We start from the raw sequence: 54649 nt of genomic DNA, 5'->3' as shown, positions 1-54649 counted from the left end.
CCGATCTGGACGATCTTGATCATGCCGCGCGGGCCTGGTGCATAACCGAAACCGTCCTGGCCGATGCGGGCGCCGTTGTGGATGATGACGCCGTTGCCGAGCAGCGCGCAGAGAATGCTCGCGCCGGCGGCAATCGAACAATCCCGGCCAATCTTGACATTCGGACCGATGATGCTGTGGGCGCCGACGCGCGTCCCTTCGCCGATCTCGGCATGCGCCCCGATGACGGCCATCGGCTCGACGATCACACCCTTTTCAAGCCTGGCGCTCGGATCGATCACCGCGCTCGGCGCGATCTTGCTTTCACCGGAAAAGACGACCGGACGCAATGCCGCGGGATAAAACAGGCCGCCCGCCATCGCAAAAGCCGCATGCGGATTGGACGACAGGATGACCGGGATGTGTGGGGGTACGAGATCGGCGAGCGCCTTGTCGCAGATCACTGCCGAGGCTTCGCATGTCACCAGCTCATCGCGGCTGCGGCGCGACAGGATATAACAGACATCGCCCGCCCGGGCCCGGCTGATGGGGGCAACGGACCTGACGACAACATCGGCATAGTCGGAATTAGCAAGCTCCGCCCCAAGAAACTCTGCCAGCTCAGCGAGCTTCAGACCTTCATGGGGCAGAAAAAATACGTTTTGCTCCATCGGCAATGCTCCAGAACGGAATTGAGTCTTACAGTTCCGGACTGCCGATATCAGAATTGGTTGTTGATGCCAAACTTGAAGTTCTGCGTCTTGTCAAAGTCTTCCTTGAGGACCGGGATCGCGTAATCCAGACGCAATGCACCGAAGGGAGACTGCCAGACGACGCCGACACCGACGGAAGCGCGCAGCGAAGCGCTGGTGCCGTCGGCCTGGTCGGACCCAAGAAGCTCGACGTCATTGCCGAACAGCGTGCCGGCATCGGCAAAGACTGCGCCACGCAGGTTGAAGTCGCGCGGGAATCCCGGCATCGGGAAGGTCGCTTCCGCAGACGCCGTGAAATAGGTCGTGCCACCGAGCGGGTCATCGTTATCCCCGCGGATGCGCGGGCCGATACCTTTGTTCTCGAAGCCGCGAATATCACCGTTGTTCAGCGTGAACTGGTCGAAGACGTTCAGATGGTCACCCAAGGGGACGACATAACCAGCCGAAGCGGAGAGCGAGCCGATGATATCGGCATCGTCGGCGAGCAAGTGGTAATAACGGGCCTTGCCGTAGATCTTGTAGAACTGCGAGTCGCCGCCGAGGCCGGCCAGTTCGTGCGTCGCCGTCGCATAGATGCCTTCACGCGGCAAGACGGTGTCGTCAAGCGTGTTGTAGGTCAGCGTCTGCGAGACGGAAGAGCGTGTCCACGGGCTCTCGTCGACCAGATTGGCGTAGGTCGCCGAAAGATCGTCGGTATCGCCGTCATACTTCATCTGCTTGTAGTTATAGCGGAAGGTCGTCGCCAGATCTTCGGTGATCGGCGCGGTGACACGCAGGACGACGCTGGTTTCCTCGTAGTCGTAGTCGTCATTGCTCGACGTTTCGCTGCGGTTGACGTCGAAGCCCGCCGCCAGACGGTAGCCGAGGAAATAGGGTTCGGTGAAGCTGACGCCGTAGGCGCGCGAGCCTTCCTGGCCGCCACCGGCCGAGATGCGGATGTACTGACCACGGCCGAGGAAGTTCTTTTCCTCGATCGAGGCTTCGAGCAGCAGGCCGTCGCCGCCGGCGGCGTAACCCGCGCCGACACCGAACGAACCGGTCGACTGATCCTGCACGTCGACGATTACCACGACGCGGTCCGGCGAACTGCCCGGAGCGGTGGAGATATTGACCGAGGAGAAGTAACCGAGCGCTTCGAGGCGCCGCTTGGCCTTGGTGATCATCTGCTGGTTGAAGGCATCACCTTCGCTCATGTCGAATTCGCGGCGGATGACGTAGTCGCGCGTGCGGCTGTTGCCGCGGATCTCGATGCGCTCGACATAGGCGCGCTCGCCCTGGTCGACCAGATATTCGACACCGATCGTGTTGTTGTTGAGGTCGCGGTTACCGCGCGGCGTGACGCGCGCAAAAGGATAACCGGCAGACGCCACCTGATCGGAGATCGCCTCGATCGACTTCTGCACTTCCTTGGCGTTGTAGACCTGGCCTTCGCGGGTGCGCACCAGCGGCTGCAGCTGCTCTGAGCCGACGCCTTCGACGGTCGACTGGACGGTCACCGGTCCGAAGTCGTAGCGCTGGCCTTCCTCGATGTTGAAGGTGAGCGTGTATTTGTTGGTCGCGTCGTCGAAGGTGGCATCGGAAGAGACGATGCGCATGTCGGCGTAGCCGCGATTGTAATAGAACTGGCGCAGCGCTTCTTCGTCTGCGTGGAGCTTGTCTTCGTTGTAGACGTCCTTGCGGGTCAGGAACGACAGGAAGTTCGAACGCTTGGTGTTGATGACGGCAGCCAGGCGGCCGGCGCTGTAGGCATTGTTGCCGACGAAGTTGATCGAATCGATCTTGGTGCGGTCACCCTCGTTGATGACGAAGGCAAGGTTGACGCGGCCTTCGCCGAGCGGCACGACCTGAGTCGTGACTTCGACTTCGCTGCGGCCGGTTGCAGCATAAGCTTCCTTGATCGACTGGATGTCGGCCTGGATCTGGGTGTCGCTGTAGGGGCCTGCGGCGTGGGTCTGGACGATCGTTGCGAGCTTGTCGTCCTTGATCTTGCGGTTGCCGTTGAAGACGACCTGGTTGACCAGCTGGGCTTCCTGAACGTTGACGACCAGCGTGCTGCCCGAGACCGAGATCTTGACGTCGGAGAAGTAACCCGTCCCGTAGAGCTGCTTGACCGAGGCGTCGATATCGCTGTTCGAAAAACTCTTTCCGGGAGCGATGGTGAGGTTCGACCGGACGGCTTCCGCGCCGACACGGCTTGCGCCGCGCACATCGATGCGCTGGATGACCGCGGCCTCAGCGGCCGTAGCGGAAACGAACGTCACAGCACCTGCGCCCGAAGCAACAACACCAGCAGACAGCGCAACCGCCGATACTGCGTTCAAAAACTTTGAACCAGCCTTCATTTCACCTATTACCTTTGTTTCCCTCGTCCCCGGCCCCAGGAAACCCCGATTCCGGTCACGTGTGTCGTTTTACCCGCTTTTGACATACAAGCAAGGCAGGTCGTTAATTTCTGTTTACTTCATTTGCAAGCGTGACCCATTCGCCACTACAGCCTTGAAACATCGTAAATAAATAGTAATTAGCCTCGCCTTGCTCGTTTACCCTCTCAACGAGCCAATGTCGTTCCAGGTCGTGAAAACCATCAAGGTCAGTATCATCGCCAGGCCAATGCGAAATGCAATTTCCTGGGCCGAAGAGCCCAGCGGTTTCCCCCTCACCGCTTCCACCGCATAGAACATCAGGTGGCCGCCATCAAGTACCGGAACCGGCATCAGGTTAAGCAATCCTATCGAAACAGAAAGCACCGCCGCAAGCTGCAACACCGCGCCTATCCCAAGCGACGCCATCTGGCCCGAAGCTTGCGCCACGCGGATCGGCCCGCCCAATTGATCGGCGCGCATCGTTCCGCTGAAGATGTTGCCGATATATTTGAAGGTGCCGGTGACAATGTCGCGGGTCTCGATCACAGCCTCGCGCAGCGACTGCAGCGGCGTATAGGTCTTCAGGCGGAAGTTGCCGACCTCCCGGCTGGTGACGATGCCGATCTGGCCGAGTTCGACCTTGTTGCCGAACTGGTCGGTCTGGTCTACGCGTTGCGGCACCATCGGCACATCGAGCTTCTGGCCGGCGCGCTCGATCGTCACGACGATCTTCTGGCTCGGGCGGATGCCGACATAGCGGCGCACATCGTCGAAGGTCTCGACCTTGCCGCCGTCGATGGCGACCAGCAGATCGCCTGGAAGGATGCCGGCGGCAGCGGCAGCGCCGTCGGGCTTGACCTCGGAAACAACGGGATCGGCGATCGTGCGGCCATAGACCGAGAAAAGAATGGTGAAGATGGCGATCGCCAGCAGAAAATTGGCGATCGGGCCAGCCGCAACGGTTGCGGCGCGTTTCCACAGCTTGGCGCCGGCAAAGGAGCGCGCCCTGTCCTCCTCGGACATGGCGGCGATCTCGTCGGTGTCGGGCTTGCTCGAGGCATCCTCGTCGCCGAAGAACCGGACGTAACCGCCAAGCGGGATCACCGAAATCTTCCAGCGCGTTCCGTGGCGGTCGGTGAAGCCGAATATCTCCGGACCGAAGCCGACGGAAAAGGCAAGGATGCGAATGCCGCTCCAGCGCCCGACCAGGTAATGGCCCATCTCATGCACGAAGACGAGCAGTGACAGCACGAGGATGAAGGTAACGATGTTCCCCATCAGAAATGCATATATGCCGCTCATCGTTTCCATGAGTACCTTCCGTCAGACTGCCGCGTTGTCAGAATCCGAACAATGCCGCGCCGAGCGACGTCATTCCGGCCCCCTTTATCAGGGAAAAAAGCCCAGCAAGCAAGAACGCCGAAAAACAGGCGAAAATCAGTCCGTCGACACGGTCCATGACGCCGCCATGGCCCGGAATGAGACGGCTCGAATCCTTGACGCCGAATTTACGCTTGATGAACGATTCGAAAAGATCGCCCGATTGGCTGCAAACCGAGAGAACGAGTGCCACGAAGGCGGCGATGATTTCAGCGCCGGGAATGAGAAAATGGACGAGAACGACGCCGGCTACGACCGCCGAAACGGCACCACCGATTGCACCCGACCAGGTCTTTCCGGGCGAGATCGAAGGGGCAAGCTTCGGCCCGCCAAGCGCCCTGCCGACGAAATAAGCAAGGATATCGGTTGCCCAGACGACGGCAAAGACGAAGAGCATGGCGTATAGGCCAGGCCGGTCATCGCTTCTGATCGCGGCAAGGGCCAAGCCGGTGGCGCCGGCATAAAACAGGCCCGCCGGAAACCAGCGGCTCGTGCCCTGCAGGATGATCAGAGCGATGCCGACGGCGGTGACGCCCGCCAGCATGCCGGCGGCGAATTCGAAATTGCCGACAAGCACGAGGAAGGCAATCGCCGCCTCGCCGATCCAGCCGACGGCATTGGCGACCCAATCCCGGGCGATGCCGGTGATCTTCGACCATTCATAATAGATCAGCAGGCCGATCACGACCGCCAGGATACGGAAGGCAAGGCCGCCATACCAGGTAGCGGCAAGAACGATGGCCGCAAGAATCAGTCCTGAAACGATGCGGAGCTTCAGTTCCTGCTGCATCAGGTGCCGACCGCGGCCGCCTGCGACGACAGGCCGCCGAAGCGCCGGTCACGAGAGGCGAATGTCTCGAGCGCCGAGCGGAAGAGCTCGGGGCTGAAATCCGGCCAATATTCCGGAAGGAAGATGAATTCCGAATAGGCGGCCTGCCAGAGAAGGAAATTGGAAAGCCGCTCTTCGCCACTGGTGCGGATAATGAGATCCGGATCGGGAATGCCGGCCGTATCGAGACGGGCGTTGATCAGCGCCGGTGTAATATCCTGTGCTCTCAGGCGGCCGGCCTCGACGTCGCGGGCGAGACTGACGACGGCGCGGGCGATCTCGTCGCGCGAACCATAGTTGAAGGCGATGACGAGCGTCAGTGACGTGTTGTCCTTGGTCGTTTCCTCCGCCTCCAGCAACAGGCCGAGAATGTCGCTGCGCAGGCTGTGGCGGTCGCCGATCACTTTGATCCGCACGTTCTGGCGATGGAGCTCGGCGAGGTCGCGCCGGATGAAAGCCTTGAGTAGGCCGAGCAGATCGGAGACCTCGGCTTCGGGCCGGCGCCAGTTCTCCGAGGAGAAGGCAAAGAGGGTCAGATATTTTATGCCGGCCGCACCGGCGGCGCGCACGGTGTCACGGACCGCCTCGACGCCCTTGCGATGGCCCATCGTGCGCGGCAGGCCACGCTGCTTGGCCCAACGGCCATTGCCGTCCATGATGATGGCAACATGCTCTGGCACAGTCACAAATATAGATTCCGACATTTCCCGTCCGGTCTTTCCAGGCAAAGGCACAGATCCACTAGACCTGCATGATTTCCTTTTCCTTCTCGCCAAGCAAGCGGTCGACTTCGGAAATCGTCTCGTCCGTCATCTTCTGGACACGTTCCGACTGCGCCCGGCTCTCGTCCTGGCCGATTACCCCATCCTTTTCGGCTTTCTTGAGGCCGTCCATGCCGTCGCGGCGGACATGGCGAATCGCCACCTTGCTCTTTTCGGCATAGTCATGAGCCACCTTGACGAGCGACTTGCGGCGCTCCTCGTTCAGCTCCGGCAACGGAATGCGCAGGTTCTGGCCGTCGATGATCGGGTTGAGGCCGAGATTGGATTCGCGAATGCCGCGTTCGACGGCAGCAACCATCGACTTGTCCCAGACAGACACCGACAGCATGCGGGGCTCGGGCACGGTGATATTGGCGACCTGGTTCAGCGGCATGCGCGAACCATAGGCCTCGATCGTCACCGGATCGAGAATATTGGCCGAGGCGCGGCCGGTACGCAGCGATGCGATGTCGCTCTTGAATGCGGAAATCGCGCCGTCCATGCGGCGCTTCAGTTCCTTGATGTCGATACCTTCACTCATGTCGATGCTCCCGTCTGGCGAAGGCTGCGCCGAATCCGCGGCGCAGCTTATATCAATTGTCGGAGACGATGGTCTTGAGGCCACCGCCCGTCAAGATTTCAGCAAAACCACCCTTCTCGTGGATCGAGAAGACGATGATCGGAATGGAATTTTCCCTGGCGAGCGCCACGGCTGCAACGTCCATCACTGCGAGGCCCCTGTCCAGCACTTCCTGGTGCGTCAGGCGGTCGAGGCGGGTCGCATCGGGATATTTCTTCGGGTCGGCGGTGTAGATGCCGTCGACCTGCGTGCCCTTGAAGATCGCTTCCGCACCCATTTCGGCGGCGCGGAGTGCTGCGGCGGAATCGGTGGTAAAGAAGGGGTTGCCGGTGCCGCCGGCAAAGATCACCACGCGTCCCATCGACAGATGATAAAGGGTTGCGCGCTGCGAAAAACTCTCGCAGATCTCGGGCATGGAGATGGCCGAAAGCACCACCGTATCGATGTTCAGTTTGCGCAGCGAGGTCGCCAGCGCCAGCGCATTGATGATGGTGCCGAGCATGCCCATATGGTCGCCGGTGACCCGGTCGCCGCCCTTGGACGCTACCGCGACACCGCGGAAGATATTGCCGCCACCGACGACGACGCCGACTTCCACGCCCATATGCCGTGCCTCGGCGATGTCGGATGCAATGCGGTCCGCCACCGTCACATCGATCCCGAAACCCTGGCCACCCATGAGCGCTTCGCCGGAAGCCTTGAGTAGAACACGTTTATAGACAGGCTCTAAAGACATCTTGGCTCCTCGTAAATTGCCGTGAATGCCCGATACACGAAGGGCACCGCGTTGTCACGCGATGCCCTTCGTGTTTTCCCAATTATGGCTGGAAGATCAACCCTTGACGGCAGCAGCGACTTCGGCCGCGAAATCGGTTTCTTCCTTCTCAACGCCTTCGCCGAGCAGCAGACGGGCCATGCCGGCAACCTCGATCGGCGCGCCGACGGCCTTTTCAGCTTCCTTGATGGCGGCGGCGACCGTCAGATCCGGATTGATGACGAAAGCCTGCGAGAGAAGGGCGACTTCCTCGAAGAACTTGCGCATGCGGCCGTCGACCATCTTTTCGATGATATTGTCTGGCTTTCCGGAAGCGCGCGACTGCTCGATGAAGACGTTGCGCTCGCGCTCGGCGACGGCGGCATCGACTTCTTCCGGGCGGATCGCCAGCGGCGCGGTGGCGGCGATGTGCATGGCGACCTGGCGGCCGATGGCGTTCAGGGCTTCCTTGTCGCCGGTTGACTTCAGCGCGACGAGAACGCCGAGCTTGCCGAGGCCGTCGGAAACAGCATTGTGGATATAGGTGGCGACGACGCCGTCCTCGACCGAGAGAGCGGTCGAACGACGCAGGTTCATGTTCTCGCCGATCGTTGCGATCGCATCCTTGATCGTGTCGGACACGGACTTGCCGGATGCCGGGTAGGTCGCAGCGGCAACGGCGTCAACGCTGCCGTCGGTCGAGACGGCGACCTTGGCGATGCCGCGGACGAGTTCCTGGAAGGCATCGTTACGGGCGACGAAGTCGGTTTCGGAATTGACTTCGACGACGACGGCCTTGGTGCCCTGGCTCGAAACGCCGATGAGGCCTTCGGCAGCGGTGCGGCCGGACTTCTTGTCGGCCTTGGCGATGCCCTTGGCGCGCAGCCAGTCGATCGCCGCTTCCATGTCGCCAGCAGTTTCAGCAAGAGCCTTCTTGCAGTCCATCATGCCTGCGCCGGTCTTTTCGCGCAGTTCCTTCACCATTGCAGCCGTAATCTCGCTCATTAGCTTCCTCTTGTCGGTTCATACGGTGGGCCGCAAAGCGCGGCTCGGCACCGGATTGAGGCACGAAATGTACCTGTATGTATGACAGCGTGATGAAGACGCGCCATAACGAAACTTATCGGGCAAGAGCCTGACGCCCTCCCCTTGAAACAGGCAAGGCCGCCGAACTTCGATGAGTCGCGAGCGGCCTTTCCCAGTCTCTGCAAGCTTTGGCGGACCTTTCGATCCGCCCGCTTTCATCAGCCTTCGGCTGCTTCCTCGAGAGCCGGTTCGACCGGAACTTCGATGGATGCGCCGAGATCGCGGCCGGAAGAGCCCTGCTGACGCGCAATGCCGTCGATGGCGGCGCGGGAAATCAGCTCGCAGTAAAGAGCGATCGCGCGCGATGCGTCGTCGTTACCCGGGATCGGATAGTCGATCAGGTCCGGATCGCAGTTCGAATCGATGATGGCGACAACCGGGATGCCGAGGCGCTTGGCTTCGTCGATCGCGATCTTTTCCTTGTTGGTGTCGATGATGAACATCAGGTCGGGCGTGCCGCCCATATCGCGGATACCGCCAAGAGCCTTGTCCAGCTTTTCGCGTTCGCGCTCGAGGTTCAGGCGTTCCTTCTTGGTGAAGCCCTGGGCTTCGCCGTTCAGGATCTCGTCGAGCTTGCGCAGGCGCTGGATCGAGTTGGAGATCGTCTTCCAGTTCGTCATCATGCCGCCGAGCCAGCGCGAGTTGACGTAGTACTGGGCCGAGCGCTTGGCGCTGTCGGCAATGATCTCAGACGCCTGGCGCTTGGTGCCGACGAAGAGAACACGGCCGCCGCGGGCAACGGTGTCGCTGACGACCTGAAGTGCGCGCGACAGCATCGGAACGGTCTGGGCCAGATCGATGATGTGAATGTTGTTGCGATCGCCGAAGATATACGGCTTCATCTTCGGGTTCCAGCGATGCGTCTGGTGGCCGAAGTGGACGCCTGCCTCAAGAAGCTGGCGCATAGAAAAATCAGGCAATGCCATGCCTTGTTACTCCTTTTCCGGTTGAACCTCCGCAAGGCGAACAGCACCCTCTTCGAGGATGCCACCGGGCGGAACAGCCCGGATTTCTCCCGGACGATCCCATGCCTTACGTGTGGAATGCCGGTGCCCATACATTCGATTTGGCGCAAAAGCAAGGCTTATGCCGAAAAAACCTGGCGGCTCAGCTTGCCAGCGTCGGCAGCAGCGACAGCATGACGTCTGCGTCGGGCATCGGCAGGATGGCATCGACCTCGGCCGGCAGCAGGGTGCCGATCGCGGTGTCGGCGTTGCCGGTGGCGGTCCCCAGCGGACCGCGGAAGCCGTGCCTCGTCCAGGCAAGCTCCTGGAGCTTCGGGCTCACCAGCGCTTCGATCAGCCGGTTGGCATTCTCGTCGACGACGATCAGCGGATGCGCCGAATAGACGGTCGGGCGCGGATAGAGCACCACCGGCTTTGCGCCGGCACTCGCCTTGATGCGATCCCAGCGTGCTGGATCGGCGAGGATCCATTCGACCAGTTGGTTCTCATAGCCGACGATCATCGGCTCGCCGCCGAGGCCGCCTGCGAGATACTGGTCGAAAAGTTTGCCTGAGGACGGCGACTTGAAACCCATGTTGCGGAAGATCGCCAGCACCTTGCCGCCAAACGTAGCGAGATCGGCGGATGTCGCAACATTGCCGCTGAAAAGGCTGAGCACCAGGCCTGCGAACATGAAGCCGGAATTGGAGCGGTTTGGATCGGTCGAGACGATGCGGGCGCGCCCATAGAGCGAATTGACGCCGAGCTTCGACCAGTCGGATCCTGCCAGGATCGCATCAAGCAGCGCTTTGAGGTCGAGCTGATGATGGCCTTCGTTCGTCACCGTCACCAATCCCGCTTTCATCAGTCCGTCGACGACGGGCTGCCAGGAATAGACGACGATCGGCGTGTTCAGCACGACGCGGTCGTTGCGGATAGAAATGCCGTTCTGCCTGGCGATATCGACCATGATCGAGGAGGACGGCCAGAGGAATTGCGGATACTGCGACAGCAGCGCCTGTTCGCGGACCATCTCGACAGAGCCGGCGACACGGCTGCCCACCGTCAATCCGTATCCGCCGAGCGCCCTGATGACCTCGGGGTCGGCCAGGAAGGCCTCCTTCTCGCCGCCGACGAAGCCGAACAGCGTCGTGCGGCTGCCGAGCAGGCCCTGCAATTCCGGCCGATCCCGGACGGCGAAATAACCGCCGGTGCCGACGACGCCGGCTCCGAGCAGTCCCACTCCAAAGGCGCGACGAGAAAGGGCCATCAGCGTCCGATATCCTCTTTGAGCGATGCCTGGATGAGGCGCAGATCGGTGTCGAGCGTGCCGAGTTCCTCATCGACCAGGCTGTCGGCATAATGGACGAAGGCCTCTTCGAGCTTGACCAGCACGCCGCGGACCTCCTCCAGCTGCTTGGGGTCCGGAACGCGCTTGGCCTCGATGACGGCAAAACCTTCCGCCACCTCGGCGGCACGCGGCAGATAGTAGGAGAGGAACCGCCGCACGGCATTGGCGCTTTCGGGCTTGGCCTCGACCTTGCGAAAGACATCGGCGGCGATTTCGGCGAGATGCCGGACTGCGGCTGCCATCTGACGATCGCTTATCGTGTCGGCGGCGGTCTCCAGCCTTTGCGCAAAGGGAACGGCGGCCTCCAGCAGGTCGCGGGCAAAGGCGAGGCGCCCGCTGCCGATGCTTTTGATATCGAGGCCTTCGAACAGCCGGCGCGGCGCGAGCAGAATGACGAGGCCGGCAAAGACCAGAAGGGCGATGATGGCGGCGATCCAGAAGGGCATGCCGGCGGCAAAGCTCAAGAGCGGTACGGTGATTGCCGCCGCCAGTCCCGCCACGATCCAGTTGCCGTCATTGCCGAGCCAGTTGCGCATGCCTGTCCTAATTGTAGCCTCGCGCGGTGCGGAAGGCGGTGGCGAGATCCGAACCGCCGTCGAACACGCGCGCCGAGGTCAGCTTGGCGAGGCTGTCGAGCTGGGACTTGTCGGCATCGCCGAATGTGATGCCGAAGATCGGCACATGCGGCTCCATCGCGTTCCATTCGTTCGTGAAGGCCCGGCTTTGATCATCGGACTTGCCATCAGTCATGATGACGATTGCAGGCAGATAAGTCGATAGCTTGTCAGTTCGGGCAATCTGCTGCAGAGCCCGTTCGGCGCAGGCATACATGTTCGTGCCGCCATTCGCCTTCTGCCGGGAAATCTCGTTTAGCAGACCTTCCTGCTCCAGCGGGTTTCCACTCGCCATGAAGATGTTGCGCACGCTGCCGTCGAAGGGAATGACGATGATCTGATCGGCGGGCGACCATTGTACCAGCACCTTGCTCGCCTCGTCGGGCGTCAACAGGAAACGCATCGCCTTCTGCAACTGGTCCTCGCCGTCCCCTTGCATCGAGCCGGAAAAATCGAGGCAGAGCGCGGTCAGCGAAGGTTTGCGCAGCGCGGCCTGATAAAGGTTGAGCGCCTGGCGGATGACGCCCGCCTCCGGCATGCGGATCGCCGTCACCAGCCGGGCGGGATCGAAATTCCAGTTTGGCTCCGGCTTTGCGGCAATGCCGGTCAAGGGAATGCGCCGGCCGGTATCGGCAATGCGCTGCTGCACGGGGGCCGAGCTCAGATAGGCGAGCAGATCGTTGAAGAAGGTCTGGACTTCGGGGCCGCGGCCATGATCGACGAAACCGATCGGCGAATCCGCCATGGCCACACCATCTGCCGGATAGATCGCGTACAGCGGTTCCTGCGACAGGGCGGCGAGCTTGCCGTTGGTTTCCTTCAGCACCGCCTCGTAATTCCACATCGCGTCATAGACAGTGCCCTTGCCGGCGGATTCGACATAAAGATCGGCAAGCCAGCCGGAAGAGCCGGAAGAGCGCACGACACCTGACAGCAGCGACCGGACGCTCTCCTGGACGTGTCTGTCGTCGAGATCGCCGGGTTCGATCACCGGCTTGTTGCCGAGCGCGCTCGACAGCATGGCAAGATAGGCGCTGGCACCCGAATTGGATTGCGTCGCCGAGGTCATCAGGAACTTCAGCGATCCGCTCTCGACGGCAGCGAGAATGTCCTTCATGAAGACGTCCTTGCCGATCCAGCCGAGCTGCTGCGCCTTCGACCTGCGCACGCCCAATACCACCGGCGTCTGGGCGATCGAGGTCAGACTCTTGACGCGGCGCTTGGTGTCGAACATGTCGACCCAGACGCTGGAGGCCGGCCAGACCGCATCCTGCGCGACGCCCTGGTCGCTCTGCAGCGCGAGGCCGATATCGAGGGTGCCCTCATATTTGAAGGTGCAGGTGGCGTTCTTCTGCTTGCAGAATTCCTCGACGATCGGCTGCAGAACGGTATTCTCCGATCCCGATACGATCGAGAAATCCGGCCCCTGGCCAAAGGGATTGCAGCCGGCAAGGGGCAGAAGGGCAAGAAGTGCCAGGCCTGAAAGCAGTGCTCGCATCGTCATATTGCCGATCACGCCTGGGTCATAGCCTTCTTGAGTTCGACCGTCATCTGCTCCATCTGCTGTTCGGCGAGCGCCCGCTTCCGGCGCCCCTCCTCCTGCACCCGCAGCACGCCTGATATGGTATCGATCAGATCCCTGTTCGCCTTGGCGAGCGTGTCGATATCGACAATGCCGCGTTGCGACTGCTGCTCGATGGCGATCGCCTGGTCCTTCATCATCTCGGATGCCTGGCGGATCATGTCGTTGGTGGCGTCGGTCACCGCCTTCTGCAGGTCAAGCGCCGATTTCTGCCGTGTCAGGCCGAGCAGGATCACCATCTTCTGTTTCCAGGCAGGCACCGTCAGCGCCGACGTCGCCTGCAGGTTTTCGATCAGCGTCTCGTCACCCGCCTGGACGATGCGGATCTGCGGCAATTGCTGGATGCCAAGCTGGCGGGCCTGCTGCAGGTAGAAGACCCGCTTTTCCAGCCGGTCGAGCGCCTGCAGGCTGTCCTGATAGGTCTGCGCCTCCAGCATGCCGCCGCCCGGGCCGGTCGCTGCCGCCTCGGCTTGCGCCTTCAGCCCCGGCAGATCGACGCTGCGAAAACGCTCGGCGAAAGTCTTGCCGGCCTGAACATAGGCCTCGAGCCGCATGATCGATTGCCTGGTTTCCTCATGCAGGTCATCGAGCAGCGCAATGTCGCGCCTCAGCGTATCCTTATGGCGGTCGAGCTCCAGGCCGATCCGGTCGATCTGGCCGGCCACGTCCTCGAATTCCGCCTTGAAGCGTTCGAGCCGGGCCTTGGCCGAGAGAAACATGCGGCTGAGGAAACCCTTATCCTTCAACGATGCCGGATCGAGGCTTTTCGATTTAAGGATGATGTCGGTCAAGAGGCGGCCGACATCGCCGAGGTCCTTGTTGCGGACTTCGCGCAGGATCCTGTCAGCATAATCGCTGACCGCCTGCTGGGCGCGGTCGCCATAGACCGAGATGCCGGCACGGTCAGTGATGTTGATGCTATCGGAAATGCGGGCAATTTCCGCCGGATCGGCGACAACAACCGGCAGGGCGGCATTCTGAACAGTCGCGAGATCGGTGTCGGCCATGGTTCGGGCTTTCAAGCTTGCGATGCGTAATGGTCTAGGCAGTCTAGCAAATAGACGTCATCGCAATGGCTTGGCCGCCAGGATCGCACCGACCCGAAAAGCAGGACGACAGACGGCGACTCAGTCATCGCTAATCGCCGAACCATAGTGAATTTTATGATACAGTTTTATGACAGGCGAGATCTCGTCGCCTACTTGCAAACCTCGGCCTTGCGGTCGAGCAGCTCCAGCTTGGCGAGCTTGCCGGTCAGGACGAAATCGCCGTAATCCATCGTCAGGTCGCGGGTGATGCCGTTCTCGTAGAGCTTGAAGGACATGCGGTAGACCGGCAAAGCGTCCGATTTCGCACTCTCGTTGAAATAGGCGATCGTCACCGGCCAGAAGGCCGTCTTGGAAAAGGCGCCGGCGTTGCCGGCATCGGCTTCCTCGGCGATCGGCGTCTCCTGCTTGCCGACGATCGTCGTCGTCGCCAGCGACTTGTCGCCGTCGTCCGAACCGTCGAAGACGCGCGCCTCGAAGAAGCGCTTGCCGTCCTTGGCGTGCTGAATCACATCGAGCATATGTTCCGTGGGAAAACGGCTTTCAGCAAGCTGCAGCTCGCGGCTCGCCGGCTGCTTGAGATCGACCTTGACGCCATCAGGCTGGTCCTGCGCTGCGCCGTTGACCTCTTTATCGAGCTGCTCGTCGGTGAAGGATTTGGTGTCGAAGGTGAACTTGCCGTCCTTCAGGTTTTCGAAGGTCTTGGTCTGCTGGTCGCTGACACGCACGCTGTCGCCGGTGTCGATCTGCGTCACAAAGCGGAAGTTGGTGGTAAAGCCCTGGCAATAGCTGCCGTCGAACTCATAGACCATGCGACCATACATGCCGGCGATGCCAGAGCGGTCCGAGGCGTCCTTCAGTTCCAGATCGTAGACCGCGCGATGGGCGACGAGGCCGGTCGCGATCGCAGCGCTCACCGCGGGCGCAGCCGCCCATGCATTGGCGGAAACGCTGGCGAGAAGCAGAGCGACAAGACTCGATCGGAACATTCATTAACTCCTGTTGGACTCGGTCGCGATGTTATAAGAACGCTTTCGGCCAAATCGAGGCTCGAAACTGTCATATTAAAGATTCTAGTCTTGATGCATAATTTTTGAAGAATTGACAACAAAAGCGGAGACGAAAATGTCCGATGAAATTGCAGCGCGCCTGATTGAGATGGGGATAACCCTGCCCGAAGCCGCAGCACCTGCTGCAAATTACGTTCCCTATGTCATCAGCGGCAATCTTCTCTACATCTCCGGCCAGTTGCCGCTCGAAGGCGGCAAGGTCACCGTCTCGGGCCATCTCGGCAAGACCGTCGACGTTGCAATGGGCCAGCGCGGCGCCGAACTCTGCGCCATTAACATCCTTGCCCAGGCGAAGGCGGCACTTGGCGGCGATCTCGGCCGCATCCGGCGCGTCATCAAGCTGAACGGCTTCGTCGCCTCGGCGCCCGACTTCGTCGAGCAGCATCTCGTCATCAACGGCGCTTCGAACCTGATTGCCGGCGTGCTTGGCGAAGCCGGCAAACATGCGCGTGCCGCTGTCGGCATGGCGGCCCTGCCGCTGAATGCCGCCGTTGAGATAGACGCTATCATGGAAATCGCAGAATGACCAATGCTGCCTGGATCAGGGACCTGCCGGTCGCCCATCGCGGCTATCACGATCTCAACACGCATGTCTGGGAAAACACGCTTTCGGCCTTCTCGCGCGCCGTCGAAGCAGGCTTTGCGATCGAATGCGACCTGCATTACGCCTCCGACGGCGTGCCGGTCGTCTTTCACGACGAGGATCTGCAGCGCCTGTGCAATCTCAACGGCGACATCCGCGAGCGCACCTCCCGGGAACTCGGACTGATCGCCGTTGGCGGCACGAGCGACAAGGTGCCGACGCTGCGCCAGCTTCTCGATCTCGTCGAGGGCAAGGTGCCGCTGGTGCTGGAGCTCAAGGGCCGCGAGGCCGATGACGAAGGTTTCGCCGAGGCTGTGCTCGAGGTGCTCGAAGGTTATGAGGGCAAGGTGGCGCTGATGAGCTTCGACCACTGGCTGCTGCGCGACCTGAAGGCGCTTGGCTCACCCTACCCGCTCGGGCTGACCGCCAACGGCAATACGCCGGAAGAGTTCAAGACGCATGCAAAGGCGATGGAGATCGGTCTCGATTTCATCTCCTATTATTATGACGACCTGCCGAATGCCTTCATCACAGGCGAACGCGAAAAGGGCATTCCCGTCATCACCTGGACGGTGCGTGACGAAGAGGCGCGCCGACGCACATTCGCCAATGCAGACCAGATGACCTTCGAAGGCTTCGATCCGCGTATGGCTGCTTGACGCTCGCTTTTTGGCCAAGATCATGCGCAGACTGAAGCAGAGCCGAGACCATCCCCAAAGGCTTCGCATTTGCTCCATGACTAATGAACTATCCATTCGCGTAGAACGCTCCTTCACCGCGATTTCCCCGGAGAGCTGGTCCAGGCTTTCCGGGGCATCGAAGACTTGCGGCACGCTTGCCTACAACCCATTCGTTTCGCACGCTTTTTTATCGTCGCTGGAGGAATCCGGCTCGGCCGATGCCCATACCGGCTGGCTTGGCCACCACCTGCTGCTCGAAACCGATCGCGGCGAACTGGTCGGCGCCCTGCCCGGCTACCTCAAGAACCACAGCCAGGGCGAATATGTCTTCGACCATGGCTGGGCCGACGCGTTCGAGCGGGCCGGCGGGCGTTATTATCCCAAACTTCAATGCTCGATCCCGTTTACCCCGGCGACAGGCCCGCGTCTTCTTGTCACCGAGGGCTTGCCGAGGCTACCAATCCAGAGCGCGATCGCCGAAAGCCTGAAGGAAGTCGTGCGCCGGCTCGGCATCTCCTCGGCCCATATCACCTTCGTGCCGGACGAGGAGATCGGCGTCTTCGAGATGGACGGCTATCTGCACCGCACCGACCAGCAGTTCCATTTCATCAATGACGGCTATGCCAATCACGAGGAATTTCTCGAAACGCTCGCCTCGCGCAAACGCAAGGCCTTGCGCAAGGAGCGCCGCGCCGCACTCGAAAACGGTATCAGCATCGACTGGCTGACCGGCCGCGACCTGACGGAACGCATCTGGGACCAGTTCTTCAAGTTTTACATGGATACCGGCGGGCGCAAGTGGGGCCGGCCCTACCTCACCCGTAAGTTCTATTCGCTGATCGGCGAACGCATGGCCGACGATATCCTGCTCGTCATGGCCAAACGCGACGGGCGCTATATCGCCGGCGCGATCAATTTCATCGGCGGCGATACACTCTACGGCCGTCACTGGGGCTGCATCGAGGATCATCCCTTCCTGCATTTCGAGGTCTGCTATCACCAGGCGATCGACTTCGCCCTGTCGAAAGGGCTGAAAAGGGTCGAGGCCGGAGCGCAAGGCGAACACAAGCTCGCCCGCGGCTATCTGCCGGTGACGACGCATTCCGCCCATTATGTCGCTCATGCCGGCCTTCGCCGGGCGATCGGCGACTATCTTGCCCGCGAGCGCGCCGATGTCGAACAGATGAGCGAGCTGCTGACCGAGCACAGCCCTTTCCGCAAGGGCGAACGTCAGCAGGAGGATTGACGCCGCCGCACCGGCCGCGTTACCCGATCAACGCATAATTCCCTAAATCGGAATCGATTTAGGGCTAAAATTATGCAGTAATTCAAAGTGCTACAGCGTCCCTTGCGCGTTTGAAAAGACGCACGCCCTGTGAAAAACGAGGAGATTTCGCGATGACCAGCCCGGCCGCTTACGACGATAACAACATCTTCGCCAAGGTCCTCCGCGGCGAAATCCCCTCGCACCGGGTTTACGAGGACGAGCATACCGTCGCCATCATGGATGTGATGCCGCAGGCGCCGGGCCACGTTCTTGTCCTTCCGAAGGCGGCGTCGCGCAATATTCTCGATGCCGATCCAGCCGCCCTCACCCATGCGATCACCGTGGTCCAAAAGATCGCCAATGCCCTGAAGGACGTCTTCGACGCCGATGGCGTGTTCATCGCCCAGTTCAACGAGCCGGCCGCCGGTCAAACGGTGTTCCATCTGCATTTCCACGTCATCCCGCGGCATGAAGGCACGGCCCTCAAGCCGCATTCCGGCAAGATGGAGGACGGTGCCGTGCTTGCCGGCAATGCCGAAAAGATCAGGGCAGCACTCGCGTAAGGTCAACACCAGTCGATTTCAGAGAATTCAATCCAGACAATCATTTGGAACAAGATCATGATCCGCCATACTGTCGCGTTCCGCCTGAAGCACGAAGCCGGCTCGGCTGAAGAAACGTCGTTCCTCGCCGACGCGCTGGTGCTTGGCAAGATCCCGAGCGTGCGGAATTTCGAGCAGCTTCGGCAGACGAGTCCAAAGAACGATTTTACCTTCGGCTTTTCGATGGAATTCGACGATCAGGCTGGCTACGACGCCTATAACGTCCATCCACTGCATGTTGCCTTCGTGCGCGACCGTTGGGTGCCCGAGGTCGCCGACTTTCTCGAGATCGACTACACCAGGCTCTGAAAGGGGCGTATGCAGATCCGGAAACGAAAAAGGCCGCTGAGAACGCGGCCTTTTCCAATTCGGTGACGGTATCTTACTTCTTGCGTGGAACCTTCGGAACCGCGCTTCCCTTCTTCGGGGCGTCGCGGACCTCAGGTTCGGCCTGCGGCACCGCTTTGGCGCGGGTCTTGCGGGCTGCCTTCGTCTTCAGCTCGCCGTCATCCCCATCATCGCCTTCGGGGTGGGCGACCTCGGCTTCGGGCTTCGGCTTGATCGGCGCAGTTTCCGAAATGGCTTCGAGCACGATGCCGGGCTTGCCATCTTCCTTCGGGCCGACGGTGACATTGACGACGCCGCCCTTCTTCAGCTTGCCGAACAGGATCTCGTTGGCGAGCGGCTTCTTGATCGTATCCTGAATGACGCGAGCAAGCGGGCGGGCGCCCATCTTCTCGTCGTAACCCTTTTCCGCCAGCCAGGCGATCGCATCCTCATGCAGGTCGAAGGTGACGTTCCTTTCGGAAAGCTGGGCCTCCAGCTGCATGATGAACTTCTGCACGACCTTGTGGATAACAGCCGTCGGCAGCGCCGCGAAAGGAATGATCGCGTCGAGACGGTTGCGGAATTCCGGCGTGAACAGGCGGGTCAGCGCCTCCTCGTCCTCGCCGGTGCGCTTGGACGAGCCGAAGCCGATCGCCGCCTTGGCCATTTCGGATGCGCCCGCATTGGTCGTCATGATCAGGATGACGTTGCGGAAGTCGATCTTCTTGCCGTTATGGTCGGTCAGCGTGCCGTGGTCCATGACCTGCAGCAGGATATTGTAGATGTCGGGATGTGCCTTCTCGATTTCGTCGAGCAGGACCACGCAATGCGGATGCTGGTCGACGCCATCGGTCAGAAGGCCGCCCTGGTCGAAGCCGACATAGCCGGGAGGCGCGCCGAGCAGACGCGAAACCGTGTGCCGCTCCATATATTCCGACATGTCGAAGCGCAGGAGTTCGACGCCGAGCGACGAAGCAAGCTGCTTTGCGACCTCGGTCTTGCCGACGCCGGTCGGACCGGAGAAGACATAGGCGCCGATCGGCTTGTTCGGCTCGCGAAGACCGGCACGCGCCAGCTTGATCGAGGTCGAAAGGGCTTCGATCGCGATATCCTGGCCGTAGACCACCGAACGCAGTTCCTGCTCGAGATTGGCGAGCACGGCTTCGTCGTCCTTGGAGACGGTCTTCGGCGGAATGCGCGCCATCGTGGCAACCGTCGCCTCGATCTCCTTTTCGGTGATCAGCTTGCGGCGCTTCGACGGCGGCAACAGCATCTGGGCCGCACCGGTTTCGTCGATCACGTCGATCGCCTTGTCGGGCAGCTTGCGGTCGGAGATGTAACGGGCCGACAGTTCGACGGCCGACTTGATGGCATCGTTCGAATAACGCAGGTGGTGATACTCTTCGAAATAAGGCTTCAAGCCCTTCATGATCTCGATCGCATCATCGATCGACGGCTCGCTGACGTCGATCTTCTGGAAACGACGGACCAGCGCCCGGTCCTTCTCGAAGAACTGGCGGTATTCCTTGTAGGTGGTCGAACCGATGCAGCGAATCGCGCCCGATGACAGGGCCGGCTTCAGGAGGTTCGATGCGTCCATCGCACCGCCCGAGGTGGCGCCAGCGCCGATCACCGTGTGGATCTCGTCGATGAAGAGCACGGCGCCCGGATATTCTTCCAGTTCCTTGACGACCTGCTTCAGGCGCTCTTCGAAATCGCCACGGTAGCGCGTGCCGGCCAAGAGCGTGCCCATGTCGAGCGAGAAGATCGTCGCATCGGCGAGCGCTTCCGGAACCTTGCCTTCGACGATGCGCTTGGCAAGGCCTTCGGCGATCGCCGTCTTGCCGACGCCAGGATCACCGACATAGAGCGGATTGTTCTTCGAACGGCGGCACAGGATCTGAATCGTGCGGCTGACCTCGGCGTGACGGCCGATCAGCGGATCGATCTTGCCGCCCTTGGCCTTCTCGTTGAGATTGACGCAATAGGCCTTGAGCGCATCCTGCTGCTTCTTCGGGCCGCCCTCTTCCTCGCCGCCGCGCGCCGTCGGCTTGCTGCTTTCGGCTTCGTCCTCAGCGCCGCGTGGGGGACGCACATCCGAAGCGCCCGGCCGCTTGCCGATGCCGTGGGAGATATAGTTGACGGCATCGTAGCGGGTCATCTCCTGCTCCTGCAGGAAATAGGCGGCATGGCTTTCGCGCTCGGCGAAGATGGCGACGAGCACGTTGGCGCCGGTCACCTCTTCGCGGCCGGACGATTGCACGTGGATGACGGCACGCTGAATGACGCGCTGGAAGCCGGAGGTCGGCTTCGAATCCTCGTCATATCCGGTGATCAGGTTGGAAAGTTCGTTATCGACATATTCGACGAGCGTCTTGCGCAACGCGTCGAGATCGACATTGCAGGCACCCATGACCGCGGCCGCATCGGCATCGTCGATCAGGGCGAGCAGCAGATGCTCGAGCGTCGCATATTCGTGGTGCCGCTCGTTGGCAAAGGTCAGTGCCTGATGGAGCGCCTTCTCTAAACTAGGCGAAAATGTTGGCACGTTCAGATCCTCACTTCTTTTCCATGACGCATTGCAGCGGATGCTGGTGCTGCCGGGCGAAGTCCATCACCTGGCTGACCTTCGTTTCCGCTACCTCGTATGTGAATATTCCGCATTCGCCGACGCCGTGGTTATGGACATGGAGCATGATGCGGGTGGCACTTTCACGATCCTTCTGAAAAAAACGCTCCAGAATATGGATGACGAATTCCATGGGAGTGTAGTCGTCATTCAAAAGCAGCACGCGATAGAGGTTGGGCTTCTTGGTCTTCGGCTTGGTGCGTGTGATGACCGAGGTTCGATTTGCGTTGTCCCCGTTCCTTTCGCTGTCGTTCTGCATCCGGATCGGCTTTGCGATCATTGTCATTCATTCCTCAAGCAATCCGGCGGAGCATGGGAGGGTGCTTTTCCCGCCGAATATCTGAAACACTAACTTAGTTCATAATAGGCTGATTTTAAGCCCCCTGTCAGACACTGCAATCAAGAAATGGCCGGCATGCACGGGAAAGACCAAAAAAGTCCCCAAAGCATGTCGCGCAACACCGTGCAGCGGTTTTGCGGTAACGACATGCGTAAAAACAAAGACCTAAAGCGCGAAGAGCGAATCTGAAAGACTGCGACGCGCTTTAGCCGATCCCATGCGGGCGCTGCAGCGAAAGCGGAAACAAAAAGACCGGCTACAGATGCGTAGCCGGCCCTCGTTTTTCAATATGTAGCGCAGGTTGCGCCTTTGAAATCAGTTCATGCAGCAGCAGGCGTCGCCGACGGCGCCGACTTGGCGGTCTTGACGACGGCAGCGGCGATTGGCGCTTCATAGGGCTTATAGGCTGATTTGGCGAGATCGGCATACATCTCACTGAGCTTCGTCGTCTCGGAGACAAAGCCTTCAAAATACGCTTTGACGTAGTTCGTCTGCAGCTCGAAAGCGGCCTCGAAGCTCTTGACGCCGGCCAGCGTTTCGAAATGCGTCACCGCGTCCTGAAAGGATTTCTTCGAATATTCAGTGGCTTCAGCGGCGATCGCCTGAAAGCCCTTGGTCGTGTCGGAATAAGTTTTCAGGGCCGTGTCGACGGCTTCCTTGCTCTTCTTGTTGGCGTCTTCAATGTTGAACATGAGCCATCCTCCGTTGGGCTGTTGGTGGCGGCAGGGTAGCTGCAATGCACAAATAGTCAAGTAGTCTTGTGCGTTGCAAAACATCCAGTAGTTGCATTACAATAATGTGACAAAGCCCGCGCGCCGGGGCACGTACGTCTTTAACTGATTTTGCTAAAATATATCAGAATGCCGCAACCGGAAGTTTTGAATAAATTCTCGTTCCGAATCGAAAAAACGAAAAAAGGACCGAACGGATCGCGCCGTTCGGTCCTTTTGAAGCTTTCGAACGCGATCAGAGATCGACGTCGAGGATCGCCATCGAAAAGTTGTAGGAGCGGTCGCCGTCCTCATCATCGATATAGACGACACCCAGAAATTCTTCGCCGAGATAGACTTCCGCAGAATCATCCTTGCGCGGACGCGCCTTGACGATCATCTGCGGATTGAACATGCGCTTGAAATAGGCGTCGAGCTTCTTGATTTCTTCTGGCTTCACTCTGTCATCTCCGTAAGCGGTCTTGATTGGCCGCTTCTTGCACAGGAAATGCAGCGGTGTAAAGGCAAGGTTGCCGTTTGCTCTAGGCTCTCCCCGCTCGGATCCCGCCGACTTTTCCTATCCTTGTTTCCAACGGGCGCTCAGATATCGGCGCCGATCACCTGGTCCATATTGCGCGACGGCTCGGAACAACCGGCCTCGCCGACGACCTTGGCCGGCACACCCGCCACCGTCTTCTTGGGCGGCACCGCCTTCAACACGACGGAGCCGGCGGCGACGCGTGAGCAATAGCCGATCTCGATATTGCCGAGGATCTTGGCGCCGGCGCCGATCATGACGCCGGAGCCGATCTTCGGATGGCGGTCGGCGCCCTCCTTGCCGGTGCCGCCGAGTGTGACGCCGTGCAGGATCGAGACGTTGTCGCCGATGACGGCCGTCTCGCCGACGACGAGGCCGGTGGCGTGATCGAGGAAGATGCCCTTGCCGATCCGGGCGGCCGGATTGATGTCGGTCTGGAAGACGCTGGAGGAGCGGCTCTGCAGATAGAGCGCAAAGTCACGCCGGCCGCGGTTCAAGAGCCAATGGGCCAGACGATGTGTCTGCAGCGCATGGAAGCCCTTGAAATAAAGCACCGCCTCCATGAAGCGCAGGCATGCGGGATCGCGGTCATAGATCGCCTGGATATCGACGCGCAGGATGGAGCTCCAGTCAGGCCAGTCGAGGAGCATTTCCTCGAAGGTCTGGCGAAGCAGGTTCGCCTGCATGTCGGGGTGATCGAGACGTTCGCAGATGCGGTGGATGACGCATTCCTCGAGCGAATGGTAGTTGATCACGGTCGAATAGAGGAAGGCGGCGAGAACCGGGTCCCGTTCGGCGGCGAGCCGGGCTTCCTCGCGCAGGCTGTCCCAGATGGGATCCATCACCTTCAGGGGATGGCCTGTGTCAAAAGCACGAATGTCAGTCTTTGCGACCATCGCCGCTCTCCTCGCTGCCAGCCGGAATGCCGTTTTCGGAATGCCAATATATAGAGGAAAACGCCAATAACATAAATGGGTGCCGTCGCCATGGTTTTTTAGCATGGTTTTTCGGCATCACGATGTTGTTAGCTATGGGCGACCCTTGCATAGAAGGCCAGCACCGCCTGCTTGAAAACCCTGTCGCCGACGGCGAGCATATGATCGCGGCCCGGAATATCGAGCGCTTCGGCATTCTGCATCAGCGCCGCCAATTCCTGCGGCGAGCCGGCGATATCATCCTTCGTGCCGACGCCGATCACCGTCGGCATATCGAGCTTGGCCATATCGGAGCGGGCGACGAGATCGCGCGAGCCGCGGATACAGTTGGCAAGAGCGACCCGGTCGCTCTTTGTCTGCTCGGCGAAGGCGCGGAACATGCGGCCGCGGGCATGCGTCACCGCCTCCAGCGAGGGAGCCAGTAGCGCATCGGCAATCGGGTCCCAGTCGCCGACGCCGTCGGTCATGCCGATGCCGAGGCCGCCGAGCACCAGTGAACGGACGCGATGCGGATTGGCAAGTGCGGCAAAAACGGAAATGCGCGCGCCCATCGAATAGCCCATGACATTGGCTTCGGGGATGCCGAGATGGTCGAGCAGCGCGATCGCATCGCCGGCCATGACCCATGGACGATAGGCTTCGGCATCATGCGGTTTGTCGCTTGCGCCATGGCCGCGATTGTCCATGGCGATCACCCGGTAGCCGGCATCACCAAGCGTCTTCAGCCAGCCCGGATGCACCCAGTTGACGTTTGCGGTCGAGGCAAAGCCGTGGATCAACAATACGGGCACACCGGCCGGATGGCCCTCATCGAAGAAGGCGAGCTGCAATCCGTCATGGGTGAAGCTCGAAAATGCGGGTGTATTCAGGTTCATCGGACCTTCCTTTTTGGCGCGACCATAATCGAGCGGCCTTTCATCGTGAAGCCAAAAACTGCGGCTAAAAACTGTGCCCGGCGCGGCGGTTTGGCTCTACACATTTGCGGCGAAGGCTTATAAGGTTCCCGCACATTTCAAAGCATTCGGAGAGCGACATGGCCGGCCACAACATTCCCCACTTCCAGAACGACGGCGGTCACCGCGTTATCGAAGTCGGCGTCAAGGAATTCATGTGCACCGGCGCTTCGGCTCCCTTCGATCATCCGCATATCTTCATCGACATGGGCGACGACAACGAGAAGGTCTGTTCCTACTGCTCGACGCTCTATCGCTTCAATTCCGCGCTCAAGCCCAGCCAGACGAATCCGGCCGGCTGCGTTTTCCACGTGAAGGCGGCGTAGTCAGTCCAGATCCGGATCGGACGGACAATGCCGGTCGAACATGCCGCCATCATCGGCGCCGGGATATCAGGGCTGACCGCTGCCCTTGCGCTTTCGCGCCGGGGTATCAGCTCGGAGATCTTCGAACAAGCGGGCGAACTCACCGACATCGGCGCCGGATTGCAGGTTTCGCCGAACGCCTCCCGCATCCTTGCCGAACTCGGTATCCTTGACGGGCTGTCAAAGGTCTGGCTCGAGCCGGACGCGATCCGGCTGATATCGGGCAGCTCGCTGCGCCAACTCGCGGCGGTGCCAGCCGGCAAATTCGCGCGGGAACGCTGGGGCGCTCCTTATGGCGTCCTCCACCGCACCACATTGCAGAAAGCGCTTTTGGCTGCGGTTACGGCCGATCCGCGCTGCCGGCTTCACCTTGGCGTGCGGATAGATTCGACCCTACCGCCTTTCGAGCGGACGGCCGATGTTGTGATCGGCGCGGACGGCGTCTGGTCGAAGCTCCGGCAATTCGTTCCGAGCAGCCCATCGCCGCGCTTTTCCGGCAATATCGCCTACCGTTTCACCATTGCCGAAACGGAGGCGCCCGGTTTCCTCGACCGGGCAAGCGTTTCGGCTTTCCTCGGCGGTTCGGCGCATCTCGTCTGCTATCCGCTGAGGGAAACCGGCAGCTTCAACATGGTGGCGATCACCGCCGGCAATATCGCGCCGCAGGCCTGGCAAAGCGAGGCGACGGAAGAACAGCGGGCGCAGCTGCGGGCGCGCCTTTCCGGCTGGAACGCCGCGATCGTCTCGCTGCTCGACAGAAATAGGAAGCTGACGTTCTGGCCGCTGTTCGAAACCACATCAGGCGCATGGCAGGACGGTCGAAAGACGGTTCTGATCGGCGACGCCGCGCATGCGATGATGCCGTTTGCCGGCCAGGGAGCAGCCATGGCAATCGAAGACGCCTACGAACTGGCGGCGTTTCTTTCGAACCGTCCCGTGGCGGAAGCGCTGGCGCGCTTCGAAAGACATCGGGCGCCACGCATTGCGAGGCTTCGCCAGCGCGGCGCCTTCAACCGGTTCGCCTATCATGCGAAAGGGCCGATCCGGATCGGCCGCGATTTCGTGCTCGGCCTCAAGCCGCCGCTCAGTCTGGCGGCAGATCTCGATTGGATCTACGGCTATCGGGCTGCAGATCTGCGTTGAGTTGCCGCCAGCGACGACGAAGCGTGTCTGGTCAGACGGCGCTTGCCGCCGCAAAACCCCGCTCGATATCGGCCTTCAGGTCGGCCACGTCCTCGATGCCGATCTGCAGGCGGATGACCGGACCGTCCGTCGGCGCCTTGGCGATCTTGCGATCGTTGAGATAGGCATGCAAGGCCAGGCTTTCAAAGCCACCCCAGGAATAGCCGAGACCGAAAATCCTGAGCGCGTCGAGGAAGGCATGCGCCTTTGCTCTGGACTTCTCGGGGCCGTCGGCGGCCAGCACGAAGGAAAAGATGCCGCTGGCGCCTTTGAAGTCGCGCTTCCAGAGATGGTGAGAAGGGAAGCTCGGCAGGGCCGGATGCAGCACGCGGGCGACGTCGTCCCTGCCCTCCAGCCATTCCGCGATATCAAGCGCGCTTTCATAATGCCGCTCGAGGCGCAGGCCCATGGTGCGTAATCCGCGCAGGATCTGGTAGGCATCGTCGGGTGCGCCACAGATGCCGAGCACGCCGTTTGCCTCCTTCAGCCGCTCCCAATGCTCGGCATTGGCCGAAACCGTTCCGAGCAGGATGTCGGAATGGCCGGACGGATATTTCGTCGATGCGTGGATCGATATATCGACGCCGTGATCGAGCGGCCTGAAATAGAGCGGCGTCGCCCAGGTATTGTCCATCATGACGACGGCGCCGTGGCGGTGCGCAACCGCCGAGATCGCCGGAATATCCTGCATCTCGAAGGTGTTGGAGCCCGGAGCCTCGGTGTGAACGAGCTTGGTGTTCGGCCGGAACAGCGCCTCGATGCCGGCGCCGATCTCCGGGTGGTAATATTCCACCTCGACGCCGAGGCGCTTCAACATCGTGTCGCAGAAATGGCGCGTCGGGCCATAAACCGAATCGACCACCAGCGCATGATCGCCGGCAGCGACGAAACCCAGGAACGGAATGGTGACGGCCGCAAGGCCCGACGGCACGAGGATCGTTCCGGCCGAGCCTTCGAGCGCGTCGATCGCCTCGCAGAGTGCATCCGTCGTCGGGGTGCCGCGCGTTCCGTAGGTATATTTCTGCGTGCGCGTCTCCATCGCCCGCGCATTCGGAAACAGCACCGTCGAGGCATGCACGACCGGCGGATTGATGAAGCCGTGATAATCGAAGGGGTCGTTGCCGATATGGGTCAGGCGGGTGTTGATGCCGGCATTCTGCAGCAAGCTGTCTTTGTCGTTCATGTCGGAAATAGCCTTTGGCGAAGGGTCGCGAAACCAGACTTTTGGACGCCGCGCCGTTTCCGGTCAACCCTTGAAGATTGATGCAAGCGACGGCCTGGAATGATGGAATTCTTGATTTTCGCGTTATTTTTCCGCAATCGGACGCCTATTTCATGGCCAAGTGCCCATGAATGCAGCGCGATCTACCAAAATTCTGAATTTTGCCGCAATTATTGAGCGCGACACTTGACCATAGTGACATTTGCGACTGTGATAGACCCACTCGCGCCGGGAGGGTGTCGAGACAATGGGGAGGCGGCACGGATTGTCGGCACGCACTCTCCACAAGAAAAGATAAGACAACGGAAAAGGTTGGGAAAATGAAAAATAAGCTCCTGTCGGCCGCCATCGGCGCAGCAGTTTTGGCAGTTGGCGCCTCGGCCGCCTCCGCCACCACTCTCTCAGACGTCAAGGCAAAGGGTTTCGTTCAGTGCGGCGTCAACACCGGCCTTACCGGCTTTGCCGCACCTGACGCTTCCGGCAATTGGGCCGGCTTCGACGTCGACTTCTGCAAGGCCGTCGCTTCGGCCGTGTTCGGCGACCCCACCAAGGTCAAGTACACGCCGACAAATGCGAAGGAACGCTTCACCGCTCTGCAGTCCGGTGAAATCGACGTTCTCTCGCGCAATACGACCTGGACGATCAACCGCGACACCGCACTCGGCTTCAACTTCCGTCCCGTCACCTATTATGACGGCCAAGGCTTCATGGTGCGCAAGGGCCTGAACGTGAAGTCGGCTCTCGAACTCTCCGGCGCCGCAATCTGCGTGCAGTCGGGCACGACCACGGAACTGAACCTCGCCGATTATTTCAAGACGAACAATCTGCAATACAATCCGGTCGTCTTCGAAAATCTTCCTGAGGTCAACGCTGCCTACGACGCCGGTCGTTGCGACGTTTACACCACCGACCAATCCGGTCTCTATTCGTTGCGTCTGACGCTGAAAAATCCCGACGAACACGTCATCCTTCCTGAGATCATCTCCAAGGAGCCGCTTGGCCCGGCCGTCCGTCAGGGTGATGATCAGTGGTTCGATATCGTTTCCTGGACGGCTTATGCGCTGATCAATGCCGAAGAGTTCGGCATCACCCAGGCAAATGTCGACGAGATGAAGAACTCGCCGAACCCGGACATCAAGCGCTTCCTCGGCAGCGAGACCGACACCAAGATCGGTACCGATCTCGGCCTGACCAATGATTGGGCCGCCAACGTCATCAAGGGCGTCGGCAATTATGGCGAAATCTTCGAGCGTAACATCGGCCAGGGCAGCCCGCTCAAGATCGCGCGCGGCTTGAATGCTCTCTGGAACAAGGGCGGCATCCAGTACGCACCGCCGGTTCGTTAATCGAACACTGACATGAAATACCGGGAAGGCGGCCAAGCCGCCTTCCAGCCTCCAAAAAGTTAAAAAGAAAGCCCGAAAAAGGGCACAAGGGGATTGGCACGACATGACGCATGAGGCTGTGGATACGACACCTTTGCATGGCACCGGCTGGAGTTTCCGGTCGGCAATGTACGACCCGAAATACCGGAGCATATTTTACCAGGTTCTAACAATCGTTGTTCTCGTGGGCTTTGTCTGGTGGGTGGCCCACAACACTGCCGTGAACCTTGCGCGCAGCAATACGGCATCGGGTTTCGGCTTTCTTCGCGGCCGCGCCGGTTTCGAAATCGGCCAGTCGCTGATCAGCTTTTCGAGTGACTCGACTTATGCGCGCGCACTTCTCGTCGGCATTCTGAATACCTTGCTGGTGGCGGTGACCGGTATCTTCACGGCGACCATCATCGGCTTCCTGATCGGGATCGGCCGGCTGTCGCGCAATTGGCTGATTGCCAAGCTCTGCACGGTCTATGTCGAGGTTTTCCGCAACATTCCGCCGCTGCTCGTTATCTTTTTCTGGTATCTCGGCGTTCTCTCCGTCTTGCCGCAACCGCGCGAGTCGGTGGGTCTGCCGTTCAGCATGTTCCTCAACAACAGAGGACTAGCCTTCCCGAAGCCGATCTTCGAGACAGGTATGATAGCGGTCGGCATCGCCTTGGTGATTGCGATTGTCGCCACCATCATCATCGTGCGCTGGGCCCACAAACGCCAAGCCGCAACCGGCCAGCCGTTCCACACCGTATGGACGGCGATCGCGCTGATCGTCGGCTTGCCATTGCTGGTCTTCGTTGTCTCCGGCTTTCCGCTCACCTTCGACCTTCCGGTCGCCGGAAAATTCAACCTCACGGGCGGCTCCGTCGTCGGCCCCGAATTCATGTCGCTGTTTCTCGCTCTGTCCTTCTATACCGCCTCATTCATCGCCGAGATCGTTCGCGGCGGCATTCGCGGCGTTCCAAAGGGACAATCCGAAGCAGCCGGCGCGCTGGGGCTGCATCCGTCGAGCGTGACGAGACTTGTCGTGGTGCCGCAGGCGCTACGCATCATCATCCCGCCGCTGACGAGTCAGTACCTGAACCTGACCAAGAACTCCTCACTCGCCATCGCGATCGGCTTCTCGGATCTCGTTGCCGTCGGTGGCACGATCCTCAATCAGAGCGGTCAAGCGATCGAGATCGTCTGCATCTGGGGTATCGTCTATCTCAGCTTGAGCATTCTCACGTCGCTGTTCATGAATTGGTTCAATGCCAAGATGGCACTGGTGGAGAGATAAGATGTCGGTCGCCGATAAACCCTTTGTCAGAACGTCCATCCTTGCCGCCGAACCGCCGCCGCCCGGCGAGAGGGGAGCCGTCGCCTGGATACGCCGCAATCTCCTGGCAACCCCGAAGGACGTGATCCTGACGGTCCTCGCTCTTGCGCTCATCGCATGGGCCGTGCCGCATCTCGTCAACTGGCTGTTCATCCAGGCCGTATGGTCCGGGCCGGACCGCACATTCTGCGCGACGACGATCCAGGGCGGCATCCAGCCCGACGGCTGGAGTGGTGCATGCTGGGCCTTCATCAGCGCCAAATACGATCAGTTTATATTCGGCCGCTATCCGCTCGGTGAGCGTTGGCGGCCGGCGATCGTCGGGATCCTGTTCATTCTGCTGCTGGTTCCGATGTTGATCCCGTCGGCGCCGCGCAAGGGCCTGAACGCCATTCTTCTGTTCGCCGTCCTGCCAGTCATCGCCTTCTGGCTTCTTCACGGCGGCTTCGGCCTCGAAGTGGTGGAGACTCCGCTCTGGGGCGGGTTGATGGTGACGCTCGTCCTGTCCTTTGTCGGTATTGCCGTCTCCTTACCCTGTGGCATTCTGCTTGCGCTGGGGCGGCGCTCGAATATGCCCGTCATCCGGATGCTCTGCGTTACCTTCATCGAAGTCATTCGAGGCGTTCCGCTGATCACCGTTCTGTTCATGGCAAGTGTCATGCTGCCGCTCTTCCTTCCCACAGGCTGGAACGTAGACAAATTGCTTCGGGCGCTGATCGGTGTGTCGATCTTCACGTCGGCCTATATGGCTGAAGTGATCCGCGGCGGCCTTCAGGCGATCCCGAAGGGACAGTTCGAAGGCGCCGATTCACTCGGCCTCGGCTATTGGCAGAAAACCCGGCTGATCATCATGCCGCAGGCCATCAAGCTGGTCATCCCGAGCATCGTGAACACCTTCATCGGAACGTTCAAGGATACGTCGCTGGTCACCATTATCGGCATGTTCGATCTGCTTGGCATCGTCAAGTTGAACTTCTCCGATTCCAATTGGGCAAGCGCCGTCACGCCGATCACGGGTCTGATCTTCGCGGGCTTCATCTTCTGGCTGTTCTGCTTCGGCATGTCGCGCTATTCAGGCTTCATGGAACGCCATCTCGATACCGGCCACAAACGATAAGAACGCTACAACGATAAGAATGAGGGAAAATAGTCATGGCTGAAGCTCCAGCGAAAAAGCTCACCGTTTCCGCAACGGAAGTGGCGGTCGAGATCGTCAACATGAACAAGTGGTACGGCGACTTCCACGTGCTGCGCGACATCAACCTGAAGGTCATGCGCGGCGAGCGCATCGTCATTGCCGGCCCGTCGGGCTCGGGCAAGTCGACGATGATCCGCTGCATCAACCGCCTTGAAGAGCATCAGAAAGGCAAGATCGTCGTCGACGGCACCGAGCTCACCAACGATCTGAAAAAGATCGACGAGGTGCGGCGCGAAGTCGGCATGGTGTTCCAGCACTTCAACCTCTTCCCGCATCTGACGATCCTCGAAAACTGCACGCTGGCGCCAATTTGGGTCCGCAAGATGCCGAAGAAGCAGGCCGAAGAAGTGGCCATGCACTTCCTGAAGCGGGTCAAGATTCCGGAACAGGCCAACAAATATCCGGGCCAGCTCTCCGGCGGCCAGCAACAGCGTGTGGCGATCGCCCGGTCGCTGTGCATGAACCCGAAGATCATGCTGTTCGACGAGCCGACTTCGGCGCTCGATCCCGAAATGATCAAGGAAGTGCTCGACACCATGGTGGGTCTTGCCGAGGAAGGCATGACCATGCTCTGCGTCACCCATGAAATGGGCTTTGCCCGCCAGGTCGCCAACCGCGTCATCTTCATGGACCAGGGCCAGATCGTCGAACAGAATTCGCCGGCCGAGTTCTTCGACAATCCGCAGCACGAACGCACCAAGCTGTTCCTCAGCCAGATCCTGCACTAGATCGAAGCGTCCCTTGAAAAAGACCCGCCGCACCTTCTGGTTCGGCGGGTCTTTCACATTCAGCGGAAGGCTGTCGCCTGCAGCAGACTGCAGAGACCGGCAAGACCGGAATCACCGCCGGAGGCGGAGATATCGGCGCAACGGGCGAGCATCTTGCGCTGCTCATTGACGGGCCTCGCCTGGAAGGCCTCCAGGGTGCGGATCTGCGACGCGCTGAGACTGCGCTCAGCCGCGGGTCTCCCGCTGCTGCCTGTCCCATCTACCCTGCCGATGGCGAGGTTGGCATCGATGCCATTACCGCTGCCGACCGAGGCCGTGGCGTTGGCATCGATTCCATCGGAACCGCCGGTGCGTGCATTGAGATCGGCATTGACGCCGCGCCCGCCACCGATCCTGGTGTTGACGTCTGCGTCGAGACCGCGGCCGCCGCCGGTACCGGCATTGACATCGGCATCGATGCCCCGGCCACCGCCGGCATTGGCGGTCGCATCGGCATTGACGCCGTTCGAGCCGCCAACGGAAGCATTGGCATCGGCGCTGATTCCGCTCCCACTGCCAATCGAAGCCCCGACATCGGCGCTGACGGCATTGCCTGCATTCACCGACACACCGACATCGATCGCACGCGCATCGCTTGCCGTCATGGCAAGGAGGGCGCAGGTGGATACGAGCACTGCAAAGGACAGTCTATTGTGGTTATGGGTCATGTTTTCCTCCGTTTCCATTCCGCCGAACGATCTGCCCGGCAGTCGAAAATCGAGGAACGCGCGTGCCTTCGATCGATCGGACGCCTGCAACTACAGGACGCTCATGGCAAGGCAACGTGAAGAGATGACGAATGTTTCACGACAGGGCGCGGCAAGTCGGTTGGGCGGCGTATAATGATGCTTCGCGGTTATTGAACTCCGAATCGACGGACCGACTGTGCCAAAAGCGGGCATGTCTGATGATAGTCGGAAGGCTGCTGAAGTATTCCCTCCGATTGCGCCAGCAATCCTCAGCCGGCGGCGAGCAATCCGATGGCAGCTGTTCCTTATGATGGACCACAGCTGTCCTGGGCTTTTCCACCAACGATTGAACATGCTAAAAATAACTCCCTTTCCGCCTGGATATATCAAGCGGGAAGTCCATGTTTCAGCATGTTCTCATCTGATGGAACTGGAGGTTTAGAATGGGTATTTTCGACAAGATCAAACATGCAATCTTTGGAGAGGCGAAAGCAGCCGAACCCGTTGCTGCCGGCGTGCCGAAGACAGAGCCGGCGCCAGCGCCTGCCGCACCGTCGGCAGCCCCCAGTCCGGCGCCTGCGGCCCCTGCCCCGCAAAGCAAGCCGGTCCCCACGGCCACCGCGCCAGGCACAGCCACAGTCGATATCGTCCCGATCCTTGACGCGGCTGTGAAGAAGAGCGGTCAGAAACTCGATTGGCGCCGCTCGATCGTAGACCTGATGAAAGCCGTCGGGATGGATGCGAGCCTGACCGAGCGCAAGGAACTTGCCGCTGAACTCGGCTATACCGGCGACACCAACGATTCCGCAAAAATGAACATGTGGCTGCACAAGGCACTGATGAAGCGGCTTTCGGAAAACGGCGGCAAGGTACCGGCCGACCTCCTGGATTGATCGATGACGCATCGCTGCCGCTATTCTGTGGCGGCAGCCATGCGGGTAACGTCCCGGGCAAGGGACGCCGGACAAGGCGTCCCCTTGCCCGCAGGCGCTGCAACCAATAACGTTTCGCTCGATACTTCGATAATCGATCAGGGGAGAATTAAGTCCAATGAGATTGATGGCAGTCGTTGGTGTTGCACTTAGCCTGGCCTGTATATCGGCCGCAGAATCTCCTTCAAACTATCAATCCTACAGCGGCATTCGGGTCGATACCGACCCGGTCCTCCTGGCTCGATACGACAAGGCACTCCAACACTGCCTGCCGGAGGCAAGCTCATGGCGACGAGGCTCGCCGGACCCGCGAAGCCTGCATTACAACGCGGCTCTCAGAAATTGCCTCTACAGGCGCAGCTTCGTCGACAGAGGCGTCTACGCCTACCCCATCCCCCAGATCTACTTCGACCATTTCCTGGATCGCTGAGAAGAGCCGAGCCGGGTGTTCCAATCTGCCAAACAAAAACCCCGCCATTTTGGCGGGGCTGTCTTCACTGCGTTCTTTGCGCGTCTTAAAAGGCGCGCGGCGCTATGGTCAGCGTTTGCCGCCAGCTGGCGGCCGGCCCTTGCCTGCCGGGCGATTGCCGCTTCCGGACGAGGTCTTGGCGTCATTGCCCTGACCGAAATTGGTGCCGCCGAGATGGCCACCGCCGCTGGTATTGGCAACCTGGCGCTGCGCTTTGCGCAACAGTGCCTCTGCATTGGTCTTGCTCATGAAATTCTCCTCAATGGCTGGAAAACCCAACCGGAATGCCGCTACTGACGTCCGCGGTCAAATACCGAAGGCATATCAGGCAGCGACGATGGGTGTTTGGCGGAGGCTTGCGTCGATCAAAGAATTGCCTGCGTTCATGACGATTCCCCCTCAACCGGCATGACAATCACCCTCCGGCGGCTGCCGGACGGCGCAGAAATCGATTTTGAAAGGAAAGATCAGCTGGGACGCCAAGGGCGCAAACCAAGCTCGACAAGCAATTTCGATAGATGAATCAATATGACGGCAATGTGTTTAAAACAAGTTCCCGGCTTCTGGCTGGAGAGGCATTGCCGACTGCTTTTGCCGATTCATAGAGGATGATCATGCTGCAGCTCCGGTTGGAACGCTTCTTGCAGAGTTACTAATATGTTTATGATGCAAGGACCAAATGTCATGAATCGGTACACATCGCATCAGTTTCCCGCACTGAGGATCCTCATGAGCGGCCAAGATAAATACAGCGTCGTCAGGACCCTCGGCGACGCAGCCACCATGCTCATTTCCGAATGGCCTGGGGATGATGGCGAGGAGTATGTCGTGGCGGTGAGGACATGCCTCGATGCCATCCGCGGCACGACGCCCCCAAACGCCGCGCGGGAAGCGCTGATGAGAGCGGCTGATGAAGCCGGCATCCGTTACCTCTCGGTCGTTCACTGAGATCGCTCGAGCAACAATTCCAGAGAAGAATTTGCGGAAGACGTTCGAGCAGTGCAAAGCCGCCGCTCGAACAGATATAGGCACCGCATTCCTGAGCTTTGCGAATAGCGAAACGACCGCCGAATTCCAGCCGAGCGCAACGTCCTGGCTTCGCCATTGCAAACGCGATTGAAGCACGGCATTTCTGCCTTCTGATCGACCTTCGCAATTTCGCACATGGTCTTTCCCGCGTCACACGAATCGAAATAAACATCAAACGTCGATCAGTGGGTAATTAAGGGAATAATATAATTATGCGCGCGGGTATCGTAACAGTATTGATTGCCATGGGATTGCTTACTGCCTGCACGCCGACGCGTCAGGACTATGATGCTTTCGTCACATTGCTGCAGGGCAGCTCGAGAGCGAGAAGTGAAGCCGTCAAAGAATGCGTGAAGGGCTTCGATGGAAGGACCACCCGCAACTTCGGCCTTTTGACAAACACCTCGGACAAAGACGCTGCGCGCGTTGGCTGCAATCGATTTATCGCAGCGATCGCTTCCGGTCGCGCCACCTATGACGACGTCGTTGACATCAAACGCCACCGGCCCACTCCGAAGCTGATTAAAATTTTTCAAGGTCGCTAAACAGGATCCGGAGCCGGCTTGCGGTGTCAGGCTCGCAAGCCGGCGACTACTCGTTGGCACGAAGCCGCCGCCCAGCAGGCGGCGGACACGGTGCACTCAGGCCGATTGCCAATTCATCTGAGATGGCTATCGTGTGGCATCACCAATCTGCCGTGTGAGATGAGATGATCTACGAGAAGATACCCGGAGGTCCGGAACTGCTGGCGTGGTTCGGCCAGAAGCCGACCTTTCATGACGCGGAAATTTTGAGTCTCGCTCTCAATCGCACTGGCATCAGCGAGCTGAAGATTCACGGCTGGATTGGCACCGACGCTGTTGATCAAGATGGATACCGCATCCTTGACAAGCACGCAGTCGTCACCTTCACCTTCGAAGATATCATGGACCTGCAGCTGCACGGCTTCAGCCACCAGAACGTGATCAATGGTCTCGTCCTCCGCTACGCAACTGATCGCGGTCGAGCCGGTTACTATGCCCTGCCAAAAGGACCGGAAGACATCGAAATCGAGCTCCGACCCTGTTACGGGCTGGATGGATTCATCCGCGCGAAGAAAGTCACCGTGACGTTCCGTCCGGGTCGTCCTGCTGACGACAAACTAACTGCCGCAGCGGTCCCTTGAAGAAAGCTTGTTCCTCGATTTTCGCTTCTGCCCAGCTCATAGCCTGTCCTGGCGTTTCTCCCGTGACATCAGTTGGCTAACCACTGCAGCAGAGAGCGCGTCGTCGGCATATCCAAACGTACCGGCTGTTTTCACCTCCATAGCGGCGCGCATCAACGCCCCCAGCGCGGCCCGCGCGAAAGAGCCGCCGACACTCACGCGGCGCACTCCGACGCTCGACAGTTCGGCAACAGAGTATTTTCGCCCTTTCAAACCCATGACCACGTTGACTGGTTTGTCCACGGCCGCGCAAACGGTTCTGATTGCCTCGATATCAGGCAAGCCGGGTGCGTAAAGCACGTCCGCTCCGGCGGCCGAAAATGCTTGCAGCCGTTCGATGGTGTCGTCCAGATCGGGTCTCTCCCAAAGATAATTCTCCGCCCGCGCCGTGAGAAGGAAAGGCAGACCGCGTGCAGCCTCTGCTGCAGCATGGATGCGTTCGACGGCTTGCGACAGCTCGTAGATCGGGGCAGCAGGATTGCCTGTTGCGTCTTCGATCGATCCGCCGACAAGTCCGGTTTCGCAGGCCAAGCGGATGGTTTCCGCACAGGTTTCTGGCGACGCACCGAAGCCATCTTCAAGGTCGGCAGAGACAGGAAGATTCGTAGCACGGATGATCTCGGCGGCGTTCTCAAGAACCTCATCCCGTCCAAGGCTCGCGAATGAATCCAACTTGCCTTTGGAAAAGGCGTAACCCGCGCTGGTGGTCGCCAGCGCCTCGAAGCCAAGGCTTGCGAGAAGGCGAGCCGAACCGGCGTCCCACGGATTCGGGATGACAAAGGCGCTGTCTCCCTGGTGAAGTGCCTTCAGTCGCTCGAACTTGCCCCTTTGATCCATAAAGGCCACCCCTTGCCCTTCACTGAAGGTGAGACTAGCATCGCGGGAACGAAATGTGAACACGCTCCGCGAACCTGCTTTGGAGAGAAGAGCGACGATGACTCTTGGGGCGCCTTTCCGTCAGTCTCACGCTCCTGGACCGAACATGACTCCGCAGCAGAGGCCGAAACCAGCGATTACCATGTCTTCGGTATGGACACTTGAAATAGTGGCGACCCCTGCAGGAATCGAACCTGCGACAACCTGCTTAGAAGGCAGGTGCTCTATCCAGCTGAGCTAAGGGGCCGTCCGGCGGCCGCGTCTCACGAGCGCGACCGGAAGCGGCATATCTGGACCAGAAATCTCAATGCGTCCAGGGCTGCGTGCGGGTATAGCGGAAATTGTCCGGATAGGCGACGACCTGGCGGACCGGATCCTTCGGTGCGATGACGCGGTATTCGATGCCGTTGCGCTGGGCGTAGGCTTCGGCGAGTTCCTGCGTTTCGAAGGTGAGCTTCACCTGCTGGCGCATATCGCCCGAGGAAGTGTAGCCCATGATCGGATCGATCTTGCGCGCCGACTCCTGATCGTATTCAAGCACCCAGAGATGGGTCTTGGCCTTGCCGGACTGCATGGCGGTCTTGGCTGGACGATAGATCTTGGCAGACATGACTGCAGCGTCTCCGACTATGCGGGCAGCGCCCGCCTTTCATGGTCTCAATCCCGTTGCCGGCCCGTTCTCGGACCTTGGCATCATCGCTGAGGATAATGCCAAGAGATGAATTTTGCTTAGCCGCGAATCCCCGCTTTTTCAAGAAAAAAGGCGGTGTGCGACGCAGCCGTCGACTCCGTTCGCATGACCGCCGACACCGCCTCCCCTTCAAATCCGGTGATTGCCGGCCGGATTTCGCAATATTTCCTCTTGTCTCACCTTGTGATCACAACCTGATTGCCGCTGCCTTCCCTCGGCACTAGTTTACGGCTCAATCGATTTCAGTGGATTTGCAGCTCATGATCAAACGTTCGGCGGAGTTCAATGCCATTGTCATAGGCGCTAGCATCACGGCGTTCTTCTACGTTGTCATCAGCTACGCCCAATATATCGGCCTGATCGCCCACGGCTAAGGTAGCCTTGTGCTGACGTACAATTGCGCCAGGCAGACCGAACTCGTGCGCCTGGCAATCAGGCTGGCGGCCTATCAAGATTTTTCTGTGCTGCATCCACAGGTCCGGCGAGGAATCTTCGGCCAGAGCTGGATTTATGGGTTGCGACGGCGAAGTGAACCGTGTATCTCCCCTGCCATTCACGGCACGGAGTGTAGCGCAGCCTGGTAGCGCATCTGGTTTGGGACCAGAGGGTCGGGAGTTCGAATCTCTCCACTCCGACCATTCAATATCCCGATATTTCGAATTCCTTGACAGGCGCACCGCAGCTCGCGGTCGCGCGCGCCGTTACTTCGCCTTCTTCGTCGTCGTGGCGCTGACGATCCTGTCGCCAGGCTTGATTCCCAGTTTGGCGACGATGCCGGCGTTGAGTTCGACCACGTATTTCACCGCAACCATCGAATCGATGATGTCGCGTGAATAGGGCACTGCCTTTTCCTTGATGTGGCGGATCGTGCCGGTGTCGTCGGCAAAAAGCATGTCGAGCGGCAGGATGGTGTTTTCCATCCACATGGTGACGCGCCGCGGCTGGTCGAAATCGAAGATCATGCCGGCATCATCGGCCATCACCTTGCGAAACATCAGTCCGCGGGCCCTCTGATCGGGGGTCGAGGCGATCTCGACGGTGAAATGCAGCACCTTGCCGGCAGCGGTTTGGATGAGCAGCGGCTCATTGTCGAACCGCATCTCCTCGTCAGCGAACGCCGGCAGCGCAACCATGAAAAAAAGCGCCAGGATGGCGCTTCTGATGGCATCAAATAGGATTAGGCCGCGCATGTTCAGTGCGACCGGCTTGCCGGGCTCGGAACGTCGGGATGGATCTCTGCGGCCATTAGGCCCTTTTCGCCGTCGCCGAAGCGGACGAGAACCACCTGGCCGGGCCGCAGTTCCGTCAGGCCGAAACGGCGGAGCGTCTCCATATGCACGAAGATATCTTCGGTGCCCTCGCCGCGCGTCAAGAAGCCGAAGCCCTTGGTGCGGTTGAACCACTTGACCAGCGCACGCTCGAGGCCGCTCGTCGCGGTAACCTGCACATGGGTGCGTACCGGCGGAAGCTGCGAGGGATGAACCGCGGTAGACTGGTCCATCGAGAGGATCTTGAAAGCCTGGTAGCCGCGCTCACGGCGCTGGATGAGGGCAACGATGCGCGTTCCCTCAAGGATCGTCTGGTAACCGTCGCGGCGCAGGCAGGTCACGTGCAGGAGAACATCCTGCAAGCCGTTGTCGGGCACGATGAAGCCGAAACCCTTGGCGACATCGAACCACTTGACGACGCCGGTGATTTCAACAAGATCGACCGCCTCTCCTGATAGCTCGTCGAGGTCGGAGTATTCGTTCGATGAAATCCTGTCAGCCATTGTCGCCAGCCCCTCGAATACGCGTCACACTGTTACGGTTAACTGATTCTTGAAATCAAGATTAACATCTTGGTAACGGATAAGCGCAAGTCCTAGTTTTCGGTTATTCCCAGGTGCACATTTTATAAAGTTGACTTGCCCGAAGCTGACCTCGGTTCGCCGAAAAAAGCCAGCCCCAATAAAGGAGTAAATAGAATGCGTTATCTACATACAATGGTTCGTGTCAAAGACCTGGACGCCTCGCTTATCTTTTACACCACGCTGTTCGGACTGGAGGAAATTCGCCGCCACGAAAACGAGAAGGGGCGCTTCACCCTGGTTTTCCTGGCTGCCCGCGACGATCTCGACCGTGCGCACAGCGAAAAAGCCCCCTGCCTCGAGCTTACCTACAATTGGGACACGGAAGATTATAGCGGAGGACGCAATTTCGGCCACCTCGCCTATGAGGTCGACGATATTTATGCCACCTGCCAAAATCTGATGGACAACGGCATCACCATCAACCGGCCGCCGCGCGACGGGAACATGGCCTTCGTGCGCTCGCCCGACGGCATCTCGATCGAAATCCTGCAGAAGGGCAGCCCGCTTCCGGCCGCCGAGCCTTGGGCCTCGATGGGCAATACCGGCGCCTGGTAAGGGTTTTCGCCGCAAGGCTTTTGCGAGGCTTGTGGCTTTTTCGATTTCGGGTCCGGCCGGCGCCTCGGCGCTTGCCGCGATCCCGCGCCGAAGGCAATCTCCTGGCGACTCGAAGCGGAAGAATGGTGCTATTCGCCGTTTTTCCGTATCAACTGGAGACTGTCGCTTGCGTAAGATGCAGATGCGGATGCCCGTGACGGGCGGTTTGCTGATCGCCACCTCGATGCTGGCACTGTCCGGCTGCGCGTCGGACAAGAAGGCGCTCGATTCGGCAGCGGCGGTTCCGGCGGTGCCGGCCGCAACACCACAGCTAGCCACGGCAGCGCCTGCAAGCCCTGCCCCACGTTCGGTCTACACCGATCCCCGGCTCGTAAACGTCTCCGGCGCCCAGGGCGCGCCTCAGGTCGTGGCACAAGATCCAAATGCCGCCGTCCCGCCCGCCGGTTCGGCAACGGCGGCGCCCGCCAATATTGGCGGGCTGGTCCTGCAGTCGACCCGGATCAACGCGCAAGCGATGAGCATCTTTTCCGATCACCAGCCGGCGCCGCAGAACAACAGCACGTCCACCGTCATTCAGCCGCAGGCCTATGTGCCGGTGGAAGGTGCAGCACCGGCGCGAAGCAGCGTCTACAGCCAGCCGCCCGTGCCTCCACAGCCGGCGGAGCCGGTGCTGCCGCAGCAATCCTCGCAGAATAGCAGCACGCAGCTTGCGCCCGTGCAAACGGCGTCGCTGGCGACGGGCAGCATTCCGACCTCGACGATGAACGCGCTCTACAGCGCGCCGAAGCAGAACCTGCTCGGCAGCCTCTCGGGCCTGCTGCACAAGGCGGCCCTGCCCGGCATGACGCGTATCGCGCCGAACGGGCTGCATCTCCAGAACGACAAGGTCGAGGTCGGTTGCTTCAAGCCCGACCTGCTGAAAGTGATCAAGATGGTCGAAAGTCATTTCGGCCGGCCGGTCATCGTCACCTCCGGCTACCGTGACGAAGAGCACAACCGCCTCGTCGGCGGCGCTGACGAATCGATGCACAAGAGCTGCGAGGCGGCCGACATCCAGATCGACGGCGTGACGAAATGGGACATCGCCGCCTATATCCGCTCGTTGCCGGACCGCGGCGGCGTCGGCACCTACTGCCACACGGATTCGGTTCACCTCGATACCGGCAAAACCCGCGACTGGAACTGGGGTTGCGGCGGCAAGCGCGCACCGATAACGACGGCAAGAGCGATCTGACGGCCGCGCGATTTTCGCATTACGTTACGGAAGCACCGCCTCGTCTCGATAAAGAAACAACCGGCAGCCTATTGATTCAGCTTCGATAATCGGCTTCTCGAACGCACCAGGATTTCCTGTCATTTTTTTGAAAGAAAACCGCAATTCCGCTTGCGGGATTCAAAACGCCTGACTATAAGGGCGCCACCACGAAGGAAGCGCCCTTCGTCTATCGGTTAGGACACCAGATTTTCATTCTGGGAAGAGGGGTTCGACTCCCCTAGGGCGTACCACTTTCTCTCCATATAGAAGCCATCACTTCCGCTTGCAGAAGCCGGCGCGCGCTCCTATTTTAACGAGGCTGGCTGCGCGCCCTTCGTCTATCGGTTAGGACGACAGATTCTCATTCTGTAAAGAGGGGTTCGACTCCCCTAGGGCGTACCACTCCTGGTCACAGAAGCCATTCTCGGCGTTCTATTCGACCAGACACGACCCGCCAATTCTCAGGGCTGGACCCGTCCTACCGGCAGGATCGATGGCCTCTATCAGCTCTGCGATCCTTGTAGATCGGCACTGCCGCTCGGCCGGCGATCAGGGTTTTTCAGCGATATCTCTCTCCGTCATGCCGATACCCTCCAGAATCTTTTTCCGCAGGTAGGCGTCACGGCTTGGGTAGAGCGTCGAGGTCCGCATGGCGGCTTCCCCCTCATGGAACCGAATGAACTGGCCGCCTGACTGAGGGGTCACCTGTCCCCAGTGCGGAACGCTATTGCCGTTCGGATCGCCGGTCTTGATGAAGTTGGCGAGATAGGCGATGGTCATGTCGCGCATCGCGAAATCGGGGTCCGTCCATGGAAGCTGGTCGCGGTTTCCGGGGCGGAGCGAGCCGTTGAAGTACCAGTTGTCTCCCGCATGCCAAGCGCGACGAAACCCCTGATCCTTGCCCGGCGGCCAGTGGTCCCAATAGTAGAGATAGACGTTGGCGTTGCTGTGGGTTTTGGCAAATTCCGCCCCGAGGCGCACATATTCGAACATGTAGTCGTTCAACATCCGCAGCGACAATCGATAGGCTTCCACCGGGTCGTTGGTTTCGTAGAGCGGAAAGACGGCGTCGTCGACATTGCCCGCCTGGTGCGGTCGGATCGCCGCCAGCATCGCCTCATGCTGCTCGCCCTCCGTCATTTTCAGGTCGTTCGGCCGCAATCCGGTATATTCGTCCGCCGTCTGACCGATGATGATATCCAGACCGTCGAAATCGCCCGGCTGAAGCAGGTTTACCGACTCCTTGGTGAATACGTAGTCGTCGATGGTATAGAACTGGTTTGTCGCGACGGCGCCTGTCATTGCACCGTAAAGCGTTTCCTTTCCGCCCTGCCAATTCTCCAGCCAGGCCTTGCTGTCGATCGCCCGAAGGTCGGCAAGCGTCACCTCTTTGCCGAAGAGCTTATTGACCGCATCCTGGTTTTGCTGGGATTTCTTGGCGAAGTCGACAACCTTCCCCGGCAGGAAGCCGGTGAAGCTCGATTGAATGAATGCGCGCTTGAACAGACCCTTTGCCAGCGGCGTCCGGAGGAGCGCAACGGTGTTTTCGCCACCCGCCGACTGGCCGCCGATCGTCACGGTCTTCGGATCCCCTCCAAACGCCTCCGCGTTCTTTTGGATCCAGTGAAGGGCATCGACGAGATCGAGGACCCCGAAATTGCCTTTCGGGCCCTTGCCACTGTCCTTGCCCATCTCCGGCAGCGACAGCCAGCCCATCGCTCCAAGGCGATATTGCACGGAGACGACGACCACGCCTTTCGCCGCCAACTGCGCGGCATAGAGGTCCTTCATCTCGCTTGAACCCAGGCGGTTGGCGCCGCCGTGGATAAGCATATAGACGGGGAGCCGATCGCCGGTGCTGTGGGCCGGGGTCCAGACAGCAAGGTTCAAGCCGTTGTCGCTGATCGGCGCCCGGCCGAGACTGTTCGGGTTCTGGAACATCTGGTCGCCCCACTTGTCAGCCGTGAGAACACCATCCCATGGCTTCACCGGCGGCGCTGGCTTCCAACGGTTTTCCCCACCGACATTTCCAGCGAATGGAATGCCGAGGAACTGGGTAACGCCGGGGGTGTCGCTCGGGACGCCCTCGACCCGGCCTCCGGTGACAGTCGCCTGCGTGATTGGCGCTGCTCCGTCGGTCGCGTCCGCACTGTTTGCCGCGATCAGCAACAGGCTTGCCATCAGGACGACAGCACCCGTTCCGCTTTTGCTAATGACAGCCTTGAACTTCCCACTCGTTCTCATGCCTTCCTCCCAGGTTAATTGCTCTATCGCCGCGTGGAACTGCCGGGTGCCAATCAGGGCGGTACGACGACATCGCCGTGTCCGCTCAGCCCCAGAGACTGGCGCACGAAACCGCTCGCCTTCTGCTGTTGGACGAAAACACGCGTGAACGCGGCTGCGGCCAGGCGCTCCGCACTGATGCCGACAGCCTGGGGAATGGCCATGAACGGTTCCTCGATCACTGCGAAGTCGGGCTTGTCGCGAGCAACGATCGACATGGCCTGCCGCACGCCTGCCAGACCATCGAGCTCTCCGGCCGTCAAAGCCGCCACCGCTTCCGGAAAACTGTCGAAGCGGATCAGTTCGCCGGCTCCGCCATGTCTTGAGAGGAACAGTTCATAGGCACTTCCCTTGACGGCGCCGATCTTCAGTCGCAGCCGTTCCACGTCCTTCAGGCCCAACGGCCCCGCAGCGGGGCGTATCAGAAATGCGCCTTCGATCTGTACGTAAGGCTCGCTATAGGCGATGCGTACGGCTCGCTGCGGATCGATTGCGAGGAAACACACGTCCCACTCCCCCGTGCCGACGCCTGCGGAAACATCACCGGCTCTGTCGTAATGGCGAAAGCGGATCGGCAGCGAGAGGCTCTCTGCAAGCGCCCGTGCGAGGTCCACCGACACCCCCGTCGGCGTCTCGTCCGTCGGACCGCGCCGAACCAGCACGACATTGCCGTGATTGAGAGCGCAAACCAGCGTTCCGGAAGGAGCGATCTCCTTGCGGATTGCCTCGAGGTTGAAGTCGGTCACGGTTTCCTCCTCTCTTCTGGGATTAGATGGATTTCATCCACTCATCTTCGGTCGGAAACTGTGTGATCATCAGTTCCAGTCCGTCCTCGCCAGCCGTGATGGTCGGCGCAGGATCGTCGAACCGCACGAAAATGAGCGAAAAGGGCTGATAGGTCTGACCCTCATGGATGAAACTCCCGTTCAGCACGATCAGGTACTGGCCACCGCTGCCGCTCGGATCGGGCGTCTGCACCGCCATGGTCGGTCCCAGCCGGAACACCTTGCAGTTCATGCCATCATCACCCGGCTGCTCCTCGATGACGGTGTCGACGGTCAACTCGGTGCGATTTCGAAGAACCGGCTCGATCGACAGCGCCACCGCACCCGAAGTGCGATGACGGCGTTTAGTGGGTTTAAGCTTTTCACGAACGTTCGGCGTCGTCAGGTAGACAAGCCCGGCATCGGTCTTGCTGCGCAAAGTCAGGTACGACAGTCCCTGTTCGCTGGCGATCAGCGGGCCATAGCCGGTGTGATGGTCGGCGTAATGCACGGTAACGAGACGCACTTCGTCACGGCCGATCGCGCCGCTTCCGGCGATGAAGACCTGGAACTGGTCGACGATGTGGAAATGCGAGTCGAGCTTTTGATGAGCGTTCAAATCAAGCCGGAAGGCCTGTGGATCGGGCGCGGCAATATCCGAATTCTTGCCGAACATGTTGATCTTCCAGGATTGGCCGCGGCGAAAACGGGTCGGTTCTTTTTCGGTGTAGGACGCAGTTTGCATCGATTGATCCTCCTTGGGCCGTCGCGCCGATTTGCTTCACTGGTGATGCGCTTCAATGGTGATGGGGTGGCGGAAACTCGACATCGAGTGCTGCGGCAAGCGCGTCTCGGTCCATCCCGATCATGTCGTGCAATTTGCCGAACTGCTGTGGGGCGTTGATCGTCTGGATGGCAACGAGACGATCGCTCTTGAAGCCCAGAACCGAGAATGCGCCGCTGGCCGGCGCGTTCAGCACCGCTTCCATATCGGCGCCGTTCACGTCGCCCGACATCTGAATCTGGATTGCGGCCTGATGCGACCAGTAGCGCGGCAGACGCTTGGGCGGCGGTGCCGCCCCGGTGATTGCCGCAGCAACGATCTTCGCCTGATCCTGCCCGGGATTGACCGCTTCGTTTCGGACGTGGCGTCCGAGCACCGGATCGTACCAAGCGGAGCAATCGCCAATGGCATAGACGGCCGGGTGCGACGAACACCCGATCTCCGAAACGAGAATGCCGTTGTTCACTTCAAGGCCCGCGTCGCGCGCCAAGTTTTCATGGGGCGCCGCCCCGATCGCCACCACGACGATATCGGCCTCGATCTGCTCGCCGTCGCTTAAGGTGACCAGATCGACACCTCGGCCACAGTCGCGAACGACCGTCGCTACTGCAGCGTCGAAGCGAACATGAAGCCCCTGGTTCAGATGCCGGTCGAGCACGTAATTGGCGATGGACTTGCTGACCGTCCGCTCCATCAGCCTCGAACCGGCCTCGATGACCGTGACGCCGAGCCCCTTTGCCAAAGCCATTGCGGCGATTTCCATGCCGATCAGTCCGCCGCCGATGATCGCGACCGACTTGGCGCCGGCAAGGCGTGCTTTCAATCCGATCAGATCTTCATGCGTGCGCAGAGTGCGGGCGACGCCGTCGGGATCCACAGATGTAGACAGACGACGTGGTTCGGCCCCGCAGGCGAGGACCAGGTGCCCGTAGGAAAAACGCGTTCCATCCTCGGAGAGTGCATAACTTTCCGCTACATTCAGCGCGACGATCTTCACGGACTGAACGAGGTCGATCCGGTTCGAGGCGTAGAACGTCTCCGGGCGGAGCGGCGTTGGAGAATAGTCGTCCTTCGACAGCGCTTCTTTTGAGAGCGGCGGACGATGGTAGGGAAGGACGTTCTCCTCCGTTACCAGCATGATGGAGCCGTCATATTTGGCGCTGCGCAATGCGGCCGCAACAGCGACCCCGGAATGGGACGCACCAATGATCAAGATATCAGACATCAGAGGTTCACCGATCCGATCGCGGTCATCCGACGACCACCATGTCGAACTCGCTTTTTCGAGCGCCGCACTCCGGGCAAACCCAATCGTCGGGCACGTCTTCCCAGCGGGTGCCCGGCGCCACGCCGCTATCGGGATCTCCAAGCGCCTCGTCATACACATATGCGCAAAGCACGCACTGCCAGATCTTGAACCCGCCGCGTTCTGCGACCTCCGTGGATGGCAACATTGTTCCTCCCGCAAGCTGATTTTCGACGAGGCTACAGGATCGGTTCTGGTATCTCCAGATGTTCTGCCATACTATCAGTCATAGCAAATCGGCATATCCCGGAGATGAACACATGGACATTCGTCAACTCGCCTACTTTGTCCGGGTGGCGGAACTCGGGAGCTTCAGCCGGGCCTCGGCTTTCCTTCACATCGCACAACCTGCGCTCAGCCGGCAGGTCCGAAACCTCGAGACCGAACTGAAGGAGCGGCTCCTGCTCCGCAACGGCCGAGGCGTCGAACTAACGGAAGCGGGAGAACGTCTGCTCGACAATGCGCGTGGGATTCTTCGGCAAATCGAGCGCACCTACGAGGACATCGAGAATTCTCGAACAGGGAAGTCGGGAAAGGTGGGGATCGGTTTGCCTGCTACGATCTCGACCGCGATCGCGACAGCGCTCATCCGCAAACTCAGGGAAGAGCTGTCCGACGCTCAGGTGATGCTGGTCCACGGCCGCTCAAACCAGCTTCAGGAATGGATCCTGTCTGGCCGTCTGGACATGGCGATCATGTATGACGCGCCATCTTCGCCAATGCTGGAGATTCACGATCTTGTTGATGAAAACCTCTACCTCATCGGCCGTGAAGATGCGTTCAAGGACGACAAGCCCGTACACCTTGAAACCCTCGCCGATATGCCCATGGTCATCGCCTGCCGGCCTAACAGCACGCGCGTTCTGCTTGACTCCGAACTCGCGCGACTCGGCCAGAAGCTCAATATCGTCTTCGAACTCGACCCACTCGACACCATGTTCGACCTCGTGCGAGACGGGTACGGATACACGGTCGCGTCGATCCGCACCCTGGCGTCGAAAGGTCCAAGCGCCCGGCAGGGTTTGGCCCTTCGCAAGATCGTGGGTCCGGAACTGATCCTCTCGGTGCAACTCGTTCAGCCTGCTCGACGATTGTCGAACCGCCTTCACGAGGCAGCCTTCCGCATTCTTAGAAACCTCAGCATGGAGCTTCTGGGGACTGAACCCACCTAGTGTCTCGTCGAAATCTCTTCGGGATGGAACCGCATCCTGAGCACCGCGGGCATGAAGAGAAGCACCACGACGAGCATGATGGCAGCACTGCAGAATACTGGAAGCTTGAGACCGAAGGCGTCCGAACTCAGCCCCAACACTAGGGCACCAAGAGAAGGGCTCGCACGGAAGATCAGGCCGTGAACGCTGAGGACCCGGCCGCGCAGAACAGGTGGCGTGCCAAGCTGGACATATGTCTGCGTGGCGATCAGGCTTACCGATGTCAGATACCCCATCAGCATGGCGAAGACCGCGAGCGTCCAGACGGAGTTGCCAAAGATGAACGCGGCTGCCGCACAAGCCGACATTAGCCAAGCCACGGCGATTTGAACCGGAAGGCGCGGCGTCGAGAGGTAGATGTTCATCGTCAGGCCGGCCATCACGGAGCCGAAAGCCATCGACGTCGTCAGCGCCGCCAGTCCAGTAGCAGGCACAGCCGAAAGCATTGCCGCGAATGCAGGAAGCATTTCGGCGATGGCGCGAATGAGCGCGCCTCCCGCGAGTAACAACAACAACATCAGCCGCGTGCCGTGGTCTGAAGCCACGAAACGAAATCCCTGCCATATCTCGCTGAACACGCCCTTGCCTCTCGGTTGCTTGGGCGTATCCGCATTCGGGACGATACGCTGTAGCACGGCGACAAAAATGAGCGTGGCGATGGTGTTGAACATAAAGACCCAGACCACGTCGAACAGGACGATAAGCACGCCTGCAAGCGCCGGTCCTATCAGACGGGCAAGATTGACATTCATGGAGTTGATCGCGACCGCGACCGGAACGTCATCTCGACCGACAAGCTCTTGGACGATCGTCATCCTCGCCGACTGGCCCATGGCGATGATGCATCCGACGATCGCGATCAACAGACCAAGCGTGAGGACGTCGAACTGCACGAATGCCGTCAGCAGTCCGGCCACCGCAGCAAGGGCAAGCTGGGAAAGCCGGTTGAGTTTGAGCGCGTCCCAGCGATCTGCGGCAGCGCCTCCGACCGGCCCGACGAGAACCGTCGGCAACAGGTCGGCCGCGGCAAGAACGCCGAGCCAGAACGGTGATCGCGTCATGTCCCACACGAGGAGACTGCAGGCGATCCGCTGCATCCAGGTGCCGAGGAGCGAGAAACAGTTCGCCGCGGTATAGAGTGCGAAGTCACCCGTCGTCAGCAATTCTACGAGACGGCTCCGCCTGATTCTGAGGAAGAATTCGATCACCTCAGGATCCAGGTTCCAGACCCATGTTGACGACACGCTCCGGCCGTCCGTCCAGGAAGCATTCGATCAAGCGAACGGCGTCTCCGTAGTAGCTTCCCAACATGTCCTTGGTGAAATAGCCGAGGTGCGGCGTGATCACGACGTTTGGAAGGCTGCGGAAGGGATGATCGGATGGCAACGGTTCCTGTTCATATACGTCGAGGCCTGCACCAGCGATCGCGTTCGAGCGGAGAGCGGCTATAAGCGCCGCCTCATCGACGATCGCACCTCGTGCGGTGTTGATGAGGTAAGCGCTGCTTTTCATGGCCCTCAACTCGGTTGCACCCACGATACCGCGCGTCCGGTCGCTTAACGCGAGGTGGACCGTGACGATGTCGCTGGTGGCAAACAGCTCCTCTTTCGAGACGAAACGTGCGCCGGCCTCCTCCGCCTGCTCTTTAGTCATGTTCTGGCTCCAAGCCTGAACTTCCATGCCGAAAGCGCGCCCGATCTCCGCCACGCGTTTCCCGAGGCCGCCAAGACCGAGGATGCCGAGAACCTTGCCGCCGACGGTCGTCCCCGCCCGAGTCTGCCAGCCTCCCCCGCGCATGCCTCGATCCTCCGAGGCGATATGTCTCGTTACGGCGAAGACCAGGCCCCACACGAGTTCGGCGACCCCGCCGGCACCCGCCCCGCTGACGGGGGTATTTGAGACGGGGACGCCGCGTTCCGCCGCGGCACGGACGTCGACTGTATCGTAGCGCTTTCCCGTCACGACGATGTATTTCAGCCGCGGCAGGCTGCGGATCAACTCGCCGGGGATCGGCATTCTCTCCCGCAGAGTGCAGAGGACGTCGAAGTCGGCCAGTTCGCGCGCCGCCTCGTCGAGAAGTGCGAGCGGCCGGTCGAAGACGACGACATTGGCGCGGGACTTCAGTCTCCCCCAGTCTGCGACCTGCTGGGAAACCCCCAGATAATCGTCAAGAATGGCTATGTTCATGGTCGTAAGTATCCCGCGCGATGTTTCATGAAGTGGCTTCGGTTTGCCGTTCGGTCACTGGCGCTGCCATTCCTCCGACCAGATCTGCAGGGGATCGAGCGTGCCCTGCCGGAAATTGCTCAGGTCCGTCACAGTCACGTACGCTCGCGGGTAGAAATAGAGCGGCAGCATCGGCAGGTCGTCGGAAAAGATCTTCTGTACCTCGGCCCACTTCTCCCTCGTCGTCTGCGGATCCAGCGCGGCTTCGAGATCGATGATGGCCTTGTCCATTGCCGGGCTGGCATAGGCGGAGAAGTTATTGCCGACGCCGTTGTTCTCGGCTTTTGGGATCGCGTCTGATCCCAGGGCGATACGTGGAGAAACGGACGGCGAAAAGTCGATCGAGGACATCATCAGCGCCTTGAACTTCCGCTTGCGGGCCATTTCGCCGTTGAATTCCTGGAGCGGCACGAAGTTGTTGGTGATCTCGATGCAGACCTCCTTCAACTGGCTCTGGATCACCTGAGCGATCTGTTCACGTGTCTGGTTACCGGAGGTGGAGACGAGTTCGAGCGACAGGCGATCTCCCTTGTCGTTGACGCAGATGCCGTCGCTGCCCGGCTTCCAACCAGCGCTTTCGAGCAGCTCTTTGGACTTCTCCGCATCATAGGAGTACAGCGTCATGTCCTTGTTGTAGTAGGCGTTCTCGCTGCTCAGGATGCCGTTGGCGACTGGCTGCAGCCCACCAAACAGCTCGTCACTGATTGCCTGTCGGTCGATCGCGTACAGGATCGCCTGCCGGACGGCCTTCTCCTTTAAGATCGGATTGTCGAAATTGACTGCAATGCGCTCTACATTCGTTCCGTATGCGAGATGATACGTGAACTTGTCGGGCTGCTGGTTCTTGAGATCGAGCATCTGCGAAAAGCTGATGCCGCCGGGGCTGACCGGGACGGCCTCGACCGATCCCGCGAGGAGGTTCTGAAGCAGCGCCGACGAGTTGTCGCGATAGCTCAGAACAATGCGTTGCAGATGTGGCTTTTCACCCGGCCATTTCGGGTTCGGGGTGAACACGATCCGCGTTCCGATCTGATAGTCGCTCAAAAGGAACGAGCCATTCCAAAGACCCGGATTGGTTGGTTGGGTGTTGTAGAGGGACTGCTTGACGTAGGCGTCGAGCGTTGGGTTTGCCGCATATATAGGCCCTTCGAGATGCTCCGGAATGACCTGATCCCAGGAGTTGTAGCTCGACATGACGCGCGGGAGCGTCAGCGTGACGGTTCGGTCGTCAACGACCTCCACCTCTGATGCGCGCGTCCAGGAATTGTAGTTGGAAAAGCCGATCTTGGGATCTTGTGCCATCTTCCACGTGAACTGGATGTCCTTGGACGTGACCGGAACGCCGTCGCCCCAGGCAAGGCCCTGGCGAAGCTTCAGGGTGATCTTCATGCCCTTCTTGCCATCCGGCAGATCAACGATCTTAGCGAGGCCGTTTTCGATTGTCGGAAGCGTCTCGCAGAGAATGCAGTTGTTCACCACGTTCTCGTCGAAGGCCGTGATTGGCCGAAGCGCGTAGTTGATGACGAGACGCTTGGTATTGTTGACCTGGACGAGTGGATGAAAGTTCGTCAGGAACTGCAACTGCCCGACCACCAGTTGGTCTTTTGCCTGCGCCATTGCGGGAGCAGCGCATAGCGAGGTCAGTGCAGCCGTGGCAAGAGCCGCAGTGACGAACGCCTTAAGTCTCTTTCCTACAGATGTCATTTTATCCTCCATCAGACTCTGTTCTATTTCCTTAGTGCGATCCCCTGCTCGTCTCCGAGCGCGGATCGAATGCCGAGCGGACGCCGTCGCCGACGAAATTGACCGCCATCACCGTGCTGAAGATCAGAAGCCCCGGATAGACGGCAAGCATTGGCGCGGAGATGATGAGTTGCTGGGCGTTGGTGAGCATGTTCCCCCACGTCGGCGTCGGCGGGGCGATGCCGAAGCCCAGGAAGCTCAGCGTGGACTCGAACAAGATGATACGTCCGACCGACAACGTCATCGCAACGATCAGAGGAGTGGCGATGTTGGGTAGGACGTGAACGAAGATGTTGTATCGCCCCTTGGCGCCGCTCACTGTCGCCGCCCGGACGTAGTCGACGTCGCGGAGCGTGATCGTACCAGCCCTGGCAATTCTCGCGATGGTCGTCCAGTCCACAAGCGCGATGATGACCACGATCCGAAGGAAGACCGCCGCGGGAGACGTCGCCGCAGACTGGCTCAGGCCGAGTTTCGTCAGATCGACGGCGCCGAGGACGATCAGGACCGGAATCAGTGGCAGCGCGATGATGCAGTCCGTCATTCGCATGAGAACGTTGTCGAACCTGCCGCCGATGTAGCCGGCCGTGACCCCCACGGCGATGCCGATGACCGCTGTAATGAACGTCGCGAGGAGGCCCACGGCGATGGAAACTTGCCCGCCGAACAGGAGGCGCAGAAGCACATCCCGGCCGAGATCGTCGGTTCCGAGCCAGTGCTGTGCGGACGGTGGCTTGAACCGACGCAACAAGTTCGTCGCATTGGCGTCTATCCCCGTAAGGTACTCGATCGGCCCGGCCAGCGCACATGCAAGGGCAAGAATGACGACGAAGACCAGGGAGATCATCGCGAGCTTGTTGTGGCGGAAGCGATCCCAGCGCTTGCTCCAGACCGAGTTGGAAGTGGCGCTCGCTGGCGCGGTTTCTGCGGTGACGATGCTCATTTCAGTGTAATCCTCGGGTCAAGCCACGCATAGGCGATGTCGGCGAGAAGGCTCGAGAAGAGCGTGACGATCGTTGCCAGCAAGAGGCCGACAAGGGCCAGATTGAAGTCGATATTGCTGATTGCGTCGTAGATGACCTTGCCCATGCCCAGCATGCCGAAGATCGTTTCTACAACAAGCGCACCGGAAAACAGCGAGCCGAACCCCAGGGCAAGCACCGTGACCATAGGAATGAGCGCATTGCGGAGAGCGTGCCGCATTATAACCGTTGTTTCCGACAGTCCCTTTGCGCGAGCGGTCCGCACGAAGTCCGAATTTAGGGTTTCGATCATCGAGGCGCGCACGTATCGCACCAAGGGCCCCACGTGGAAGAAAGTCAGGACGACTATCGGCAGGATCATGTGCACGACCTGCTCGGTGAAGGGCGCATCGCTCAGGAGCGGCGTTCCGCTTGCTGGAAGCCATCCCAGTTTCACCGAGAAGACGATGATCAGGATCAGCGAAGTCCAGAATCCGGGAAGCGAGATGCTTGCAAACGCCAACAGGCTGATGATGCTGTCCGTCCATCCGCCCGGCTTGCGTGCGGCAATCGCACCGAGGAACATCGCGAGCGGAATACTGATGATTTCGCAGGCGATCAGCAGCTTGGCGGTCTGGATCAAGGCGGGCCCTAGCACGTCGAGGACCGGACGGAAGTACAGACTGGAATAGCCAAGATCGCCGTGCAGCGCCGAGTACAGCCAGTGACCGTATCGAGCGTAGAGCGGCTGGTTCATCCCGTATAACTCACGCATCTGCGCAATATTGTCGGGCGTCAGAGACGGATTTCCTTCCAGCATGTTCTCCACGGGGTCACCGGGCATGAGGCCGATGAGCATGAAAAGCAGAAGCGACATCACGAGAGTGACGAGCACTGCCTGGAGGAGACGAGAAATGGTGTACCTCAACATCGGCTCAATCCTTGAAATGGCAGGCTGAAAGCTGCTTCGGACGACCAGGTGCGGGTAGAAGTTCTGGCCGTTCCCTCTTGCAGACGTCCTGAGCCCTCGGACAGCGTGTGTGAAAGACGCAGCCCGAGGGGGGCGCCAACGGTGAGGGTATCTCGCCGCGGAGGATATTCTCCTTCTTGCGGCGGCCCCGTCCGATGCGCGGCACGGCGGCTAGCAGCGCCTGAGTGTAAGGGTGGCTGGGCGTCAGGAAGAGATCTTCGGAACTTGCAACCTCCATCAGCCTGCCGAGATAGAGAACAGCAACGCGGTCTGCGAGATGACGCACGACGCCGAGATCATGACTGATGAAGAGATAGCTGATCCCGTGTTCCTTCTTGATGTCATCCAGAAGGTTGAGAACCTGGCTTTGGATCGAAACGTCCAGAGCCGAAAGCGGCTCGTCGGCAACGATCATTTCCGGCTCGGCAATCAGGGCACGCGCGATCGCGATCCTCTGTCGCTGCCCCCCGGAAAACTGGTGGGGATACCGCCGCGCCGATTCCGGGGGAAGTCCAACCTGCCCTAGAACCTCGACAGCCCTCGCCTGTCGGGCATCGGAGGCAACTCCTTTGAGCCTCAGGGGCTCCGCAACGATCTCGCCGACAACCATGCGCGGGTCGAGCGCAGAGAACGGATCTTGGAATATAACTTGAACCGGAGCGTGCCCTGCGCCTCTGGTCCTGGCGCTGTTGAAGGTCACGGTTCCGGCAGTCTGCTTGCGCAGCCCGGCGACGACATACCCAAGCGTCGATTTTCCGCTGCCGCTCTCGCCGACAAGCGCAAGTGTCTCTCCTCTGGCGACGGTCA

Annotated in this window: 58 protein-coding genes and 4 tRNA genes (2 of these 62 cut by a window edge); 22 read left to right on the top strand and 40 right to left on the bottom strand. The window is 60.0% G+C overall.

Annotated elements, in window-relative coordinates:
- From lpxD to B5P46_RS23260, 14 genes are all read right to left on the bottom strand, one after another.
- Positions 1-650: the 5' portion of a UDP-3-O-(3-hydroxymyristoyl)glucosamine N-acyltransferase gene (gene lpxD, locus B5P46_RS23325; RefSeq protein ID WP_129420787.1), read on the bottom strand. Its footprint begins 415 nt before the window's first position; 650 of the gene's 1065 nt are visible here — the first part of the coding sequence; the start codon lies at positions 648-650; its stop codon lies off the left edge, out of view.
- A 50-nt stretch (positions 651-700) separates the two neighbouring features.
- The gene (gene bamA, locus B5P46_RS23320) at positions 701-3034 is read right to left on the bottom strand and encodes an outer membrane protein assembly factor BamA (protein ID WP_129420786.1); all 2334 of its coding nucleotides are present in this window, start codon (positions 3032-3034) and stop codon (positions 701-703) included.
- 198 nt (positions 3035-3232) lie between these two features.
- A complete protein-coding gene (rseP, locus tag B5P46_RS23315) occupies positions 3233-4366 on the bottom strand; it encodes an RIP metalloprotease RseP (protein WP_129420785.1) in 1134 nt (377 codons plus the stop codon).
- Between the two features lie 28 nt (positions 4367-4394).
- Positions 4395-5225, bottom strand: a complete 831-nt coding sequence (locus B5P46_RS23310; RefSeq protein WP_129420784.1) for a phosphatidate cytidylyltransferase — start codon at positions 5223-5225, stop codon at positions 4395-4397.
- Positions 5225-5968 (bottom strand): isoprenyl transferase, encoded by a 744-nt coding sequence (locus tag B5P46_RS23305; RefSeq protein ID WP_129420783.1) that lies wholly within the window; start codon positions 5966-5968, stop codon positions 5225-5227. The genes B5P46_RS23310 and B5P46_RS23305 overlap by 1 nt, the downstream gene beginning before the upstream one ends.
- 37 nt (positions 5969-6005) lie before the next feature.
- Positions 6006-6566 (bottom strand): ribosome recycling factor, encoded by a 561-nt coding sequence (gene frr, locus B5P46_RS23300; protein ID WP_129420782.1) that lies wholly within the window; start codon positions 6564-6566, stop codon positions 6006-6008.
- 52 nt (positions 6567-6618) lie between these two features.
- Positions 6619-7341 (bottom strand): UMP kinase, encoded by a 723-nt coding sequence (gene pyrH / locus B5P46_RS23295; protein WP_003539289.1) that lies wholly within the window; start codon positions 7339-7341, stop codon positions 6619-6621.
- Between the two features lie 96 nt (positions 7342-7437).
- Complete coding sequence (gene tsf / locus B5P46_RS23290) at positions 7438-8364, bottom strand: translation elongation factor Ts (protein WP_129420781.1); 927 nt, start codon at positions 8362-8364, stop codon at positions 7438-7440.
- 239 nt (positions 8365-8603) lie between these two features.
- On the bottom strand, positions 8604-9371 hold the full coding sequence (gene rpsB / locus B5P46_RS23285) for a 30S ribosomal protein S2 (RefSeq protein ID WP_064654227.1): 768 nt from the start codon (positions 9369-9371) through the stop codon (positions 8604-8606).
- Positions 9372-9552: 181 nt separating this feature from the next.
- The gene (locus B5P46_RS23280) at positions 9553-10659 is read right to left on the bottom strand and encodes a hypothetical protein (protein WP_129420780.1); all 1107 of its coding nucleotides are present in this window, start codon (positions 10657-10659) and stop codon (positions 9553-9555) included.
- Positions 10659-11276: a 5-bromo-4-chloroindolyl phosphate hydrolysis family protein gene (locus tag B5P46_RS23275; protein ID WP_129420779.1), complete on the bottom strand. Its 618-nt coding sequence runs from the start codon at positions 11274-11276 to the stop codon at positions 10659-10661. The genes B5P46_RS23280 and B5P46_RS23275 overlap by 1 nt, the downstream gene beginning before the upstream one ends.
- A 7-nt stretch (positions 11277-11283) precedes the next feature.
- On the bottom strand, positions 11284-12852 hold the full coding sequence (locus B5P46_RS23270; protein ID WP_129420956.1) for a substrate-binding domain-containing protein: 1569 nt from the start codon (positions 12850-12852) through the stop codon (positions 11284-11286).
- A gap of 14 nt (positions 12853-12866) precedes the next feature.
- Complete coding sequence (locus B5P46_RS23265; RefSeq protein WP_129420778.1) at positions 12867-13943, bottom strand: toxic anion resistance protein; 1077 nt, start codon at positions 13941-13943, stop codon at positions 12867-12869.
- Positions 13944-14134: 191 nt separating this feature from the next.
- On the bottom strand, positions 14135-14971 hold the full coding sequence (locus B5P46_RS23260; RefSeq protein ID WP_129420777.1) for a cell envelope integrity EipB family protein: 837 nt from the start codon (positions 14969-14971) through the stop codon (positions 14135-14137).
- 136 nt (positions 14972-15107) lie between these two features.
- Between B5P46_RS23260 and B5P46_RS23255 the strand changes: the two genes are divergently transcribed.
- The 5 genes from B5P46_RS23255 (at position 15108) to B5P46_RS23230 (ending at position 18493) form a co-directional block, all read left to right on the top strand.
- The gene (locus B5P46_RS23255; protein ID WP_129420776.1) at positions 15108-15578 is read left to right on the top strand and encodes a RidA family protein; all 471 of its coding nucleotides are present in this window, start codon (positions 15108-15110) and stop codon (positions 15576-15578) included.
- Positions 15575-16294: a glycerophosphodiester phosphodiesterase gene (locus B5P46_RS23250; protein ID WP_129420775.1), complete on the top strand. Its 720-nt coding sequence runs from the start codon at positions 15575-15577 to the stop codon at positions 16292-16294. Before B5P46_RS23255 ends, B5P46_RS23250 begins: the two co-directional genes overlap by 4 nt.
- A gap of 76 nt (positions 16295-16370) precedes the next feature.
- Entirely contained in the window at positions 16371-17561 is a 1191-nt protein-coding gene (locus B5P46_RS23245) for a GNAT family N-acetyltransferase (RefSeq protein ID WP_129420774.1), read from the top strand.
- A 152-nt stretch (positions 17562-17713) separates the two neighbouring features.
- Positions 17714-18145: an HIT family protein gene (locus tag B5P46_RS23235; RefSeq protein WP_129420772.1), complete on the top strand. Its 432-nt coding sequence runs from the start codon at positions 17714-17716 to the stop codon at positions 18143-18145.
- A 57-nt stretch (positions 18146-18202) separates the two neighbouring features.
- Positions 18203-18493, top strand: coding sequence for a Dabb family protein (locus B5P46_RS23230; RefSeq protein WP_129420771.1), 291 nt, complete (start codon positions 18203-18205; stop codon positions 18491-18493).
- 73 nt (positions 18494-18566) lie between these two features.
- Here B5P46_RS23230 and clpA read toward each other — a convergent pair whose 3' ends face one another.
- The 6 genes from clpA to B5P46_RS23200 all read right to left on the bottom strand — a co-directional run bounded on the left by clpA (position 18567) and on the right by B5P46_RS23200 (position 24538).
- A complete protein-coding gene (gene clpA / locus B5P46_RS23225) occupies positions 18567-21059 on the bottom strand; it encodes an ATP-dependent Clp protease ATP-binding subunit ClpA (RefSeq protein WP_129420770.1) in 2493 nt (830 codons plus the stop codon).
- 10 nt (positions 21060-21069) lie between these two features.
- On the bottom strand, positions 21070-21420 hold the full coding sequence (clpS, locus tag B5P46_RS23220; protein ID WP_017988219.1) for an ATP-dependent Clp protease adapter ClpS: 351 nt from the start codon (positions 21418-21420) through the stop codon (positions 21070-21072).
- Between the two features lie 380 nt (positions 21421-21800).
- A complete protein-coding gene (locus tag B5P46_RS23215; protein ID WP_129420769.1) occupies positions 21801-22172 on the bottom strand; it encodes a phasin family protein in 372 nt (123 codons plus the stop codon).
- Between the two features lie 274 nt (positions 22173-22446).
- Positions 22447-22650, bottom strand: a complete 204-nt coding sequence (locus B5P46_RS23210; protein ID WP_003539277.1) for a DUF3126 family protein — start codon at positions 22648-22650, stop codon at positions 22447-22449.
- 140 nt (positions 22651-22790) lie between these two features.
- Positions 22791-23624: a serine O-acetyltransferase gene (cysE, locus tag B5P46_RS23205; RefSeq protein WP_003539276.1), complete on the bottom strand. Its 834-nt coding sequence runs from the start codon at positions 23622-23624 to the stop codon at positions 22791-22793.
- Between the two features lie 128 nt (positions 23625-23752).
- A complete protein-coding gene (locus tag B5P46_RS23200; protein WP_129420768.1) occupies positions 23753-24538 on the bottom strand; it encodes an alpha/beta fold hydrolase in 786 nt (261 codons plus the stop codon).
- A 158-nt stretch (positions 24539-24696) separates the two neighbouring features.
- Here B5P46_RS23200 and B5P46_RS23195 point away from each other — a divergent pair, with 158 nt between their 5' ends.
- Complete coding sequence (locus B5P46_RS23195; protein WP_003539274.1) at positions 24697-24942, top strand: zinc-finger domain-containing protein; 246 nt, start codon at positions 24697-24699, stop codon at positions 24940-24942.
- Between the two features lie 27 nt (positions 24943-24969).
- Complete coding sequence (locus B5P46_RS23190) at positions 24970-26124, top strand: FAD-dependent monooxygenase (protein ID WP_129420767.1); 1155 nt, start codon at positions 24970-24972, stop codon at positions 26122-26124.
- 31 nt (positions 26125-26155) lie between these two features.
- On the opposite strand, the gene B5P46_RS23185 is transcribed toward B5P46_RS23190, so the two are convergent.
- Positions 26156-27346, bottom strand: a complete 1191-nt coding sequence (locus B5P46_RS23185; protein ID WP_129420766.1) for a cystathionine beta-lyase — start codon at positions 27344-27346, stop codon at positions 26156-26158.
- Between the two features lie 359 nt (positions 27347-27705).
- Here B5P46_RS23185 and B5P46_RS23180 point away from each other — a divergent pair, with 359 nt between their 5' ends.
- From B5P46_RS23180 to B5P46_RS23165, 4 genes are all read left to right on the top strand, one after another.
- Positions 27706-28731 carry an amino acid ABC transporter substrate-binding protein gene (locus tag B5P46_RS23180; protein WP_003559026.1) on the top strand — a complete coding sequence of 342 codons (1026 nt, stop codon included), beginning with the start codon at positions 27706-27708 and terminating at the stop codon, positions 28729-28731.
- 103 nt (positions 28732-28834) lie between these two features.
- Positions 28835-30037 (top strand): amino acid ABC transporter permease, encoded by a 1203-nt coding sequence (locus B5P46_RS23175; protein ID WP_129420765.1) that lies wholly within the window; start codon positions 28835-28837, stop codon positions 30035-30037.
- A gap of 1 nt (position 30038) precedes the next feature.
- Positions 30039-31193 (top strand): amino acid ABC transporter permease, encoded by a 1155-nt coding sequence (locus B5P46_RS23170; protein WP_129420764.1) that lies wholly within the window; start codon positions 30039-30041, stop codon positions 31191-31193.
- 35 nt (positions 31194-31228) lie between these two features.
- On the top strand, positions 31229-32002 hold the full coding sequence (locus tag B5P46_RS23165; protein WP_012757299.1) for an amino acid ABC transporter ATP-binding protein: 774 nt from the start codon (positions 31229-31231) through the stop codon (positions 32000-32002).
- Positions 32003-32061: 59 nt separating this feature from the next.
- On the opposite strand, the gene B5P46_RS23160 is transcribed toward B5P46_RS23165, so the two are convergent.
- A complete protein-coding gene (locus B5P46_RS23160) occupies positions 32062-32709 on the bottom strand; it encodes a hypothetical protein (RefSeq protein ID WP_129420763.1) in 648 nt (215 codons plus the stop codon).
- 464 nt (positions 32710-33173) lie between these two features.
- On the opposite strand from B5P46_RS23160, the gene B5P46_RS23150 reads away from it, so the two are divergent.
- Positions 33174-33623, top strand: coding sequence for a DUF3597 domain-containing protein (locus B5P46_RS23150; protein WP_129420762.1), 450 nt, complete (start codon positions 33174-33176; stop codon positions 33621-33623).
- Between the two features lie 157 nt (positions 33624-33780).
- On the top strand, positions 33781-34092 hold the full coding sequence (locus B5P46_RS23145) for a hypothetical protein (protein WP_129420761.1): 312 nt from the start codon (positions 33781-33783) through the stop codon (positions 34090-34092).
- Between the two features lie 108 nt (positions 34093-34200).
- Here the strand turns inward: B5P46_RS23145 and B5P46_RS23140 are convergent, their stop codons facing one another.
- Complete coding sequence (locus B5P46_RS23140) at positions 34201-34380, bottom strand: hypothetical protein (protein WP_003559012.1); 180 nt, start codon at positions 34378-34380, stop codon at positions 34201-34203.
- Positions 34381-34788: 408 nt separating this feature from the next.
- Between B5P46_RS23140 and B5P46_RS23130 the strand changes: the two genes are divergently transcribed.
- From B5P46_RS23130 to B5P46_RS23120, 3 genes are all read left to right on the top strand, one after another.
- A complete protein-coding gene (locus B5P46_RS23130; RefSeq protein WP_018241867.1) occupies positions 34789-35079 on the top strand; it encodes a DUF982 domain-containing protein in 291 nt (96 codons plus the stop codon).
- Between the two features lie 293 nt (positions 35080-35372).
- The gene (locus B5P46_RS23125; protein ID WP_129420760.1) at positions 35373-35705 is read left to right on the top strand and encodes a hypothetical protein; all 333 of its coding nucleotides are present in this window, start codon (positions 35373-35375) and stop codon (positions 35703-35705) included.
- Between the two features lie 164 nt (positions 35706-35869).
- Positions 35870-36325, top strand: coding sequence for an Imm50 family immunity protein (locus B5P46_RS23120; protein WP_129420759.1), 456 nt, complete (start codon positions 35870-35872; stop codon positions 36323-36325).
- Positions 36326-36361: 36 nt separating this feature from the next.
- Here the strand turns inward: B5P46_RS23120 and B5P46_RS23115 are convergent, their stop codons facing one another.
- The 4 genes from B5P46_RS23115 to B5P46_RS34570 form a co-directional block, all read right to left on the bottom strand.
- A complete protein-coding gene (locus B5P46_RS23115) occupies positions 36362-37201 on the bottom strand; it encodes an isocitrate lyase/PEP mutase family protein (protein ID WP_129420758.1) in 840 nt (279 codons plus the stop codon).
- Between the two features lie 209 nt (positions 37202-37410).
- Positions 37411-37487 (bottom strand) — tRNA-Arg (locus B5P46_RS23110).
- Between the two features lie 57 nt (positions 37488-37544).
- The gene (locus B5P46_RS23105) at positions 37545-37850 is read right to left on the bottom strand and encodes an ETC complex I subunit (RefSeq protein WP_003539138.1); all 306 of its coding nucleotides are present in this window, start codon (positions 37848-37850) and stop codon (positions 37545-37547) included.
- 323 nt (positions 37851-38173) lie between these two features.
- The gene (locus B5P46_RS34570) at positions 38174-38401 is read right to left on the bottom strand and encodes a hypothetical protein (protein WP_164986533.1); all 228 of its coding nucleotides are present in this window, start codon (positions 38399-38401) and stop codon (positions 38174-38176) included.
- A 91-nt stretch (positions 38402-38492) separates the two neighbouring features.
- Here B5P46_RS34570 and B5P46_RS23100 point away from each other — a divergent pair.
- Positions 38493-38569: transfer RNA gene (locus tag B5P46_RS23100), tRNA-Pro, on the top strand.
- A gap of 63 nt (positions 38570-38632) precedes the next feature.
- Here B5P46_RS23100 and B5P46_RS23095 read toward each other — a convergent pair.
- Entirely contained in the window at positions 38633-39121 is a 489-nt protein-coding gene (locus tag B5P46_RS23095) for a DUF192 domain-containing protein (RefSeq protein WP_129420757.1), read from the bottom strand.
- Between the two features lie 2 nt (positions 39122-39123).
- Positions 39124-39702, bottom strand: a complete 579-nt coding sequence (locus tag B5P46_RS23090) for a cold-shock protein (protein ID WP_003539135.1) — start codon at positions 39700-39702, stop codon at positions 39124-39126.
- 195 nt (positions 39703-39897) lie between these two features.
- Here B5P46_RS23090 and gloA point away from each other — a divergent pair, with 195 nt between their 5' ends.
- From gloA to B5P46_RS23070, 4 genes are all read left to right on the top strand, one after another.
- Entirely contained in the window at positions 39898-40338 is a 441-nt protein-coding gene (gloA, locus tag B5P46_RS23085; protein WP_129420756.1) for a lactoylglutathione lyase, read from the top strand.
- A gap of 175 nt (positions 40339-40513) precedes the next feature.
- A complete protein-coding gene (locus tag B5P46_RS23080) occupies positions 40514-41572 on the top strand; it encodes a YcbK family protein (RefSeq protein ID WP_432431487.1) in 1059 nt (352 codons plus the stop codon).
- 197 nt (positions 41573-41769) lie between these two features.
- Positions 41770-41844: transfer RNA gene (locus B5P46_RS23075), tRNA-Glu, on the top strand.
- Between the two features lie 76 nt (positions 41845-41920).
- Positions 41921-41995: transfer RNA gene (locus B5P46_RS23070), tRNA-Glu, on the top strand.
- 147 nt (positions 41996-42142) lie between these two features.
- On the opposite strand, the gene B5P46_RS23065 is transcribed toward B5P46_RS23070, so the two are convergent.
- From B5P46_RS23065 to B5P46_RS23045, 5 genes are read right to left on the bottom strand one after another with little or no spacing between them, the layout of a single operon-like run.
- A complete protein-coding gene (locus B5P46_RS23065) occupies positions 42143-43837 on the bottom strand; it encodes a carboxylesterase family protein (RefSeq protein WP_129420754.1) in 1695 nt (564 codons plus the stop codon).
- Between the two features lie 53 nt (positions 43838-43890).
- Complete coding sequence (locus B5P46_RS23060) at positions 43891-44622, bottom strand: transporter substrate-binding domain-containing protein (RefSeq protein ID WP_129420753.1); 732 nt, start codon at positions 44620-44622, stop codon at positions 43891-43893.
- A 22-nt stretch (positions 44623-44644) separates the two neighbouring features.
- Positions 44645-45385: a hypothetical protein gene (locus B5P46_RS23055; protein ID WP_129420752.1), complete on the bottom strand. Its 741-nt coding sequence runs from the start codon at positions 45383-45385 to the stop codon at positions 44645-44647.
- Positions 45386-45437: 52 nt separating this feature from the next.
- Positions 45438-46649, bottom strand: coding sequence for an NAD(P)/FAD-dependent oxidoreductase (locus B5P46_RS23050; RefSeq protein ID WP_129420751.1), 1212 nt, complete (start codon positions 46647-46649; stop codon positions 45438-45440).
- A 25-nt stretch (positions 46650-46674) separates the two neighbouring features.
- Positions 46675-46878, bottom strand: coding sequence for a rubredoxin (locus B5P46_RS23045; RefSeq protein ID WP_129420750.1), 204 nt, complete (start codon positions 46876-46878; stop codon positions 46675-46677).
- Between the two features lie 112 nt (positions 46879-46990).
- Between B5P46_RS23045 and B5P46_RS23040 the strand changes: the two genes are divergently transcribed.
- Positions 46991-47902 carry a LysR family transcriptional regulator gene (locus B5P46_RS23040; protein ID WP_129420749.1) on the top strand — a complete coding sequence of 304 codons (912 nt, stop codon included), beginning with the start codon at positions 46991-46993 and terminating at the stop codon, positions 47900-47902.
- Here the strand turns inward: B5P46_RS23040 and B5P46_RS23035 are convergent.
- The 6 genes in view from B5P46_RS23035 to B5P46_RS23010 are tightly spaced (at most 54 nt apart) and all read right to left on the bottom strand, a layout consistent with a single transcriptional unit that may run on beyond the window.
- Positions 47899-49185, bottom strand: coding sequence for an MFS transporter (locus B5P46_RS23035; RefSeq protein ID WP_129420748.1), 1287 nt, complete (start codon positions 49183-49185; stop codon positions 47899-47901). The genes B5P46_RS23040 and B5P46_RS23035 overlap by 4 nt on opposite strands.
- Positions 49151-50128: a D-2-hydroxyacid dehydrogenase family protein gene (locus B5P46_RS23030; RefSeq protein ID WP_129420747.1), complete on the bottom strand. Its 978-nt coding sequence runs from the start codon at positions 50126-50128 to the stop codon at positions 49151-49153. The genes B5P46_RS23035 and B5P46_RS23030 overlap by 35 nt, the downstream gene beginning before the upstream one ends.
- Before the next feature lie 54 nt (positions 50129-50182).
- Positions 50183-51871, bottom strand: a complete 1689-nt coding sequence (locus B5P46_RS23025; RefSeq protein ID WP_129420746.1) for a peptide ABC transporter substrate-binding protein — start codon at positions 51869-51871, stop codon at positions 50183-50185.
- A 31-nt stretch (positions 51872-51902) separates the two neighbouring features.
- Positions 51903-52853, bottom strand: a complete 951-nt coding sequence (locus tag B5P46_RS23020; RefSeq protein WP_129420745.1) for an ABC transporter permease — start codon at positions 52851-52853, stop codon at positions 51903-51905.
- A complete protein-coding gene (locus tag B5P46_RS23015; RefSeq protein ID WP_129420744.1) occupies positions 52850-53803 on the bottom strand; it encodes an ABC transporter permease in 954 nt (317 codons plus the stop codon). The genes B5P46_RS23020 and B5P46_RS23015 overlap by 4 nt, the downstream gene beginning before the upstream one ends.
- Before the next feature lie 4 nt (positions 53804-53807).
- Positions 53808-54649, bottom strand: the 3' portion of a protein-coding gene (locus B5P46_RS23010; RefSeq protein WP_129420743.1) for an ABC transporter ATP-binding protein. It continues 103 nt past the right edge of the window; the window shows 842 of its 945 coding nt (coding positions 104-945); its start codon lies off the right edge, out of view — the gene reads right to left on this strand; the stop codon is at positions 53808-53810.

It is taken from the genome of Rhizobium leguminosarum (assembly GCF_004123835.1).
GTDB lineage: Bacteria > Pseudomonadota > Alphaproteobacteria > Rhizobiales > Rhizobiaceae > Rhizobium > Rhizobium leguminosarum_M.
Note: the sequence above shows the minus strand (reverse complement) of the source record. Positions and strands in the feature narration are given on the sequence as shown.

What these genes read in the sequence shown, in the direction of transcription:
- bamA (WP_129420786.1), bottom strand. Translation starts at nt 3,034, where the DNA reads ATGAAGGCTGGTTCAAAGTTTTTGAACGCAGTATCGGCGGTTGCGCTG.
- rseP (WP_129420785.1), bottom strand. Translation starts at nt 4,366, where the DNA reads ATGGAAACGATGAGCGGCATATATGCATTTCTGATGGGGAACATCGTT.
- B5P46_RS23310 (WP_129420784.1), bottom strand. Translation starts at nt 5,225, where the DNA reads ATGCAGCAGGAACTGAAGCTCCGCATCGTTTCAGGACTGATTCTTGCG.
- B5P46_RS23305 (WP_129420783.1), bottom strand. Translation starts at nt 5,968, where the DNA reads ATGTCGGAATCTATATTTGTGACTGTGCCAGAGCATGTTGCCATCATC.
- frr (WP_129420782.1), bottom strand. Translation starts at nt 6,566, where the DNA reads ATGAGTGAAGGTATCGACATCAAGGAACTGAAGCGCCGCATGGACGGC.
- pyrH (WP_003539289.1), bottom strand. Translation starts at nt 7,341, where the DNA reads ATGTCTTTAGAGCCTGTCTATAAACGTGTTCTACTCAAGGCTTCCGGC.
- tsf (WP_129420781.1), bottom strand. Translation starts at nt 8,364, where the DNA reads ATGAGCGAGATTACGGCTGCAATGGTGAAGGAACTGCGCGAAAAGACC.
- rpsB (WP_064654227.1), bottom strand. Translation starts at nt 9,371, where the DNA reads ATGGCATTGCCTGATTTTTCTATGCGCCAGCTTCTTGAGGCAGGCGTC.
- B5P46_RS23280 (WP_129420780.1), bottom strand. Translation starts at nt 10,659, where the DNA reads ATGGCCCTTTCTCGTCGCGCCTTTGGAGTGGGACTGCTCGGAGCCGGC.
- B5P46_RS23275 (WP_129420779.1), bottom strand. Translation starts at nt 11,276, where the DNA reads ATGCGCAACTGGCTCGGCAATGACGGCAACTGGATCGTGGCGGGACTG.
- B5P46_RS23270 (WP_129420956.1), bottom strand. Translation starts at nt 12,852, where the DNA reads ATGCGAGCACTGCTTTCAGGCCTGGCACTTCTTGCCCTTCTGCCCCTT.
- B5P46_RS23265 (WP_129420778.1), bottom strand. Translation starts at nt 13,943, where the DNA reads ATGGCCGACACCGATCTCGCGACTGTTCAGAATGCCGCCCTGCCGGTT.
- B5P46_RS23260 (WP_129420777.1), bottom strand. Translation starts at nt 14,971, where the DNA reads ATGTTCCGATCGAGTCTTGTCGCTCTGCTTCTCGCCAGCGTTTCCGCC.
- B5P46_RS23255 (WP_129420776.1), top strand. Translation starts at nt 15,108, where the DNA reads ATGTCCGATGAAATTGCAGCGCGCCTGATTGAGATGGGGATAACCCTG.
- B5P46_RS23250 (WP_129420775.1), top strand. Translation starts at nt 15,575, where the DNA reads ATGACCAATGCTGCCTGGATCAGGGACCTGCCGGTCGCCCATCGCGGC.
- B5P46_RS23245 (WP_129420774.1), top strand. Translation starts at nt 16,371, where the DNA reads ATGACTAATGAACTATCCATTCGCGTAGAACGCTCCTTCACCGCGATT.
- B5P46_RS23235 (WP_129420772.1), top strand. Translation starts at nt 17,714, where the DNA reads ATGACCAGCCCGGCCGCTTACGACGATAACAACATCTTCGCCAAGGTC.
- B5P46_RS23230 (WP_129420771.1), top strand. Translation starts at nt 18,203, where the DNA reads ATGATCCGCCATACTGTCGCGTTCCGCCTGAAGCACGAAGCCGGCTCG.
- clpS (WP_017988219.1), bottom strand. Translation starts at nt 21,420, where the DNA reads ATGATCGCAAAGCCGATCCGGATGCAGAACGACAGCGAAAGGAACGGG.
- B5P46_RS23215 (WP_129420769.1), bottom strand. Translation starts at nt 22,172, where the DNA reads ATGTTCAACATTGAAGACGCCAACAAGAAGAGCAAGGAAGCCGTCGAC.
- cysE (WP_003539276.1), bottom strand. Translation starts at nt 23,624, where the DNA reads ATGGTCGCAAAGACTGACATTCGTGCTTTTGACACAGGCCATCCCCTG.
- B5P46_RS23200 (WP_129420768.1), bottom strand. Translation starts at nt 24,538, where the DNA reads ATGAACCTGAATACACCCGCATTTTCGAGCTTCACCCATGACGGATTG.
- B5P46_RS23195 (WP_003539274.1), top strand. Translation starts at nt 24,697, where the DNA reads ATGGCCGGCCACAACATTCCCCACTTCCAGAACGACGGCGGTCACCGC.
- B5P46_RS23190 (WP_129420767.1), top strand. Translation starts at nt 24,970, where the DNA reads ATGCCGGTCGAACATGCCGCCATCATCGGCGCCGGGATATCAGGGCTG.
- B5P46_RS23185 (WP_129420766.1), bottom strand. Translation starts at nt 27,346, where the DNA reads ATGAACGACAAAGACAGCTTGCTGCAGAATGCCGGCATCAACACCCGC.
- B5P46_RS23180 (WP_003559026.1), top strand. Translation starts at nt 27,706, where the DNA reads ATGAAAAATAAGCTCCTGTCGGCCGCCATCGGCGCAGCAGTTTTGGCA.
- B5P46_RS23175 (WP_129420765.1), top strand. Translation starts at nt 28,835, where the DNA reads ATGACGCATGAGGCTGTGGATACGACACCTTTGCATGGCACCGGCTGG.
- B5P46_RS23170 (WP_129420764.1), top strand. Translation starts at nt 30,039, where the DNA reads ATGTCGGTCGCCGATAAACCCTTTGTCAGAACGTCCATCCTTGCCGCC.
- B5P46_RS23165 (WP_012757299.1), top strand. Translation starts at nt 31,229, where the DNA reads ATGGCTGAAGCTCCAGCGAAAAAGCTCACCGTTTCCGCAACGGAAGTG.
- B5P46_RS23160 (WP_129420763.1), bottom strand. Translation starts at nt 32,709, where the DNA reads ATGACCCATAACCACAATAGACTGTCCTTTGCAGTGCTCGTATCCACC.
- B5P46_RS23150 (WP_129420762.1), top strand. Translation starts at nt 33,174, where the DNA reads ATGGGTATTTTCGACAAGATCAAACATGCAATCTTTGGAGAGGCGAAA.
- B5P46_RS23145 (WP_129420761.1), top strand. Translation starts at nt 33,781, where the DNA reads ATGAGATTGATGGCAGTCGTTGGTGTTGCACTTAGCCTGGCCTGTATA.
- B5P46_RS23140 (WP_003559012.1), bottom strand. Translation starts at nt 34,380, where the DNA reads ATGAGCAAGACCAATGCAGAGGCACTGTTGCGCAAAGCGCAGCGCCAG.
- B5P46_RS23130 (WP_018241867.1), top strand. Translation starts at nt 34,789, where the DNA reads ATGTTTATGATGCAAGGACCAAATGTCATGAATCGGTACACATCGCAT.
- B5P46_RS23125 (WP_129420760.1), top strand. Translation starts at nt 35,373, where the DNA reads ATGCGCGCGGGTATCGTAACAGTATTGATTGCCATGGGATTGCTTACT.
- B5P46_RS23120 (WP_129420759.1), top strand. Translation starts at nt 35,870, where the DNA reads ATGATCTACGAGAAGATACCCGGAGGTCCGGAACTGCTGGCGTGGTTC.
- B5P46_RS23115 (WP_129420758.1), bottom strand. Translation starts at nt 37,201, where the DNA reads ATGGATCAAAGGGGCAAGTTCGAGCGACTGAAGGCACTTCACCAGGGA.
- B5P46_RS23105 (WP_003539138.1), bottom strand. Translation starts at nt 37,850, where the DNA reads ATGTCTGCCAAGATCTATCGTCCAGCCAAGACCGCCATGCAGTCCGGC.
- B5P46_RS34570 (WP_164986533.1), bottom strand. Translation starts at nt 38,401, where the DNA reads ATGCAGCACAGAAAAATCTTGATAGGCCGCCAGCCTGATTGCCAGGCG.
- B5P46_RS23095 (WP_129420757.1), bottom strand. Translation starts at nt 39,121, where the DNA reads ATGCGCGGCCTAATCCTATTTGATGCCATCAGAAGCGCCATCCTGGCG.
- B5P46_RS23090 (WP_003539135.1), bottom strand. Translation starts at nt 39,702, where the DNA reads ATGGCTGACAGGATTTCATCGAACGAATACTCCGACCTCGACGAGCTA.
- gloA (WP_129420756.1), top strand. Translation starts at nt 39,898, where the DNA reads ATGCGTTATCTACATACAATGGTTCGTGTCAAAGACCTGGACGCCTCG.
- B5P46_RS23080 (WP_432431487.1), top strand. Translation starts at nt 40,514, where the DNA reads ATGCAGATGCGGATGCCCGTGACGGGCGGTTTGCTGATCGCCACCTCG.
- B5P46_RS23065 (WP_129420754.1), bottom strand. Translation starts at nt 43,837, where the DNA reads ATGAGAACGAGTGGGAAGTTCAAGGCTGTCATTAGCAAAAGCGGAACG.
- B5P46_RS23055 (WP_129420752.1), bottom strand. Translation starts at nt 45,385, where the DNA reads ATGCAAACTGCGTCCTACACCGAAAAAGAACCGACCCGTTTTCGCCGC.
- B5P46_RS23050 (WP_129420751.1), bottom strand. Translation starts at nt 46,649, where the DNA reads ATGTCTGATATCTTGATCATTGGTGCGTCCCATTCCGGGGTCGCTGTT.
- B5P46_RS23045 (WP_129420750.1), bottom strand. Translation starts at nt 46,878, where the DNA reads ATGTTGCCATCCACGGAGGTCGCAGAACGCGGCGGGTTCAAGATCTGG.
- B5P46_RS23040 (WP_129420749.1), top strand. Translation starts at nt 46,991, where the DNA reads ATGGACATTCGTCAACTCGCCTACTTTGTCCGGGTGGCGGAACTCGGG.
- B5P46_RS23030 (WP_129420747.1), bottom strand. Translation starts at nt 50,128, where the DNA reads ATGAACATAGCCATTCTTGACGATTATCTGGGGGTTTCCCAGCAGGTC.
- B5P46_RS23025 (WP_129420746.1), bottom strand. Translation starts at nt 51,871, where the DNA reads ATGACATCTGTAGGAAAGAGACTTAAGGCGTTCGTCACTGCGGCTCTT.
- B5P46_RS23020 (WP_129420745.1), bottom strand. Translation starts at nt 52,853, where the DNA reads ATGAGCATCGTCACCGCAGAAACCGCGCCAGCGAGCGCCACTTCCAAC.
- B5P46_RS23015 (WP_129420744.1), bottom strand. Translation starts at nt 53,803, where the DNA reads ATGTTGAGGTACACCATTTCTCGTCTCCTCCAGGCAGTGCTCGTCACT.